The organism is Methylobacterium sp. HJ2, assembly GCF_056431005.1.
Window position 1 is genome coordinate 664,422 of the sequence record NZ_JBWJYM010000002.1, and the last position, 57,084, is coordinate 721,505.

A 57,084-nucleotide genomic window follows, 5' to 3' on the forward strand; every position below is an offset into this window, starting at 1 on the left:
GAGGCGCTGCCGGGTCTCCGCCTCACCGCCGAGGTGCGGGTGCAGGGGCCGACCGGCGTCGAGATGGAGGCGCTCACCGCCGTCTCGGTCGCCTGCCTCACGGTCTACGACATGGTGAAGGCCGTCGATCGCGGCATGCGCATCGAGGGCATCCGCCTGCTCGCCAAGGATGGCGGGCGCTCGGGCGCCTACAGGGCCGAGGCGTGAGCGGCTTGATCTCCGTTGCCGAGGCGCTGCGGCGCGTGCTCGCCAGCGTGCCGGAGCCGCTGGCGCCCGAGTCGGTGCCGCTCGCCGCGGCCGCAGGGCGGACGCTCGCCGCCGACGTCGCCGCCCTGCGCACGCAGCCGCCGTTCCGGGCCTCGGCGATGGACGGCTACGCGGTGCGCGCCGCGGATGCCGCGCGCGGGGGGGCCGAACTCCGCCTCGTCGGCACCAGCGCGGCCGGCCACGGCTTTCGCGCCGCGATCGGGCCGGGCGAGAGCGTGCGGATCTTCACCGGCGCCCCCGTGCCGGAAGGCGCCGACGCCATCCTGATCCAGGAGAACGCCGAGCGCGCCGGCGAGACGGTGCGGGTGCTGGAGCCGGTGGAGCCGAACCGCTTCATCCGCCGTGCCGGGCTCGACTTCCGCGAGGGCGACCCGCTGCTCCGGGCCGGGGAGAGCCTCGATGCCCGCCGCCTCGCGCTCGCCGCCGCGGCCGGGCATCCCCGCCTCAGCGTGCGCCGCAAGCCGCGCGTGGCGATCCTCGCCACCGGCGACGAGCTGGTGGCGCCGGGCGAGATGCCGGCCTGGGACCAGATCGTCGCCTCGAACGCCCTGGCGCTCGGTGCCCTGGTCGAGGCCGCCGGCGGCGTGGCCCTCGATCTCGGCATCGTCGCCGACGACCACGCCGCCCTGGAGGACGCGTTCCGCCGTGCCCGCGAGGCCCGGGCCGACCTCCTCGTCACGCTGGGCGGCGCCTCGGTCGGCGACCACGACCTCGTCCAGGCGGCGCTCGCCCGCGAGGGGCTCGAACTCGGCTTCTGGCGCGTGGCGCTGCGCCCCGGCAAGCCGCTGATGCACGGCCGGCTCGGCGCGATGCTGGTGATCGGCCTACCCGGCAACCCGGTCTCCTCGATCGTCTGCGGTCTGCTCTTCGTGGTGCCGGCGCTCCGCGCCCTCCAGGGCGATCCCGCCGCGGGCGCCGATCGCAGCGAGCCGGCGCTGCTCGGGCGCGATCTCGAGGCCAATGACGGGCGCGAGGACTACATGCGGGCGCGCCTCGACACCGCCCCCGACCGCCTGCCGGTCGCGACACCGGAATCGCGCCAGGATTCCTCGATGCTGGCGGTGCTCGGCCAGGCCGAGGCCCTGCTGATCCGCGAGCCGCATGCGCCCGCCGCCCGGGCTGGCGAGCCCTGCCGGGTCATCCGCCTCGACCGCCGGCTGATCTGATCCCGCGGCGATCCTCCGGGCGCTTCCCTCATGGCCGCCCGCGATCCCGGCGGACGGACGCGCGGGCCGCGAGCACCGAAGCTGCCCCGCCCGGGGAGGCACTCAGGCCAGGGCCTTGGCGACGGCGTGATAGGCGGCTTTCGGACGACACGCTTCGTCGAACAGCAGCGGTCGCGGCCGGCCCCGGTTGCGGCCCTGCTCCCGCAGCCAGGTCTGACCGTCGGTGAGTTCCCAGGTCTCGATGACCGTGATCGCGGGCTCGGCGAGGGCGGCCCGCATCAGGTCCGCGTAGCGGGCCGCCACGAGGGCGTCGCGCCGGGCGGGGTCATCCGGGAAGTCGCGGTCGTTGACGTCGAGTTCGGTCAGGTAGACGTCGAGCTTGCGCTCGGCCAAGGCCCGCACGAGGCCCGAGAAGGCGTCCGGGTCGAACTGGAAATCCGGGAACCAGTGGCATTCGAGCCCGACGGCGTCGAGGCGGATGCCCGCGTGCTGGAGGTCGTCCACGAGGCGCAGGAGGTCGGCCCGGTAGCGCGCACCCGGGACGAAGCCGACCTTCCATTCCGGGCCGGCCTCGTTGAGCACGAGGGGGACCTTCGGGTCGGCGCGGTGGGCCGCCACGAAGCTGCGGCGGATGTAGTCGGCACCCAGTGCGGTGTACCAGGGGCCGCCGCGCAGGCCGCCCGGGTTGCCGTCGTCCGCCCAGAGCGGCTCGTTGACGACGTCCCAGGAATGCAGGCGTCCGGCGTAGCGCCCGACGGTCTCGGCGATGTGCCGCTCCAGCCAGTAGGCGGCCTCCCGTGCCGAGAGCCGCTCGACCCAGTCCGGCTGCCAGGAATTCCAGGCGAGCGTGTGCCCGCGGACGGCGAGCCCCGCGCGCGCCGCGAAGGCCAGCAGGGCGTCGGCCTCGGAATAGTCGGCGACCTCGGGGCGGGGGCGGATGGAGCCGATCTTGAGGGCCGTGTCGGTGGTCACCACGCGGGCCTGGTGCCGGTAGAGCTCGGCGAGACGCCTGTCCGTCAGGACGGTCCGGTCGATCGCCGCGCCGAACAGCAGCCCGCGCCGCGCCGCGAGCGCGCCGAGGGAGGGCGCCTCCGCGGCGGCCTCCGCCCCGGACCGTCCTGCGACCGGCACGGCCGCGAGCGCCGCGCCGCCGAGGAGCTGGCGGCGCGAGAGCCCGGTCCCGCCCGGTCTCACAGCTTCAGGCCCTTGAAGATCGCTTCCGGGATGGCGCGGATGATCATCATGATCGGCCCCCAGGCGGCCTTCACGTAGACGACGTCCCGCGGCGCGACCTCGGCGGCCCGATGGATGGCGGCGCCGACCGCGGCGGGCTCGGCCGTCAGCAGATTCGGGAGCCGCATGCCGGCGGTCATCTTCGTGCGCACGAAGCCGGGCTTGACCGTGACGACGCGCACGCCCTGCCGGCTCAGCCGGTTGCGCAGGCCCGACAGGAAGGCGGTGAAGCCCGCCTTGGCGGCGCCGTAGACGTAGTTCGAGGCCCGGCCCCGCTCCCCGGCCACCGACGAGACGCCGACGATCGTGCCGCTGCCGCGGGCGGCGAAGCGCTCGGCGAGCTGGCCGAGCAGGACCATCGGTCCTTCGAGGTTCACCCGCAGGATCGCGATCGCCTCGGCCGGATCGGTCTCGGCTCGGGCCTGATCGCCGAGCAGGCCGACGACGCACACCACCGTGTCGGGCAGGGTCGGCAGGCGGTCGAGGAAATCCGCGCTCTCGGTGACATCGAGCCGGTGGACCGGCACGGTGCGGCCGGTGCGCGCGGAGAGATCGGCGGCATTGCGGGCGGCCATCTCCGTGTCGCGGGCGGCCAGCACGATGTCCCAGCCGGCGCGGGCATAGGCCAGGGCCGTGGCGTGGCCGATATCGGACGTCGCCCCGAGGAGGAGGAGCGTCTTGGTCGCCTGCCGGGCGATGGCGGCGCCCTCCGGCCGCGCGGCGCCGAAGACGCGGCGTTCGGCCGCCGCGTCCCGGAACACGGTGAAGGGCGGTTCGGCCGCGGTCGCGTGGATTCCGGTCATAGGCCAAGCCTCCTGGATTGTGCTGAGATGATCCGGCCGGCGGCGCCGAACTCGGTTCGCAGGGCGCGGAACCTGTCGGCCGCCGCGCCGTAGCCGGCGTCGAGCATCGTGCGGCTCTGGCGCGCGTCCTTCGCGAGGTAGAGCCGACCGCCCGCCTCCCGCACGATGGCGTCGAGATCCTCGAGCAGCGCGAGGTTCGCCGGGGTGACGGGCAGATCGAGGGCCAGGGTGTAGCCCTCGACCGGAAAGGACATCAGCCCGCTGCCGGGGCCGAGCAGCTTCAGGACCGCCAGGAAGGACGGGCTGCCGAGCCGCGAGACCCGATCGAGCAGCGCGCCGAGCGCCGCGCGGCTGCGCGCCTTCGGGATCACGCATTGATATTGCAGGAAGCCGCGCCGACCGTAGATCCGGTTCCACTCCCCGACGCCGTCGAGGGGAAAGAAGTAGGGCTGCCACGGGGTCAGCCGCTCGGCCCCCGAGGCGGCCAGGCCGCGGCGGTAATAGACCGCGTTGAAGGCGGCGCTGCTGACGCGGTTGAGCGTGAAGCCCGGCAGATCGAAGGGGACGGTGAGGCCGGCGCGCGCGGGCGGGGGCAGCCTCGGCAGGTCCGGCCCCAACGCGGCGAGGTCGGCCGCGGTGGCGTGTTCCGCCCGGTAGACGAGCGAGCGCCCGAGGCCGCTGCCGCGGGCGAGGCAGTCGATCCAGGCCACCGCGTAGGTGGCCGATTGGGCGCCCTCCAGCGCGGCCATCGCCGCGTCGAGGTCGGGCGCGGCGACGGTCTGCTGCCGCATCCAGCCGGTCTCGATCCGGCGCAGGCGGATCGTCGCCCGCAGGATGGTGCCGGTGAGGCCCATCCCGCCGATGGTGGCCTCGAACAGGTCCGGGTTCGTGGCGCGGTCGCATTCCACCACGGCACCGTCCGCGAGGACGAGGCGGAGCCGCTCCACGTGCCGGCCGAAGCCGCCGTCGACATGGTGGTTCTTGCCGTGCACGTCCGCCGCGATGGCGCCGCCGACGGTGACGAGGCGGGTGCCCGGCACCACCGCGGGAAAGAAGCCGCGCGGCATGTAGGCGTCGAGGATCTCGGAGAGCAGCACCCCCGCCTCGACCTCCAGGAGACCGGTCTCGGCGTCGAACGCGATCATCCGGTCGAGGCCGCGCATCGCCACGGTGGTGCCGCTGCCGATGGCGGCGTCGCCGTAGGCACGGCCGTTGCCGCGGGCGACGAAGCCGCTGCGGCTGCGGTGGATCGCCCCGACCTCGCCCGGCAGGCGGGGCGCGACGAGGTCGCTCTGCGCGCGCGGATAGCGGCCCCAGCCCGACAGCGTGGTCATCGCGCGCTCCCCGTGAAGACGAAGCGCCGGTCGAGGGCGTATTTGCACCCGTATCCGATCGCGAGCCCGATGACGGCGCCCGCGTATTTGGCGCGGTCGCTGCCCCAGAGGGCGTGGAAGCCGAACTCGAACAGCCAGAAGACCAGCGTCGTCGCCACGCTGAACAGCCCGTAGACCACGACCTTGCGCATCTCCTGGCTCCGGCTCTCCGAGCGGTCGAGGAAGATCAGATGCTTGTCGAGCAGGTACTTGACCGCGAAGCCCATGCTGGTGCCGAGCCCGACCGAGAGGACGAGCGGGGCCGCCGGGACGAGCCGGATCGCGGCCTCCTGCGTCAGGAGGTTGGCCAGCGTCGCGACGATCGCGAAGCCGACGTAGCGGAGGGCCAGCGAGAGCCCGGGCTGGGACAGGGCGAGCGCGCTCATATGGCGGCCAGCACCAGCGCGCCGACGGTGGCGGCGCTCATCAGGCTGATCCGGTCGCGCAGGGCGAAGACGATCGGATCGTCGTGCATCATGCGCCGGTGGGCGAGGAGCAGGGTGCGCGAGATCCAGTACAGGATCACCGGGCAGACGAACCACATCAGCTCGGGCCGGCGGTAGAGCTGCGCGACCGCGTCGGAGGACAGGTAGAGCGCGAACACCACCACCGCGTTGTAGCCCGCCGCCGCCGCCATCGCGGAGACCACCGAGAGGTCGGAGAGCTCGTAGTTCCGGTTGGCCGGGCTCGGCAGGCCGCGATCGAGGCGGGAGGCGAGCTCGGTGTAGCGCTTGATCAGCGCCAGCGACATGAACAGGAACATCGAGAAGGCGAGCAGCCAGTTCGACACCGCGACGCCGACCGCGACGCCGCCGCCGACCACCCGCACCGTGTAGAGCGCGGCGAGCGTCACGACGTCGACCAGCATCTTGCGCTTGAGTGAGAGGGAATAGGCGCTGGTGAGCGCGAAGTAGGCGAGCAGGATGGCGGCGAAGCGCCCCGACACCGCGAGGCCGAGCCCCATCGCCGCGACGAACAGCAGCGGCGCGACCACCATCGCGGCGGCCAGAGAGACCCGCCCGCTCGCGAGCGCCCTCTTGTGCTTGCTCGGATGGGCGCGGTCGGCCTCGAGATCGATGAGATCGTTGAGGAGGTAGACGCTCGACGCACAGAGCGAGAAGGCCAGGAAGGCCAGAAGCGCCGCCCCGAAGCTGCCGAGTCCGAACTGGTGCGCCATCAGCAGCGGCAGCAGGACGAGGACGTTCTTGGCGTATTGGTGGACCCGGAGCAGCTTGGCCCAGGTCCGGACCCGCTCCGCGAGGCCGCCGGCCTGCGGGGCGTCGAGGAAGCGCGCGTCGGGCGCCATCGCCCGGAGCCGGCGGGCCGCCCCGGGCGCGAGGCGGACGGCGAGGGCGAGGTTGGCGTGCCGCCAGACCGCGAGGTCGCTCGCGTGATTGCCGATGTAGTCGAAGCCCTTCTCGCCGAAGAGCGCGACGAGGTGCCGGGCCTTCTCGGCCCCGTGCAGGTTGCGCCGATCGCTGGAGCCGAACCAGCCCTCGAACAATCCGAGATGGGCCGCGACCTTCGCGACCAGGACCTCGCTGCTCGCCGAGGCGAGGTAGACCGGCCGGTCCGCCGCGCGCGCGAGGGCGATCTGCGCGATCACGGCGTCGTCGTAGGGCAGGCGCGCCACATCGATCTCGGCCGCGGCGAGGTGGTGCTTGATCGCGGGCTTCCCGCCCCGGGCGGCCCGGGCGAGGCCGATCAGGCCGGCGGGATCGCGCCCGATCTCGGCAAAGAAGGTCTCGAGCAGCAGGTCCGAGCGGATCAGCGTCCCGTCGAGGTCGACCACGAGCGGGACCTTCGCGACCGTGCGGCTCGGCGCCTCGGGCTCGAGCAGGGCGGTGAGCAGGGTGCTCGCCTCCTCCCCGTCGAGGCGGAGGGCGGCTTCGGGCCGATAGAGTGTCTCGAGCATCGGACGCGCCTCGCACTGTTCGGTTTCGGGACCGGATCCGCAGTCCGGGCCCGTCTCGGTCGCTGAGGCGCAATCGCCGTGCGCGGCCGGCCTGTGCCATGCGGGGACGATCCGGGCCTCCGGGGCTGGCCCTGTCCGGAATCCGGGCGCGCGCCGCGCCGGACCCGGCTGGGATCAGGGGAGGGCGGGGGAGGCGGTGTGCCGGCGCGGCGCGGCCTCGGCCGGCGCGCAGGGGTGCGCGACCCGGAACAGGGTCAGGGCGGTGCCCTCGAAGGCGAGGCCGGGGGCGATCGTGCGCTCGGGCACGAGGCAGCGGGCGAGCGCGCCGTCCGCGTAGCCGCCGCGGGCGCCGCCGCCGGGCGAGAGCATGGTCGGGAAATCCACGACGTACGCGATGGCGTTCCTGTCGAGGTAGCCGGCGAGCTGCCCCGAGACGACGGCGGGATACACCGCGTCGTTGACGAGCCCGTCGAGGTTCACCACGGGCCGCCCGGCGAAGTAGGCGACGACGCCGGCGTTCCAGGCGGCGACGGGGGCGAGCGTCGGGTGGTCGCGCAGCGTCAGCCCGGCCTGCATCGTCGCGCTCTGCCAGGGCCAGGGTGGGTTGGCGAAGCGCAGGACGGCCGAGGCGCCGTAGAGCAGGAGGATCGCCGCGACCGCGGCCGGGCCGCGGATCGGGAGCGCCGCCACGAGGCCGGCGCAGAGCACCGCCACGCCCGCGAAGAACGTCGCCGCGTACCAGTACTGGACGGCGCCGTTCAGCATGTAGACCACGCCGTAGCCGAGGATGATCGCGACCGAGCCGAGAGCGAGCGGCGTGTCGAGCACGCGTCCGAGGCGGCGGCGCAGGGCGAGCCAGAGCACGGCCGCGATCAGCGCCAGGGGAACGGCCGCGCGCGGCACGGCGTAGGGCTGGACCAGCTCGACCACGCGCGCGATGCCGGGGAGGGGGGTGTAGCCGCTCACCGAGGCCCAGAAATGCTTGATGCTGGCGCTGCGCTGCACGAGGCCGCCGGTGAAGCCGTAGGTGTGCAGCGTGACGAGGCCGATACCCGCCAGCGCGCCCAGGCAGAGCGCGACAGGCACCAGCACCGCCCGGGACGGCCGGCGGCGGTGCCAGGCCGCGTGAGCCGCGACGCCGAACAGCAGCGCGAACGGGATCAGGGCGTAATCGGACCGGGCGAGGACGCCGGCGAGGCCGGTCGCGACGGCGGCAGCGAGGAAACCGGGGGCGGGCACGCCAACAGGCGCGCGCACGGCCCGGGCGACGAGGAACACCGACAGAGCCGCGAACAGGATGACGAGGCAGGATTCCATCGGGAAGGCGGCGAGGTGCAGGCCGCCGGCCGAGAGCGCGACGATCAGGACGCCGAGACTCGCGTGCTCTCCGTAGGTGTCGCGGCAGGCGGCGGCCAGCAGGCCGACCGCGGCGGCGAGGCACGCGGCGTTGAGCCCGCAGACCACGAGGTAGATCGGCAGGAACGGGATGTTCGGGACGAGGGCGTAGATCCCCGCCAGCAGGTAGCCGTACAACAGGTGGAAGCCGGTCGCGGCGTTCTGGCCGTCGAAGGTCCACTGGCCGGTCGCGGCGAAGTTCTTGGCCAGGACGAGATAGTAGAACGCGTCGTCCGGCACCCGGGCCAGGATCGCGTCGAGCCCGAGAAGCGCCGGCAGCAGGCCGTAGGCCAGGGCTGCGGCGAAGGCCGCGAGCGCGGCCCCCTTCGGTGAGATCGTCATATCGGTGTCCCGCTCGCATCCGGTATCCGGGAGCGAGACTTCGCCGGGAGACCTTAAGGGAGCTTCACTTGAAAAGACGTCGCGTGGTTTCGCGGGCTGTTCCCGGCCGACGATCGCGCGGCATCTCTAATGAAGCCTTTCGGCCGGGATGCGCCGCCCGTCACGGCGCGGGCATCGCGCCCCGGGCGCCACCGAGCCGCAGGCCGGGCAGCTTGCCGGCGAGCCGCGTTCCCGGCTCGCCGCCCTCCAGGCTCATCACGATCGCGATCAGCAGGATGAAGGCGACGCCCTTGCTCGCGATCCCGGTGGACGAGGCGTTGAGGGCGAAGAACATCAGCACGGCCAGCATGCTGCGCAGGGACAGCACCCGGGCGAGATCGACGGCGAAGGCCGCGAGGCCGAGGAAGATCAGGCTCGCGGCGAAGATCCCGCTGCTGAGGATGTAGGCGATGACGAAGCTCTCGATCCCGAGTTCGGTGCCTTCGCGGTACTGGAGATAGGCCAGGGTGTCGGGGTCCGGCCCGATGAAGAGGTCGCCCCAGGAAAATCCGTCGAACAGGCGCATCATCCGCACCCGGGTCTCGGCGCTGCCGGAATCGTCGATGAACCGGTCGATGAAGGTGGTGAGGTAGGCCGTCTCCGACAGGTGCAGGACCACCAGGGCGAGGACCGGCAGGCCGAGGCAGGCCCACAGCAGCGTGGACAGCTTGAAGCGCTTGCCCAGCAGGACGAGGAGCGCGCCCTTCATCAGCCAGAGCACCGCCAGGGCCGCGAGCAGCGCCGTCGCGGTGCGACCGCCGAAGCCGGGCAGCGCCAGGAGCTGCAGCCCGAAGGCCGGCAGGACGAAGGCCGGGCGCAGGCCCCCCCGCGGCCCGGTGAGCAGCATCAGGGCGTAGATCGCCGCGATCGCCGCGTTCTGCAGCGGGTGTCCGAGCAGCGCGGTGGAGCGCCAGTCGTAGGTGATCGGGCCATCGGCCAGGTAGAACGGGATGAGGCGCCAGCCCAGCACCGCCTCCGAGATGCCGATCACGGCGTTGGCGGCCATCACCGCGTGGATCGAGAGGGCGATCCGGCGCAGGCGGTCCGGGCTCGTCCGCGCGAGCAACAGGAAGGTGAGCGCCGCGGCGACGAGGGTGTCGAGGACGAAGGAGACCGGCCGCCCGAGGATGATCGCGACGTAGATCACGTAATAGAGGACGCAGGCGAGATAGAGCGCCGTGAAGGCGTGCTGCCACAGGAGTTGCGCAGTCGTCTCGCCCGGATCGCGCTCGATCAGCAGCAGGACGAAGGCCCCGAAGAGCATCAGGCTCCCGGGATGGAACTTCTCGAACGGCAGGCCGCCGGGGCTCTCGTAATGGTAGCCGATATGGGTCAGCAGCATCGAGGAGCAGCAGAAGGTCGTAACGACCGCGATCTGCGTGAGCGGCCCCCGCAGTCGGGCGGACAGGCCCGACCCGCGCTGTGCGGTGCCGGCGGGCGGCGCGGGCACATCGTGCGTGATCAAGGCACCCTCCGTCCGGCCAAGCGGCTCCCAGGGTGTTTCTTGCCGCGAAACCTTAAAGAATCGGCCCCGCGGGCTCGCGCGACCCGGATCGGGCTCGGCCGGGTCGCGCGCGGTCGGTCATCCGGCGCGGCGGACGGGTCGCCCGCCGCGCCGGGACCTCAGACGAAATGCATCGGCAGCGCCAGGCTCTGGGCATAGGCCGCGACGGCGACGGCCGCGCCGAGGCTGGCAAGGGCAGCGACGGTCAGGCGGGTCTTGAAGGCGGTCATGGTCTGTCTCCATCGTCCGAACGGCGGGTTCGGATCCTTAACGGTGTCTTACCGCCAAGGTTTCGCCACATTCGTGCGGCGGCGCACGCCCTGGACGGGACCGGGCCGGCCTCGCCATCCCCACGCCGCCCGAGCCGCCGCCGCCCTCGGTTGACCCTGCCCGAGCGCTCCCCTATTGCGAGCCGGCCCTTCCCGCGCCACCGGCACAGGATCGCGGCGAGCGCGTAGCTCAGTTGGTAGAGCAACGGACTTTTAATCTGTAGGTCCTGGGTTCGAGCCCCAGCGCGCTCACCATCAATTTCGCCCGTTAGGCCAATGGCTTGGCGGGTTTTTTTGTGCCTGATCTCTGGTTCCGGGAGTCTGCAACACGCCGCAACACGATTCCTGATTTTACAGTGAGTTACGATGGGACGGAGGTTGCTCCACGCAACACCGGCGCAACACGGAAAACGCGTTCGCGTGGCGCAATCTGAGTCTCGCATGAGGGGCAAGGGCTCATACCAGCGCCTAAGGCCGGAGGTTCTAAAGCGCGTTCTGATGGTGAGGTATGAACCGGAGGTGATCGCCTTCTCGGATCCCGCTGTTCCGTAGTGACGGTGCCATCCTCATCCTGGAAGGTCGGAGCTACCGCGGCCATGACGGTCATGCCAGGTTGCACGTCTGCCCTGCGTTGTTGCTCATGCGTATGAGAGTCAGGGACAAAACCGTTTGATCTGTGCCCGGCAAACGAGGGCACATGCGAGCGTCGTGAAGGCGAGGTGCAGGTCGGCGCGTCGCTCGTAGCGAATGGTCAGGCGGCGGAAGCGTGCGAGCCAGGCCAGCGTGCGCTCCATGATCCAGCGGTGGCGGCCGAGGGGCTCCCTGCTCTCGATGCTGCGTCGCACGATCCGCAGTGTGATGCTGCGGACGCGGCACTCGCACCGGCCGCGACGATGATCGTAGCCCTTGTCGGCATGCAGCTGGTCCGGTCGACGCCGCGGGCGGCCGCGCCGGCCGGTGCGCACGCCCGGCACCGCGTCGAGGGTAGCCGCCGGCATACGGCTGTCGTGGCAGTTGGCTCCGGTGAGGGTCAGGCCGAGCGGCGTACCCCTGGCGTCCACGACGAGGTGGCGCTTCGTGCCCGCCTTGCCCCGGTCCGTCGGGTTCGGACCCGTCGCGGAGCCCCTTTTTTCGCCGGCAGGCTCGTGCTGTCGAGGGCCGCGCGCGACCAATCGAGCGCGTCCGCATCCTCAAGCTGCTCCAACTTCGCGCGATGCAGGCCAGCCCAGACGCCGGCTGCCTGCCACGCACCCAGCCGCCCCCAACGCGTCTTGCCGCTGCAGCCGACCGTGGCACGCGGCAGGTGCTTCCACTGCATGCCGGTGCGCAGCACAAGGATGATGCCTGCCAGCGCCGCCCGATCCGAGGCGCGCGGCCACCGACCTTTCGGCTTCTTAGGCTCGGATGGCAGAAGCGGCTCGATCGCCGCCCAAAGATCGTCGGGTACGAGAGCGTCCATGCCCGCCCAATCCGCTCGCTGCGGTTTTGTCCCGCGCTTTGAGATGACGCGGCAGGCCGAGCGTCTGGATCGGAAGGAGGTCGGTTTCAGCGCTCATTCCGGTTCGCTTGCCTCAACAAGATGGTGTGCCAGCTGGATCAGCTCCACGGTCGGGCGGCCCATTCAGAGTAAAGCCTCGCTTGAGGAGCGCGCCTGGAGATAAAAGAAACTACGCAATTAAGTGCGCGACTTGCCCTCCTGACCATCGGCGGCAGGTGAGTCTGGCTGTTAGCGGAATGGCTGCTTCAGAGTTCCCTTGCCGCAGAAGCTGACTTGCGAGTTCCGACCCTTCTCGGACCCTCAGCAGATCCGCTTGCCCGCAATTTGAGGGGCTCCGAATGACCGGAACTGGCTGGAAGCAGTTTGTCCGCTTCGGAGCTCAGGAAGGCGGAGACGGACAGCCTCCCATCCACCCATGCCAGCCAATCAGCCAGTCATGAGCGCTTTCCGGAAGCGGCCATGTGTTGGCCGTCCGGCAACTACCTTCGGGGTAATGGAGGCTGTTCATAGGCTGCCCGTTCAATCACTTCGCCATGAACCTGACCGGGTGCCGATCGCAAAGGATTGATGTAGTGTGAGACGATGTTTAGGCCACTCGGTTTGCTCAAGGAGATTACGCCGCAGCAGGCACTCGTCGCCGCGGACGATGAAAGCGCGGCGTTGCTCGGGGGCGGTAGCAGCTACGCAATGCCCTGGCACTGGCATGACTGCCTCATGCTCCTGGTGCCCAGCATCGGCGTTCTCGACCTCCGGTACGAGACAAGACGCGAGGGCGTTTGGATATCGCAAGACCGGTTCGCCGTGGTGCCCGCTGGGCACGCCCATGAGACCGTTGCCCTGCGTGAGGGGCAGGCGCATCTCGCGCTATACGTCACCGATGCCGCAATCCGCCGTATCGAGGCCGAACTCGGCTCTCTCCATCGGGTCCGCCGGCAGCTCGATGCCAGCGCGCTTTTCCCGGTCACGCCAGAGATTCGGGGGCTCCAGGCGCTCTGTCGGGAGGATGGCGGCGACACCCTGGGCGCGGCCGCTGTTCGGGCGCGCCTTGCGGGGGCTCTGCTGATCCGGTGCCTTACCGCCGTGGAGCGAGGCCAGCCGCTGCCGACGGTGACGCGACGTGGTCATTCGGCCGCGCTGGTGGATGAAGCCAAGGCCTGGGTCGCGGAACGCCTCCGGGACGACATCGCGCTCGATGTGCTCGCCTGCCGCCTCGGCGTCTCGCGCCGTCACCTCACGCGCCTGTTCCGCGAGCAGGTCGGGCTCTCCGTCGGCGGCTTCCAGCAAGCCAAGCGGCTCGACGCCGCCAGGGAGCTGCTGACCCGCACCGACCTGCCGGTCGACGAGGTGGCGTTCCGCGTCGGGTTCGACAGCGGATCGGCGCTCGCGCGTGCTCTGCGCAGGCGCGACGGCCTCTCGCCGCGGGAGATCCGCAGGCTTTCCCACGCCGGCATGGCCCGCTCGGTCGGACAGTAGGGCCCGCTCGGTCGCGCAAAGCGAACACGCTCGATCCATACTCCCTCGCATGCTGCTATGGGCGCTGGGATAACCGGCCTGGGCGTAGGGAGCTTCGTGCCATGGCCGACGTCGAAGTCGTCAATGTCTTCACCCACGAGGGCAGCGGCGGGAACCCCTGTCCCGTCGTGGTGGAAGCTGCGAACCTCAATGCGGATGAGATGCAGGACGTCGCCCGACGGTACGGCCATGAGAGCGGCTTCGTCCTGCCGCCCGAGGATGACGCCCACGATTACCGATTCCGTTTTTTCGTGCCCAACCACGAGATGGAGATGTGCGCCCACGCCACGGTCGGCGCCCTCTGGGTGCTCGCCCGCCGTGGTCGCTTGCCGACGGGTTCGGTGCGGGTCGCGACGGCCAGCGGTACCGTGACCGGCTACGTGCAGGCGCGCGATGCCGGAGCCTGGGAGGTCGAGATCACGCAGCCTCCCGGGCGGGTGGCGCCGCTGGCCTCGCCGGAGGCGGACGAGGTCTGCGCGGCCCTCGGCGTCGGCCGGGACGCGCTCGCCGACCTGCCCGTGCACAACGCCGCCACGTCGCGGGTGAAGACGTTGGTGCCGGTGCGCCTGCCGGCGACGCTTCACGCCCTCTCGCCCGACCCCGCCGCGGTCGAAGCGGTGTGCCGGCGGATCGGCTCGACGGGCCTCTACCCCTACGCGGTCATCGACACGGCGAAGCGCGTGTTCGAGGCGCGGCAGTTCCCGCGCTCGTCCGGCTACCCGGAGGACGGTGCGACCGGCGTAGCCGCGGCGGCGCTGGCTTTCGGCCTCCTGCACGACGGGACGGTCCCGCCCGGCGACGGCGTCATCCGCGTCCACCAAGGCCGTGCCATGGGGCGGCTGTCGGAGATCAAGGTGCGAATCGGCTTTGCCGGCGGCCGACCAGTCGGCTGCCTGCTCGGTGGCGAGGTCGCGCCGGCCGGCGGCGATCGGGGCCATGGTCGAGCGGAAGGGGCGGCGGCGTGAGCGCCGCAGTCCTGGCCCGCCTCTCCGCGGCCGATCTGACCCTCCCGGCCCCGAACCCCCCGGCCGCCAACTACGTGCCGTTCACGCGCGTCGGTGCGATGTTGCTCATCGCCGGTCAGACGCCGGTGCTGAACGGCGAGCCGCGGGTCCTCGGCGTCGTGGGCGAGAGCGTCACGGTCGAGGAGGCGCAGGCTGCGGCCCGCCTGTGCGCGCTCAACATCCTGGCGCAGGTTCATGCCGCCCTCGACGGCGACCTCGACCGGGCGCGCTGCCTACGCCTCGGCGGGTTCGTCCGCTGCCGGGACGACTTCACGCAGCAGCCGCGCGTGCTCGACGGTGCCTCGGATCTCCTCCTGCTCGCCCTGGGCGAGAACGGACGGCACGCCCGCACCGCGGTCGGGACGAACGCCCTGCCACGCGGCGTCCCGGTCGAGATCGACGCGATCTTCGCCGTGACCTGACCGACCGACGTTCCGAAGCGGCAGCCTGGCCGTTCGGCAAGGACGAGGAACCCTACCATGCAGACCTTCCCGAAGGCGGCACTCGCCGCGACGATGATGCTCGCCTCAGTCTCGGCGACGACCCGGGTCGGGGCGGAGGAGCTTACGGGCACCTTGAGGAAGGTACGGGACACCGGGGTGATCACCTTGGGGTTCCGCGATGCCTCAGTGCCGTTCTCCTTCCTGGACGGCAACCAGAAGCCGGTCGGCTACGCGCTGGACATCTGCTACCGCATCGCGGACGCCGTGAAGGAGCAGCTCGGCCTGCCGAAGCTCGACATCCGCTTCAACGCCGTGACCTCGGCCACGCGCATTCCGCTCATCGCCAACGGTACCATCGACCTGGAATGCGGCTCGACGACGAACAACTTCGAGCGCCGCAACCAGGTCGCCTTCACCAACACCGACTTCCTCACGGCCACGCGCTACGTGGCCAGGAAGGGCGTCGGCCTGCGCACCATCGACGACCTGAAGGGCAAGACCGTCGTCTCGACCTCGGGCACGATCAACCTGCGGCAGATCAACGAAGCCAACACGGCACGCAAGCTCGGGCTGACGATCCTGCCCGCCGTCGACCATGCCGAGGCGTTCCTGATGGTCCAGAATGGGCGGGCGGCGGCGTTCGTGATGGACGACGTGCTGCTGGCGTCCCTGGTCGCCGGCGCCAAGGACCCGAGTGCCTACGAGATATCGCGTGAGGCGCTGTCGAAGCCCGAGCCCTACGCGATCATGCTTCGCCGGGAGGATGCGCCGTTCAAGGCGGTCGTCGACGCCGCCACGGCCAAGCTCTACACAAGCCCTGAGGGCAGGGCGCTCTACGACCGGTGGTTTACCCAGCCGATCCCGCCGCGCGGCATCAACCTGAACCTGCCGATGGACGACGCATTGCAGCGCGCGTTCGCACGGCCCAGCGACAGCCCGGATCCCGCGACCTACTAGGAAGGCCGGAGCACGCATCGGTGCGTCGCTTGCACCGTCCATGGCAGGGGACCACCAACGACCGCGAGCCGGAAGCGACAGGTCAGGAGATCGTTCACCAGATGACGCTCTCGGCACGGATCGCCGATCAGGCGGTCGAGAGCGCCACGCGCACGGGACCCTACGGTGCGCCGGCTCGCGGGCACTGCCAAGCGGATCACCGCATCCGTGGACGTCATCACCACCGTCGCGAGTCAGACCAACCGTCTGGCGCTCAACGCCACCATCGCGGCGGCCCGCGCCGGCGAGGCTGCCTCCTGCCGTCGCGTCGCCGCTCGTTTCGGGGTCAGCGTGTCGAGCGCCAGCCGCTGGTCGGAGTGCTTCCGCAATGAGGGCCAACTCGCCTTCAAGCCGATAGGCAGCGATCACACCTCGAAGCGGATTGAGGCGCGTGCCGCGCTCATCCTGGCGACCTCTCAGGAGGAACCAGTCATCGAGAAACTAGACTTGGCGCATCCCGCCGTCGACGCACAGCTCGGCCCCCGCGACAAAGCTCGCCTCGTCGCTCAGCAGGAACACGGTGGCGGCCGCCACCTCCTCCGGGCGCGCCATGCGACCGAGTGGGATCGGCGCGATCAGCGCGGCACGCCCCTCCTCCGGCACGCTCGCCATCATGGCGGTGTCGGTCGGGCCGGGGGCCACCACGTTCACGCGGATGCCCTGCGGGGCCAGCTCGGCCGTCCATGTGCGCGCGTAGGAGCGTAGCGCCGCCTTTGTCGCGGCGTAGGTCCCGTAGGGCGTCACTCCCATCACGTCGGCAATCGAGCCCATCAGCACGACGGACCCGCCCCGCCCCATCGCGCCCAGCGCCGCCTGCAACCCGAAGACGGTCCCACGGACGTTGACCGCGAAGTGCCGGTCGAAATGCTCGGGCGTCCCGTCGCGCAGGGTCGCCGGTTCCGAAATGCCCGCGTTGAGGACCAGCGCGTCGATCCGACCATGCGTCTCCCGCACCGTCGCCACGACGCGCTGCAGATCCTCCTGCAGCGCCGCGTCCGCGACGAGGCCATGCGCACCGCGCCCGATCCGCGCGGCGGCTGCCTCGACTTCGTCGGCGCGCCGCCCGGTGAGGAACACCGACGCGCCCTCGACCGCAAGCCGCTCGGCGACCGCGAGGCCGATGCCTTTCGCCCCGCCGACCACGAGCGCGACCTTGTCCACCATGCGAGCCATCTGGGCATCCCATCAACTGCGATGACTCGAATGATACAAATCGTATATCTGCTATCAAGAACGCACTTAGGATAGCCTAGATATGGACGACGATACCGACCTGGATGCGGCTTCGGCTTGCGCGCTCGCCGACATGGCGCGGGTCCGCCCGGTGCTCGACAAGATCGCCGACAAGTGGACGATCCTCATCCTCACGGTGCTCTGCCCGCGTCCGGCACGGTTCAACGCGATCAAGCGGCGGCTCGACGGCATCACCCACAAGGCGCTGGCGGACGCGCTGAAGCGGCTGGAGCGCAATGGTCTGGTGACCCGGACCGTGCTGCCGACCGCGCCCATCGGCGTCGAGTACGCGATTACCCCGCTCGGCCATTCGCTCCGCCAGCCCTTCGAGGCGCTCTGCGCCTGGGCACTTGAGCACGGCGCGGCGATTGAGGCGGCCAACCACCAGCTTGGCGGCAGCAAGACGAAGCCGTGAGAGCGTGTCCGCTCTCGGTTCGCCGGATGTCGAGCCACCCGCGTTTTCGAGGCCCGAGGTAGCCTCTCGCAAGGCATCAAGTGCCCGCCTGCGACCACTGTCCGGCTGGTCAGGATGCGGCGCGCACCGGCCGGGACCGCCCCTCTCGGAGCGCCGATAGAACTTCGTCGGCAGCCCGTTGCCCGCTGTCATGGGCCCCGTGGGCGGTCGTGAAGTCGAAGGGGTGCGTCGCCTCGCCTGCGAAGAACAACCGGTTCTCGAAGGGGCGGGCCAGCCGTGCCCGCGCCTGCGACTGACCCGGCAGGGCGCAACTGTAGGCACCCCCAATGGTCGCCATCCGGCTCCAGGCCGTCGCCGCGAGCGGCCGGATGGCGGACGCCACGTCGGTACCGAACAGGGCGACCAGCTCCGCCGTGACGTGGGCGAAACCGGCGGCCGGGCCCTCCTCCTCCAGGATGCGGGCCCCCTCGCCGCCGAGGAACGCCTCGATGATCGGCCAGCCGTTCGGACGGATGGAATAGGCGGCGGACCGCGCATCGCGCAGGTTGCCGTAGGCGTGCGAATCCGGCTCGAACGCGGCGTCGCGCCCGATCTCCAGGAAGACCTTCTCGTTGCGGCCGAGCGGCAGGGCTGCGGCCGCCTCGCGCCACGGCTCGGTTCCCGAGGGTAGCCGGATGGCGTCACCGGCAAGGACCGCTGTCGAGACCGTGAGGATGGCGGCCCTGGCGCGGACGGTGCCGGCGCGCGTCGAGACGGCGATGCCGTCCGCCGTCAGGTCGATCCGCTCGACGGGGGTCGCCAGGCGCAACGCCACCGCGTGCGGGAGGCTGGCGGCAACCAGCGTGCCGTAGCCGAACGGCAGGTTCCAGTTCCGACCCGTGGAGGCATCGTCGTAGGCCATGTAGTCGGTGGCGGAGATCCTCTCGGGCGCGACCCCGCTCATGAAGCCGGCGATGGCCCCCACGTAGGCGTTCCACTCACCCCCGGGCTCCAGGGCATCGCTCGCCCGGTCGCTGCCCTGCGCGACCGCCCGGAGCCTCTTCTCCCAATCGCCGAACGCCTTCCGGGCCGCTTCCTCGTCGTCCTCGTCCCGTGCGAGGCCGGGATGCGCCTTCGCCCATGGCGGGTCGCTCCGGTCGACCGGGAAGCCGGATGCCTCGGCGAGTGTGACCCATGAGTTGCGGTCGCCCGAGTGCAGCCATTCGCAGCCGAGGTCGAGCGGGTAGCCGCCGAGGTCCTGCGTGAACGCGCGGCCACCGAGGCGCGACGACGCCTCCAGCACCAGCGCCACCTTGCCGTGCGCGGCCAGCCGCCGCGCGGCGCCGATGCCGGCGGCACCTCCCCCTACGATGATGACGTCGAACTCGCTGCCCATGGGGCCGTAGGTGAGGTCGGCCGGCACGTGGGGCAAGCGTCGGCTTTCTTCGGGCGTCGTCCCTGGCCGGAGCGAGCACCGGCCATATCGGCGACGGCCGCCCCGTCAGCACGTCCGGGAAGGCCACGATGCCGGCCTTCGTGGTCGCGCGGTCCGCCGATATCCGCTTCGAGGCGTAACGCGTAACGGCGGGCGCTGGCCGTTACGCACCTCCTCCCGAGTCGCGCGGCGCACGTCCCGGTGCCAGGACCCGCGGCGTCCTAAGGCGAGGTCCGACCGAGTGAACGACGCTGGTGGCGCGGGGCCCCCATGGGTCGGTTGCAACCGACCTTTCGCCTCGGCCGTCCCGTCGCCGCCGGTGGCGCCGCAGATCTCGCCGGTGACGTCGCTCGCCTCCTGGCGCGCCAGGAACACGTAGACCGGCGCGAGCTTCACCGGCTGGCCCGGCCGGCTCAGCGGCACCGCGGAGCCGAACGTCTCGATCTTCTCCAGCGACTGGCCGCACGAGGGCTTCACCCGGCGGACCGTCGACGCGCTCGCCGGCAGGCCCCGAGGCGTGGCCCGGTCGATCCGATCAACCTCGCGTACGATCGTGCCGGCCAGCGGAGCGTGCGTCGACCAAGGCGCGTATCCCTGTGGCGACCGCGTCCTCGACGGGATTGTAGACGAGCATGCCGAGGTCCGGCCGCCCATCCACCGCGAAGGCCGAGTATTCCAGCTCGATCTCGCCCAGGGTCGGGTGCCGCAGACGCTTGACCCCGTCCCCGTGGACCCGGACGTCGTTCTCCCGCCAGAGCGCCTCGAACTCCGGGCTCGTGCGGCAGAGCTCCTCCACCAAGCGGCCGACCTCCGAGGTGGCACCGGCCCTCGCCGCATCGGCCCGGAACGTGCCGACCACGAAGCGCGCCACGCTTTCCCAGTCGTGCTGCGCGCTCCGCACCCGCGGGTCGCCGAACATCCGGCGCAGGATGTTGCGCTCGCGGATCGGGACCTCATCCCAGTCGGTAAGCACCACGGCGGCGGCCGCGTTCCAGGCGACGACATCCCAGGTGGCGGTCTTCACCAGCGCGGGGCTCGCCTCAAATGTATCGAGAAGGCGCTGCAGGCGCGGCGTCACACCCTCGATTGCCCTGTACCGGACCTCGGGCGGGCGCCCGAGCCCCAGCATGAACAGGTGCTCGCGTTCCGGCTCCGTCAGCATCAGCCCGGACGCGATGCGGTTGAGCACGTCCGCGGAGGGTGCCCCGCCGCGTCCCTGCTCAAGCCACGTGTACCAGGTCGCGCTGATGTTCGAGCGCTGGGCGACCTCCTCCCGGCGCAGGCCCGGCGTCCTGCGACGCCCGGAGAACCCGAAGGCGGCCGGGTCGAGCCTTGTCCGCCGGTCGCGGAGATAGGCCCCGAGCAGGTTCTCCGAGGTGGACGGCATCGCGATCCTATTGGCGATTATACCAGGATAAGGTCACTACTTTAACCGGATCCGTGCGGGCGCGACAGTGGACCTCCACGCCACTTCGGATAGGCAACCCCATGCGCGTATTCCTCACCGGCGCGACCGGCTTCATCGGCTCGGCCATCGTTCCCGAGCTCCTCGCCGCCGGCCATCAGGTCCTCGGGCTGACCCGCTCGGAGAGCGGCGCCCAAGCGCTGCGCGACGCCGGGGCCGAGCCGCACCTCGGGAACCTGGAGGATCTGGACAGCCTGCGCAGCGGCGCCGCCCAGGCGGACGGCGTGATTCACACCGCCTTCGACCACGACTTCACGAACTTCGCCGCCAATTGCGCGAAGGACAGGCGCGCCATCGAAGCCCTGGGCTCCTCTCTCAGGGGTTTGGATCGGCCCCTGATCATCACCTCCGGGACCGGCTTCGGTAGCGCCGTTCCGGGCCGGCCGGCGACGGAGGAGGTCTTCAATGCCGAGCATCCGAATCCTCGCATCGCCTCCGAGTTGGCAGGCGCCGCGCTGCTGGAGGCGGGCGTCAACGTATCTGTGGTGCGGCTTCCCCAGGTACATGACACCGTCAAGCAAGGCCTCGTCACCTACCTTGTCGAGCTGGCCCGCCGGAAGGGCGTCTCGGCCTATGTCGGGAATGGATCGCACCGGTGGTCGGCCGCTCCGGTGCTCGACGTCGCCCGCCTCTACCGGTTAGCCCTAGAGCGGCGGGAGGCGGGTGCGCGCTACCACGCGGTCGCCGAGGAGGGCGTAACGACCCGCGCCATCGCAGAGGTGCTCGGGCGGGGGCTGAACGTGCCGGTCACCTCCGTGTCGCCGGAGGAGGCGGCCCGGCATTTCGAGTGGCTCAGCGCGTTCGTTGCCATGGACATGTCCGCGTCGAGCGCGGGGACGCGGGCCCAGCTTGGATGGCATCCGACCGGGCCGGGGCTGATCGCCGACCTCGAAGCGATGCGTTACCACGAGGCGGCTCGCTGAAGGCAGCTACGCGGGAGCGCCCCTAACCTCCGCATGGCTGCCCGGTCAGCCCGCGAGGGGCGCCGGTCCCGCGATGCTGGGCTGGCCCGAACCCACCCGCCGACCGTCCTCGCGATAGGCGGCCTCCTGTCATCAGGGGTCTTGCTACCGGGGCAGCGGTCGGCCGCCGCGAAGCACCCGTCGTCGAGCTCCTTGAGTGGCCGGCCCTTCATCTCGTCAGCGCGATCCCTACCTCGTGGGAACGCGATTGACGCCTGCTCAGCGAACCTCACGTACGTTCCTGACAATTGCACAAGTCAGTCCACCGACAACCGGTGTTAGCCCCGCAGGCAGGTCTTCAGTTCCTCCCAGCGGGGCAACCTGCCGTGTCTCAGCCTCTCTCTCGGAGGCCCAGGGCTCTCGCATCAATCAGGTTGTAAAGACGACGCCGACCTTCCGGCCGATACGCTGCGTCTCGCCGGACCGATTCAGACGCGCACTTCGAGACGATGATGGAAGTCCGCGATCAGGCATCGGCGCCTCACCCCATCCTGACTGGACAGCGGTGGGCGTGACCTGTTTGGCCAGCTTGGACTTCGAGATCAAACAGCATCGCCTGCATCTCCGATCAAGCCCAGCGCGGAGACGGCCGCCCAAGGTGCGGACCGTTCGGATGCTCAGGCCTTTCCGCTTCCGGCGAAGGCATGGAGCGAGACGCGCGCCACCTCGCGCAAGGCGTCCCGGTTCGCCCCGGATGACGCGATGACGCCCATGCCAGAAGCTATCGTCGAGAGAAAACGGGCCAGCGCCACAGGGTCCGCATCATCCGAGAGATCGCCGTCCTCCTTCGCCTGGACGAAACGCCCGAGGAGTTCCGTCTCGGTCTGGGCGCGCCGGGATGCCAGTTCGAAGGGGATGTTCTCCGAACCGGCGCCGCAGGCAAGCCCGCCCTGGACCAGAAGGCAGCCGGGCGGATTGGCGGGATCGGTATGGCTCTCGGCGATGCTGCTCAGGAAACGCTCGGCCACATCGTGCGCCGTCGCACCAGCCAGCACGTAGCGCATGTGCTCGGACCGCCGCAGCGCGTAACGGTCGAGGGCGGCCTTGAGCAGGCCCTCCTTACTGCCGAAGGCCGCGTAGAGGCTCGGCGCCTTGATGCCCATCGCCTTCGTCAGCATGGCAAGGCTGGCGCCGTCGTAGCCGTGGCGCCAGAACACCTCCATCGCCTCGTCGAGGGCTTTGTCCATGTCGAAGGACCGGGGCCGCCCCATCACCATTGTCAGCTGACTCCAACTTTTATATCGAGTGATAGATAAGTCTCTTGACGCCAGACGTCCACGCCGACATGTGTAGCGCACTCTACAGATGTCGGAGCCGGTCGTGAACCCTGCGCCTCACTCTCTCCCCGCCCGCCCCGGTCTCCGACGCAGCCTTGCAGCCGGCAGCACAGCTGCTCTGCTGATGGGGGCCGCCGTCCAGTTTCTGCCATCCCTGACATTGCGCGGGACTGAGGCAATCGCAGCCCCGGCGCCGACCGAACAGGCGATGCCGGTTCCAGTCGCGACCGTCGTTCCTCGGGCCGTCGTCCTCTGGGATGAGTTCTCCGGACGCCTCGAAGCCGTCGACCGGGTCGACGTCCGGGCACGCGTCGGCGGCGCGATCCAAGCGACGCACTTCGTTGAGGGCGAACTCGTGAAGGCCGGCGACCTGCTGGTGACCATCGACCCGGCCCCCTACGCCGCCGAGTTCCAACGCCTGGAGGCGCAGGTCGCCGGCGCCGAGGCCCGCGTCGCCCTGACCGCGAGCGACCTGGAGCGCGGACAGAGGCTCTCGGGCCAGCAGATCGTCACGGCGCGCGACCTCGATGTCCGCGCCAATGCCTTCAAGGAAGCGAAGGCCAACCTCGATGCCGCGAAGGCGACGCTTGAGGCCGCCCGGCTCAACCTCGGCTACACCGAGGTACGCGCGGCTGTCGGTGGCCGCGTCGGTCGCCGCGAGATCACGCCGGGCAACCTCGTCGCCACCGGTGCGGGTGCCGCCGTTCTGACCACCCTCGTCTCCGTTGACCCTGTTTATGCCAGCTTCGACGCGGACGAGACCGTCGTACTCAAGGCCCTGGCCTCCCTTGCCGAACCTTCGGGCAAGCGTGGCAGCCTCGATCGCATCCCCGTGGAGATGGTCACCGCCGACGGCGCCCGGGCCCGAGGGCACCTCCAGTTCATCGACAACAAGGTCGATGCGCGCAGCGGCACCATCCGCGTTCGCGCGAGCTTCGGCAACGGCGACGGACATCTCATTCCCGGACAGTTCGCCCGCATGCGCCTCGGCCAGGCCGCAGCCGAATCGTTGCTGCTCGTGGACGAGCGGGCGGTCGGCACCGATCAGGACAAGAAGTTCGTCCTCGCGGTGGGTGCGGACGACCGGGCCGAGTTCCGCGCCGTCACCCTCGGTCGAGCCGTGGATGGCCTTCGCGTTGTGACCTCCGGCCTGTCCGGCGGCGAGCGCATCGTCGTCAACGGGTTGCAGCGCGTCCGGCCCGGCACCCTCCTGCGGCCCGAGCCAGTCGCCATGGGCGCCCGGCCGCAAGACGCCGCATCGGCCGCGCGCCAGCTCGCCCAACGCTGACGAGCGGCGAACGCCTCACCCAGCCTCGTCGACCCACGTGCAGGGCGGCCCCCCGCGACCGCCGTCTCTCCACGCGACCCTTTTCGCCCCTAGGAGGGCGGCATGAACCTCTCGAAGTTCTTCATCGACCGGCCAATCTTCGCAGGCGTGCTCTCGGTGCTCATCTTCATCATGGGCCTGATCTCGCTCTTCGCGATGCCGATCTCCGAATATCCGGACGTGGTGCCGCCCTCGGTCGTCGTGCGCGCGACCTTCCCGGGTGCCAACCCGAAGGTCATCGTCGAGACGGTGGCGACGCCGATCGAGGAGCAGATCAACGGCATCGAGGGCATGCTCTACATGTCGAGCCAAGCCACGACCGACGGCATCATGACGCTGACCGTCACGTTCCGTCTCGGCACCGATCCCGACAAGGCCCAGCAACTGGTTCAGAACCGAGTCTCGCAGGCCGAGCCGCGCCTGCCGGCCATCGTGCGTCAGCTCGGCATCGTCACGGTGAAATCCTCGCCGGACCTGACCATGGTCGTGCACCTCGTTTCCCCGAACGGGCGCTACGACATGACGTATCTTCGAAACTACGCGGTCCTGAACATCAAGGACCGGCTCGCTCGCCTCGACGGCGTCGGCCAGGTACAGCTCTTCGGCTCCGGCGATTACTCGATGCGCATTTGGCTCGACCCGCAGAAGGTCGCCGAGCATGGGCTCTCGGCCGGTGATGTCGTACGCGAGATCCAGGCTCAGAACGTCGAGGCGGCGGCCGGCGTCATCGGCGCCTCCCCAGCGATCCCGGGGCTCGATCTCCAGCTCTCACTCAATGCCGAGGGTCGCTTGAGCAGCGAGGAGCAGTTCGGCGACATCGTCGTCAAGACCGGCGAGAGCGGCGAGATCACCCGCCTGCGCGACGTCGCCCGGATCGAGCTCGGGGCCTCCGACTACGCGCTGCGCTCGCTCCTCGACAACAAGTCTGCCGTGGCGCTTCCGATCTCCCAGTCGCCGGGTTCGAATGCGATCCAGATCTCGGACGAGGTCCGCCGGACCATGGCGGAGATCAAGCGGAACATGCCGGAAGGCGTCGATTACCAGATCGTCTACGACCCGACGCAGTTCGTTCGCGCCTCCATCGAGGCCGTGATCCACACCCTGCTGGAGGCCATCGCCCTCGTCGTCCTGGTGGTGATCCTGTTCCTGCAGACCTGGCGGGCCTCGATCATCCCGCTCCTCGCCGTGCCGGTCTCCATCGTCGGCACCTTCGCGGTGATGCACGCCTTTGGCTTCTCCATCAACGCGCTGAGCCTGTTCGGCCTGGTGCTCGCCATAGGCATCGTGGTCGACGACGCCATCGTGGTGGTGGAGAACGTCGAGCGCAACATCGAGAGCGGCCTGTCGCCACGCGAAGCCAGCTACCAGGCCATGCGGGAGGTCTCCGGGCCGATCATCGCCATCGCGCTCGTGCTGGTCGCGGTGTTCGTGCCGCTCGCCTTCATCAGCGGCCTGACGGGACAGTTCTACAAGCAGTTCGCCCTCACCATCGCGATCTCGACCGTGATCTCGGCCGTCAACTCGCTCACCCTGTCGCCGGCACTCTCCGCCCTTCTGCTCAAAGACCATCACGCCCCGAAGGACCGTCTGACCCGGATCCTCGACGGGCTGCTCGGCTGGTTCTTCCGGCGCTTCAACCGTGCCTTCGGGCGGGCCTCGGACGGCTACGGACGCGGCGTCGGTTTCGTCGTCTCGCGCAAGGCGACGATGATGGTGCTCTACCTCGTCCTCGTCGGCATGACCGTCGTGCTGTTCCGCCAGATCCCCGGCGGCTTCGTGCCGGGCCAGGACAAGCAGTACCTCGTCGGCTTCGCACAGCTGCCGGACGGCGCCACCCTCGACCGGACCGAGGAGGTGATCCGCCGCATGAGCGAGATTGCCCTCAAGGAGCCCGGCGTCGAGAGCGCCGTCGCCTTCCCGGGCCTGTCGATCAATGGGTTCACCAACAGCTCGAATTCGGGGATCGTGTTCTCCACCCTGAAGCCGTTCGAGGAGCGCCGCTCGCCGGCCCTGAACGGTGGCGCCATCGCGCAGTCGCTGAACCGGAAGTTCGCGGCGATCCCCGAGGCGTTCATCGCGATGTTCCCGCCGCCGCCCGTCAACGGCTTAGGCACCATCGGGGGCTTCAAGATGCAGATCGAGGATCGGGCTGGCCTCGGCTACGAGGCGCTCAACGACGCGACCAAGGCCTTCCTGGCCAAGGCCGCCCAGGCGCCCGAGCTCGCCGGCCTCTTCTCCAGCTTCCAGATGAACGTGCCGCAACTCTTCGCCGACATCGACCGGACAAAGGCCCGCCAGCTTCGGATTCCCGTGACGGACGTCTTCGACACGCTGCAGATCTATCTCGGCTCGCTCTACGTCAACGACTTCAATCGGTTCGGGCGCACCTACTCGGTGCGGGTCCAGGCCGACGCCCCCTTCCGGGCGCGCTCGGACGATATCGGGGCGCTGAAGGTGCGGGCGGGCTCCGGCGAGATGGTGCCGCTGGCGGCTCTCCTGCACGTTCGACAGACGGCCGGCCCGGAGCGCGCCATGCGCTACAACGGCTTCCTCTCCGCCGACATCAACGCCGGCGCCGCGCCGGGCTACTCCTCGGGCCAGGCCCAGGCGGCCGCCGCCCGCATCGCGGCCGAGACCCTGCCGCGCGGCTTCGCCTTCGAGTGGACCGACCTGACCTATCAGGAGTTCATCGCGGGCAATTCGGGAATGTGGGTGTTCCCGCTCGCCCTGCTCCTGGTCTTTCTCGTGCTCGCCGCCCAGTATGAGAGCTTGGCGCTGCCGCTCGCCATCCTGCTGATCGTGCCGATGGGGCTGCTGGCGGCGATGTTCGGCGTCTGGCTTTCGGCGGGTGACAACAACGTCTTCACCCAGATTGGCCTCATCGTGCTCGTCGGCCTCTCTGCCAAGAACGCGATCCTGATCGTGGAATTCGCCCGCGAGCTTGAATTCGCCGGTCGCACGCCGCTCCAGGCCGCCATCGAGGCGAGCCGCCTGCGGCTGCGCCCGATCCTGATGACCTCGATGGCCTTCATCATGGGTGTGCTCCCCCTGGTGACGGCCACCGGCGCCGGCTCCGAGATGCGCAGCGCCATGGGTGTCGCCGTTTTCTCCGGCATGATCGGCGTCACCGCCTTCGGCCTCTTCCTGACGCCGGTGTTCTACGTCCTCCTGCGCCGCCTCAGCGGCAGCCGGCCGCTCAAGCAGCACGGCGGCGGCACAGCGGATGTTCATCAACAGCAGATAGCGGAGGCTGCATAGCGGACCCGCACCTGGGCTCTGCAATTCGCGAGACTAGCATGCTGAAACCGCGATGAGCACGCAGCACTTGGCGACCGCTTTTGCGATTGATAGATTTCGAAGTGTACGACGACATCGGATCGGATGCGGGATGTCCGCTTCGGGCTGAAAGCCCAGGGTCTGCTGTCCAGCCCGAACTGATGCTGCGGAAGGGCTGGCGAACGTCCGCTTTGAAGAAGTACCGACGGCAATCCGGATGACCGGGTTGGGCGCCAAGCCGAAGGTCCGGTTCTGCGCCGGCGATACCGTGGGCGTCGAGATGGTGCGCGACGGCCTCATTCTCCCGACCCTCGTTCGTGAAGGACATGACGCTCGTCTTCTCCCGGGCGGTGCCGATGAGGCGCAGGCCCCTGACGTCTGCGAGACCGGCCTGCGCGTAGTCGAGCAGGTCGTGCTCGTAGGCGGCGATGGCCGGCAGGCCGATGCCCTCCAGGTCATCGAGGGCGGCCCCGAGGCCGACCGCGCCCGCGATGTCGGGGGTGCCGGCCTCGAACTTCTCCGGCGCGCCCTTGTAGACGGTACGCGCGAAAGTCACGTCCTCGATCATGTGGCCACCGCCCTGCCAGGGCGGCATCGCCTCGAGACGGGTTGCTCGTCGGCTTCGGAACCCGGCTCGGCTCCGGCTGCACCTCCGGCCACGGGGTCTGCGGGCTCGCCCGCCTGTCGCCGCGCTCGCTCGTGGCGGTGCCGGTCTTCCTCGCCACCGGCATGCTGACGGTGGCGCTCATGCGGGCGGCATCGTGAGCGGCGGGGCGCGCGCCCTCGCGGCCCTCGCCGCGGGGCTGCTCTTCGGGCTCGGCCTCGCCCTGTCGGGAATGCTCGACCCCGGCCGCGTCCGCGGCTTCCTCGATATCGGGGGTGCCTGGGATCCGAGCCTCGTCTTCGTCTTCGGTGGGGCGGTGAGCGTGTCGGCGCTCGGATCCGTCCTCTCGCGCCGGCTTCCGCGTCCCGCGCTGGCCCGGAGCTTCGACCTGCCGACCTCCCGGCGGATCGACGCGCCCCTCGTGCTCGGGGCCGCCCTGTTCGGGATCGGTTGGGGGCTGTCGGGCTACTGCCCCGGCCCGGCCGTGGCGGCGCTCTCGACCGGCGCGGTACCGGTCCTCGTCTTCGTGGCGGCGATGCTGCTGGGCATGGCGGCGCACGAGCTTCGCGCAGGGCGAAACCGCAGCTAACCGTTCGGGCGCCGGAGATCCGCTCAGGCAGAGAGCGCGTGCCCGGGCGCGGCGTAGCGGCTCGCGGGCCGCGCCAGCCCCAGATGCTCACGCAGGGTCGCCCCGGCATAATCCTGCCGGAACAACCCCCTGCGCCGGAGGATCGGCACGACCGCGTCGACGAAGGTCTCCAGCCCCTCCGGCAGCACGTCCGGCATCAGGTTGAAGCCGTCCGCCGCGCCGGCCCGAAACCACGCCTCGATGTCGTCGGCGATGGCCTCCGGCGTGCCGACGACGATGCGGTGGCCGACGCCGCCGCCGAGCGCCCGCAGGAGTTGACGCACGGTCAGCGTGTCCCGCCGCGCGAGGGCGACGGTCCCGAGGAACATCGTGTGGTTGGCGTCCGGCGGCAGGGGCAGCGGGTCGGGCAGCGGCTTGTCGAGATCGAGCCGGGCCGGGTCGATCCGCAGCGTGCCGGCGAGCCGGGCGAGGCTGTACTCCACCGGCACGAGGTCCCAGAGTTCGTCCTGGCGCCGCCGCGCCTCGGCCTCGGTGGAGCCGATCACCGTGGCGAGGCCCGGCAGGATGACCAGCGCGTCCGGAGGGCGCCCGTAGCGCGCCGCCCGCGCCCGCAGGTCCTGGGCATGGGCCGCGCCGTCCTCGATGGTCTGGGCCAGGGAAAACACTGCGTCGGCGGTGGCGGCGGCGAGTTCGCGCCCATCCTCGGAGCCGCCGGCTTGGAATGTGACGGGGCGTCCCTGTGGGCTGCGCGGCACGGTGAGCGGCCCCGCGACGGTGTAGTGCGCGCCACGGTGGTCGACCGCGTGGACCTTCGCCGTGTCGACGAACCGGCCGCTCGCCTTGTCGCCGACGACGGCATCGTCCTCCCAGCTGTCCCACAGGGCGTGGACGAGGTCGGTGAACTCCCGCGCCCGGGCGTAGCGGGTACCGTGTTCCGAGGCGCCCGCGAATCCGAAATTCCGGCCGGCGGCGGCATCCGCCGTCGTCACCACGTTCCAGCCTGCTCGGCCGCGGCTCACGAGGTCGAGACTCGCGAAGCGGCGGGCGAGATTGTAGGGCTCGTTGTAGGTCGTCGAGGCGGTGGCCACGAGGCCGACATGGCTCGTCACGGCGGCGATTGCCGACAGCACCACGGTGGGTTCGAGGGCGTTGAACGGGCGGTAGTCGATCCGGTCGTTGATCGCCGGCGTGTCGGCGAGGAAGATCGCGTCGAGCTTGCCGCGCTCGGCGATGCGGGCGACGCGCACGAAATGATCGATGTCGAGGAAGGCGTCGGGCCGGCTCTCGGGCAGCCGCCAAGCCGACGGGTAGACACCCGAATGCAGCAGGTTGACGTTGAGGTGCAGCGTGCGGCTGGTCATCGGCGGTCTCGGGGTCAGCGGATGCGGGGGATGACCTGCTCGGCGAAGCGGCGCATCTCCGCCTCGAAGGGCTGGAACTGCAGCATGAACAGCTCGATGCCGGCGGTGTGGAAGGCGCGGATCCGCTTCGCGACGGTCTCGTAGCTGCCCACGAGCCCGGCCGCGGTGCCGCCATTGGTCCCGACATGACGGGAGGCCGCCGCGTCGGTCTTGGCGAACATCACGCTCGCCGTGTCCGTGCGGGCGCGTGTGTCGGCGCGTAAGCCTGCGTCGCGCTGGGCGAGGGCGAGGAGGCGGGCGTGCTCGGCTTGCGCCTCCGCGTCGGTGGCCCTCGCGATCACGAAGGCCGAGAGGCCGTAGCGCAGAGGCCCATTGGCGGCCGGGCGCCGGGCGACGTCGGCGACCAGCGCGGCGACGTCTTCCAGCCGCTGGCCGTTGATGAACCAGACGTCGGCGTGGTCGGCGGCGAGCGCCCGGGCGGGCTCGGATTCGCCGCCGAGATAGATCGTCGGCCGCGTTCGGAACGTGCCTGCGGGGCGAAGCTGGTAATCCTCTGTCCGGAAGTGCTCGCCCTGAAAGGTCACGCGCTCGCCGCGCATCAGCCGATCAACGAGGCCGATCCATTCGCGGCCATAGGCGTAACGGTCGTCGTGGGCCGGAAAGGGCAGGCCGGCGCGCTCGAACTCGGCCTTGTTCCAGGCATTCACGAGGTTCAGGGCGAAGCGCCCGCCGCTGATATGCTCGATCTGCAGGGCCATCTTGGCGAGGACCACCGGATGGTAGAGCCCGGGCTTGATCGCCGCGATGATCTCGATCCGCTTGGTCAGCGCGGCGAGCGCCGCTGCCCCCGTCCAGGCTTCGAGCTGGTCCCGCTCGGAATCGTAGGGGTTCATCGTATGCTGGGCGACCAGCACCGAATCGAAGCCGAGCGCCTCGGCCTCCAGCACGAGGGCGCGGTTGCGCTCCCAGCCGGCGTCGTCGGGCTCGTCGGGATCGTGGTGGGAGGCACGGGAGCCGTGGACGGCGGCCCAGATGCCGAAGCGGGGAGCGCTCGCCACGGCGTCAGCCCCGCCCGGAGGGAATCGCGAAGATCGGCACGTCGGTGGCGTCGATCCGGCGGGGGATGAGCTTGGCCTCGTGGAACACGTCGGCGATGGCCTGCTGCTCGCCGAGTTGCGCACGCTCCACCGGCTCCACCGCGTAGGTTCGGCGGCTGTTGGCGGCGGCCACGACGGCCGGCGGCAGGTCTCCCCAGATCGGGGCCAGCAAGGCCACGGCCTCCTCCGGGTTTGCCTTCATCCAGGCGCCGGCCTCGACCAGGGAGCGGTAGACGATCGCCACCACCTCCGGCTGCGCGGCCACGAAGCTGTCGTTGACGAGGTAATAGCGGTGGTAGCTCGTCAGTCCCGTGCCGTCCGCGATGACCCTCACGGGGCGCTTGGCCTCGGCGAAGGCCAGGAATGGATCCCAGATCGACCACGCGTCGAGGCTGCCCTGCTCGAAAGCCACGGCCCCCTCCGGAGCCTGGAGATAGGCCGGCTTGATGTCGGCGAAGGTCAGGCCCGCCCGCTTGAGCGCGGCGGCGAGCACGTAGTGGCTGCCCGATCCACGGGAGACGCCGACCGTCTTGCCTCTCAGGTCGGCGACGGTGCGGATGGGAGAGTCCGCCGGCACGATGATCGCCTCCGCCGAGGGCGCGCCGCGCTCGCGGGCGTAGAAGGTGAGCGGCGCCTTGGCGGATTGGGTGAAGATCGGCACCGCGTCGGCGACGTCGGCGTGGATGTCGACCGCCCCGGCATTCATCGGCTCGATGACGCTGGTGAAGAGGTGCCAGCTCGGAGTGAAGCCCAGCGGCGCCAAGCGCTCGGCCAGCGTGCCCTTGACCTTGAGCACGGTGAACAGCACCGACGAGCGCTGCAGGCTGATCTTCACCTCGCGGGGCGCCGCGCGCACGGCCGGAGCGCCGAGCGCCAGGGCGGCCGCCCCGCCGAGCCCACCGCGCAGGAGCGTGCGGCGGGAGGGGCCGAACCGGCCCGTCGTGTCGTCGATCATGGAGCGCTCGCGAATCGTAAGGGGGAGCGGAAGGTGGGTGCCGGGGCATCGTGACCGCCGGGCGCGTCCATTGATGGCTTTTCGGGTGGTTCGGATCAATGAAACGCGTTTTCGATTTGGTTTGCGCCTAGAGGAACATGTCCTCCGAAAAGGGAAATGCGAAAGACGTCGTTCTTTTTGCCCTGGGAGGCGCGAACCAATGCTTATCGAAGCCGCAAAAACCCACCCTGGAAATGAATTTCCAACGAACTAGCCCGCGAAAAAACGAAAACCTCCTTGCCAATCGTCTTGCGATACGTTGGTCCCAAAGGCGAAGTCTGGCCGAGAAACCGTCTTGAGATCGGGGGCCGGCTCACCGATTCCTTCGTCAAACGCCCCCAGGGCGATGTCGGAAATCGGAAAGTTGAAGCCATGTCGCAGACGGATGCTGGCTGGGGTGCGGGGCCGAGCACGCGCTACGAGACCCTGGCGGACCGATTCCGCCCGGTTTTCGCCGAGATTCGCGCCACCGCCGTCGAGCGGGACAGGGAACGCCGCCTGCCGCATGCCGAGATCGGCTGGCTGCGGGAAGCGACGTTCACCACCCTTCGGCTCTCACCCGAGGTGGGCGGCCATGGCGCCAGCCTGCCGGAGTTGTTCGCCCTGCTGATCGAGCTGTCGGCCGCGGATTCGAACGTCACCAACGCGCTGCGGGCGCATTTCGGCTTCACCGAGGACGCGCTCTGCTCCTCCTCGCCGGACTGGCGGGCGGCCTGGATCAAGCGGATCGGCGCGGGCGAGACGATCGGCAGCGGCGTGTCGGAGACGGGCCCGGCGAAGGTCGGCGCCTTCGATACGGTGGTGCGGCGGCGCGACGGCGGGCCCGTCGTCGACGGGCGGAAGTTCTACACCACCGGCTCGCTGTTCGCGGACTACATCCACCTCTCGGCCGAGGACGAGGCAGGCGGGGCGGTGACGGCGGCCGTGCCGGCGCGCGCGCCGGGCGTCACCATCGTGGACGACTGGGACGGGTTCGGGCAGGCGCTCACCGCCAGCGGCACCGCGACCTTCGAGGGCGTGGCCCTCGATCCGGCGCTGATCAAGCCGGATCCGGCCCGCTTTCCCTACGCCATGGCGTTCTTCCAGCTGGTGCATCTCGCGACGCTCGCCGGCATTGGCCGGGCGGCGGCGGACGACGTGGCACGGCTGGTGGCGGAACGGACCCGCGTCTACAGCCACGGCAATGCCGGGCGCACTGCCGACGATCCGCAGATCCAGGCGGTGGTCGGTCGCGTCCGGGCCAATGCCTACGCGGCGGGCGCGGTCGTGCTGCAGGCCGCCGAGGCGCTCCAGAGGGTGCACGACGCGCACCGGGCCGGATCACGGGGCGCTGAGCGGCAGGCGACGCTCGCCGATGTCGAGGTCAACCAGGCGGTCAGCGTGGTGACCGACCTGATCCTGACGGCGACGACGAGCCTGTTCGATGCGCTCGGCGCCTCGGCGGTGAAGGTGGGTGCCGGGCTCGACCGGTACTGGCGCAACGCCCGCACCATCGCCTCCCACAACCCGCGAATCTACCGGGATCGCAGCGTCGGCGCCTTCGCGATCTCCGGCGAGGCGCCTCCGCGGCAGTACCGCGTCGGCTCGGCGTGAGGTTACGGGCATGGCACGCAGCGACCGCATGCGCCTCGGCGCCTTCCTGTATCCCGGCGGGCACCACGTCGCCGCGTGGCGGCATCCGTCCTCCGACGCCGATGCCGGCATCAACGCTGCTCATTACCGGCAGCTCGCCCGCACCGCCGAGGCGGCGAAGTTCGACCTGATCTTCCTCGCGGACGGGGTCAGCATCCGGGGCGACGACCTCGACGCCCTGAGCCGGACGGCGATCCGCTATGTCGGCCAGTTCGAGCCGCTGACCCTGCTGTCCCACCTCTCGGCGGTGACCGAGCGGATCGGCCTCGTGGCCACAGCCTCGACCACCTACAACGAGCCGTTCCACGTCGCCCGCAAGTTCGCCTCCCTCGACCATCTGAGCGGCGGCCGGGCGGGCTGGAACCTCGTCACCTCCGCCGACCCGCGGGAGGCCTGGAACTTCAGCCGCGAGAGCCACCTCGCCCACGCGAACCGCTACGCCCGGGCGGAGGAGTTCGTCGACGTCGTGCGCGGGCTGTGGGATTCCTACGCGGACGACGCCTTCGTCCGCGACCGCGAGGGCGGGCGCTTCTTCGATCCGGACAAGCTGCACCTGCTCTCCCACGAGGGCGAGCACTTCACGGTGCGGGGGCCACTCAACGTGCCCCGTCCGCCGCAGGGGCACCCGGTGGTGGTGCAGGCGGGTTCGTCCGAGGCCGGCAAGGCGCTGGCCGCCCGCACCGCCGAGGTGATCTTCACTGCCCAGCAGACCCTGGAGGACGCGGTCGCCTTCTACGCCGACGTGAAGGGCCGGATGGCCGATCACGGCCGCGATCCGGACCACCTCAAGATCATGCCCGGCGCCTTCCCGGTTGTCGGGCGCAGCGAGGCGGAGGCGCAGGACAAGTTCGCCTCGCTGCAGGCGCTGATCCACCCGGTGGTCGGCCGCTCGCTCCTCGAACAGCTCACCGGCGCCGACCTGTCGGCCTACCCGGACGATGCCCCCGTGCCGGAGATGCCGGAGACCAACGGCGGCAAGAGCCGCCAGGACCTCTTCCTGCGCCTCGCCCGGCGGGAGGGGCTGACGATCCGCGAACTCTACCTGCGCGCCGCCAGCGCCCGGGGCCACTGGACGATCGTCGGCACGCCGACCCAGGTCGCCGACGCCCTGCAGGAGCGGTTCGAGGCCCACGGCGCGGACGGCTTCAACATCATGCCGCCGACCTTACCCGGCGGGCTCGACGACTTCGTCACCCTCGTCCTTCCGGAGTTGCGGCGCCGGGGGCTCTTCCGGGAGGCGTACGAGGGAACGACCCTGCGGGATCACCTCGGCCTGCCCCGTCCCGCGCACCGCATTCCATCGGCCATACTCGGCTCGGCCGAACGCGGTGCCGCCTGACGATCACACTTCGAAAGCCGTCGGCGAGAGACCGGCAGCCGGCCCTACGGCACGCCCTCGCGCATCGAGGCGGGCACCATCCGCACCATCCCGTAGGGCCTCAAGCCGGACACCTCGGCCTCCACCCGCACGCCGCTGCAGGATCTCGACGGCATCCCGACGCCGAACGGCCTGTTCGACGAGCGCCACCACGGCGGCCTCCCCGACATCGAGACTGCCCAGCTATCGCCCTGAGCACAGGGCGATAGCTCGGCCAGGACGGGTGGGCCCGCCCTGCCACGGCCGCGCGATCGCGCGTCTTCGCGCAGCCCTCGCGCTGAGACGGGTCTCAGGCAGCCTTGCCCGCCCGCGCCTCGCGGGCCCGGCTGGGGCGCCCGTCTGTGCTGACCGGAGCGACGCCCTGGATCGTCACCCGGCGCACCACACGGGGCTCGTCGTCGTAATCGTCCACGGCCCGATGCACCGTCGCCCGGTTGTCCCAGATCGCCACGTCACCCTGCCGCCAGGACCATCGGACGGTGTTCTCCGGCCGCGTCGCGTGATCGTGGAAGATCGCGAGCAGGTGCTGCGAATCCGAGGTCGTCAGGCCGAGGATGCGCTGGAGGAAATGCCCGACGATCAGCGATCGCTCGCCGCTTTCCGGGTGGACGTGGACCAGCGGATGCTCCGTCTCGAAGACGGTGCGGGTGAAGACCTCGTCGTACCGCCACCGTCCGGCATCGGACACGTTCACCCGCCCGCCGACGTAGTCGTAGACGTTCGAGTGCACGGCCCAGAGCCGGTCCGCGAGGTCGCGCAGAGCCTCCGGCAACTCGGCATACGCAGTTGCGGTATTGGCCCAAAGCGTGTCGCCGCCATAGGCGGGAAGTGTCACCGCGCGGAGGATCGAGATCGCCGGATAGTTCGGCACGAAGGTCACGTCGGTGTGCCAGGAACTGGCCCGCTCGCCCCGGCTGCCGTCGATGTCGAGCGTTCCCGCCGTGCCGTCGAGGGAGGGCACGGTCGGGTGCGGAACGAGATCTCCGAGCAGCCGCCCGAACGCTTCGTGACCGGCCTCGTCCAGGGTCTGATCGCGGAAGAAGACCACCTTGTGCTGGACCAGCGCCTGCCGGATCGCCGCGACCGTCGCGGCGTCGAGGTTGCCCGAGAGCGTGACGCCGCGGATCTCGGCACCGATGCGTCCGGCGACGCGGCGGATGTCCAAGGCCGGCGCGGCGGGATGGAGGGAATGGAGGACGGCACTCATCGAGAAGACTCCTCTGCGGGTGGATGGTGTGACGAAGCGGCCCTCACGTCCTCGGAGGGGACCACACGATGTCCCGCACCTTGATGGCGCGGGGGATCAGGCCAAGCCGGAAGAACCGGTCGGCGGTGGTCTGCTGGGCGGTCAGGATCTCGTCCGAGAGCGGGCGGACGGCGAACTCCGTCCGGTCGGCGGCGACCTTCTGGACCGGATAGGGAACACCCGTGACAGAGGCGAGCGAACGAGCGACCTCGTCGCGATGCGCCTGCGCCCAGCCCGCCGCCTCGGTCAGACCCGACAGAGCGCCGGAGACGAGGCCGGGATTTTTCTCGGCGAAGGTCCGGTTGGCGAGAAAGAAGGACGAGACGTCATGGGTCTGCCCGGTTGTCGCGAGCACGCGCGTCCCGCCGCGGGATTGCGCCAGGGCGAGATAGGGATCCCAGATCACCCACGCGTCGACGCTATCGTTCGCGAAGGCAGAGCCGGCGTCGGAAGGCAGCAGGTAGGCCGGCTTGATGTCGGAAAAGCTCAGGCCCGCTTTCTCCAGAGCGGCGATGAGCAGGTTGTGGCTGCTCGTCCCGCGCCCCACGGCGACGGTCTTGCCCTTGAGGTCGGCGACCGACCGGATCGGCGAATGCGCCTTGACCACGATGGCCTCGCCGTCGCGGGTCGGGGCCGCCGCCCCGACATAGACGAGGTTGCCTCCAGCCGCCTGTGAGAAGATGGGCGGGGCGTCGCCGGTATAGCCGAAATCGATGCCGCCCGCGTTGAGGGCCTCCAACAGAGGGGGACCGGCTTGGAACTCGACCCAGCGGACGGCAACGCCCTGCGGTGCCAGCCGCTTCTCGATCAGGCCCTGCTGACGGGCGACGACGACGAGACCGACCTTCTGGTACCCGATCCTCAATTCCTTGGGCGCGTCCTGCGCCAGGGCACCGGCCCCGAAGGAGAGGCCGAGGGCCAGGACTCCGAGTAGGGTGGCGGCACGGCGTCTTGTCGTGATCACGGCGAAGGCTCCTTTGGATGAGATCAATGCACTGTGGGGGCTTTGCCGCCTTCGGAAGCCGGGCATGGCTTTCGAGCGCCCGCCTGTCGGGCGCGGCGGGCTCCACGTGGTCTGCCCCTATGCGTCAGGACAGAGGCGGATAAGGCTATTGACTTGGTAATATTTCGAACCGCGAAATATTTAGGGTGCGCTGGAACATATTTGGTCTGCACCGTCCAGAGCACCTCTTAAAGCCAGGCCAACGCCAAATACGGCGGAAAAATCTCCGTGAATACGCTTCGTAAGCGATTGTGAGTATTTATCTCGCCATACGATCCGCAGTCAAAAGCATTCGAAACTCTAGTTTTGCGCAATCCCATGCAAGTCTTTCCCAGACTGGGAGATCCGAGAGACTTTTTCGCCTGTCACGTCGGAGCGCGCTGGTCCGTGTGCCGGAATGCATCGGCGGCATGGCGCGCGGGGAGACGATCCCCCTCACCGAACAGCTTCCTGCGCAGGGAGCCGGGCGCGTAGGCGGTCTTGTACAGGCCCCGGTTTTGCAATTCGGGGATCACGAGGTCGATGAAATCCGAAAAGCTCTCCGGAACGACGATGCGGCTGAGGTTGAAGCCGTCCACCTCGCCTTCCTCGACCCAGGATTGAAGCTCATCCGCGATCGTCGCGGCGTCGCCGGTCAGCACCGCGTAGCGCCCGCCGAGGCCGAGCTCGGCGAGGAGATCGCGCTTGGTCAGCCCCCGCTTGGCGGCTGCGGCCGTGGCCGATTGGATCGCATTGCCCGGCGCGTAGGGGATCGCTTCGTCGAGTTCGTAGCGGGCGAAGTCGATGCCGGTGGAGGCGGAGAAGTGCGCGAGCCCCGCCTCGGCACTGGCGTAGCGCATGTACTCGTCGCGCTTGTCCTCGGCCTCGGCGCGGGTGCGGCCGGGGATGGCGGCGATGCCGATGAAGACCTTCACGTCCTGCGGGTCGCGCCCGGCGGCGGCGGCCTCGGCGCGGATCGCGCGGACGGAGTCGCGGGCCGTGGCCTTGTCCCGCGCCGAGATGAACACGCATTCGGCATGGCGCCCGGCGAAGGCCCGGCCCCGGCCGGAGGCGCCGGCTTGGTAGAGCACGGGCGTCCGCTGGGGCGACGGCTCGCAGAGGTGGTAGCCGTCCACGGCCAGGAATTCGCCGCGGTGGGAGATGGGCCGGATCTTGGCCGGATCGCTGAACACCCGCGCCTCGCGGTCGCGACGGGCGGCATCGTCGTCCCAGCTTCCCTCCCAGAGCTTGTAGAGTACCTCCAGATACTCGTCGGCATAGTCGTAGCGGCGGTCATGGGCCGGCAACGCCTCGCCCCGGCCGCGATGGGCGCTCTCCAGATAGCCGGTGACGATGTTCCAGCCGACCCGGCCGCCGGTGAGGTGGTCGAGGGTCGAGATCCGGCGGGCGAAGGTGTAGGGCGCCTCTGCGAAGACGTTGAGCGTGATGCCGAAGCCGAGATGCTCCGTCACCGCCGCCATGGCCGGGACGATGAGCGTCGGGTCGTTCACCGGCAACTGCACGGCTTCCCGCGCGGTCACGTCGATGCCCCCGCCGTAGATGTCGTAGACGCCAAGGATGTCGGCGATGAACATCCCGTCGAACAGCCCCCGTTCCAGGAGCTTCGCCTGCTCGGTCCAGTAGCCCAGCGTGGTGTATGCGCCGGAGCGGTCGCGCGGGTGGGTCCAGAGGCCGTGGTTGATGTGGCCGACGCAGTTCATGTTGAACGCGTTGAGCCGGATCTGCTTGGCGGCGGAGGTCATCGTGCGCGAAGCCTCCGCACCACGGTGTCGCCCATGAACTGAACGAGACAGACGAGGACGATCAGGATCGCGATCACCACCGACATCACGGTGGTGTCGAAGCGCTGGTAGCCGTAGCGGATGGCGACGTCGCCGAGCCCCCCGGCGCCCACCGCCCCGGCCACCGCCGAGGCGCCGATCATCGAGACGACGGTGATGGTGAAGCCGCCGACGATGCCCGGCAGGGCCTCCGGCAGCAGGACATGGAGCAGGATGTGGCGGCGGCGGCATCCGATGGATTGCGCCGCCTCGATCAGTCCGGGATCGACCTCCCGCAGGGACACCTCGGCGATCCGCGCGAAGAACGGCGTCGCGCTCACTGCCAGCGGCACGATGGCCGCCCAGACGCCGATCGTCGTCCCGACGACGAGCCGCGTGAAGGGGATCAGCGCCACGAGCAGCACGATGAAGGGCACAGCCCGGAAGCCGTTCACGACGAGGCCGACGAGACGGTTGGCCCGTGGCGCGGGAAAGATGCCGCCGGGGCCGGAGGTGACGAGGAACAGCGCCAGCGGGATGCCCGCGAGCACCGCGATCCCCGCCGAGACGCCGACCATGAACAGCGTATCGAACGCCGCCTGCCAGAGGCGGTCAATCATCTGCGGCGACATAGCCGATCCCTTCGACGTCCTGTCCGGCGGCCCTTAGCCGGGCTTCGGCATTCGAGCCCTCAACGGCGATGAGCAGGCGGCCGACGGCATGCTCCTGGATGCGCTCGACGCCCGCCTGCAGGAGGTGCACCGGCCCGCCCGTTGCCGCGACGAGGGCCGACAGGTCGGGCGCCGTCGCGCCGGAATAGGTGATCCGCAGGATGGCCTTCCCGCCCGGTGCCGGGTGCGGCCTCAGCCGCGCGGCCAGGTCGTCCGGGACGTCGCGGGTGAAGGGCGCGAGCAGCGCCCGCGTCGCCGGGTGCTCGGGCGCGCCGAAGACCCGCCAGACCGGCCCGGCTTCCGCGACCTTGCCAGCCTCCAGCACCACGACATCGGTGCAGACTTCGCGGATGACGCTCATCTCGTGGGTGATGAGGATGATGGTGAGGCCGAGCCGCTGGTTGATGTCCCGCAGGAGGCTCAGGATCGAGAGCGTGGTCTCCGGGTCGAGCGCCGAGGTCGCCTCGTCGCAGAGGAGGATCTCCGGATCGCTCACCAGGGCGCGGGCGATGCCCACCCGCTGCTTCTGCCCACCCGACAGGCGGGACGGGTAGGTCTCGGCCTTGGCCTCCAGCCCGACAAGGCTCAGCGCCTCCTCCACCCGCAGGGCGATCTCGCGCTTCTCCACGCCCGCCACCGTCAGCGGCAGGGCCACGTTCTGCCGCACGGTCTTGGCCGAGAGCAGGTTGAAGTGCTGGAAGATCATGCCGATGCGGCGGCGCAACGCGACGAGGCCATCCGTGCCGAGGGCGGCGATCGGCTCGCCATCGACGAGCACCCGGCCGGAACTCGGCTCCTCCAACCGGTTGACAGTGCGGAGCAACGTGGACTTCCCCGCGCCGGAGCGGCCGATGATGCCGAAGATCGCCCCGGACGGGATGTCGAGGCTCACGTCGTCGAGGGCCCGAACCTCGCCGCTCGCCGAGCGATAGGTCTTCGAGACGCGCTCGAACCGCACCGTTCCGGTGCCCTGAGAGCCGTTGCCCACCCGCGCGGCGGGAACCACCTGCGCGGCGGCCGCGATCGACGCAGCCGAAGGTGCCGCTCCGAGACTGTCCAGAGCCAAACCGGCCATCGTCATTTCTGCCACGCGAGCAGGTAGAGCTTATCGCTGTTGGCGAAGGATTTATGGATCTGCTGTCTGACCGCCTCTGAGGCCTGGAAGATCCCGACGAATTTTCTGATCGCCGGATCGTCCTTGCGCGCATTCCTGGTGACGAAGCTCACCGCGAACAGCTTGTCTTCGATGCCGGAATAGATCAGCCCGCTCGTCGGATCGAAGGTCCCGGCCGCCACGATGAAGTGCGGATAGCCTTGGGCGAGATCGACGTCGCCCGTGATCCGCACAAGCTGCGGCCCCTCGACCTCGGTGAAGGTCAGCTTCTTCGGGTTCTCGGTGATGTCGTCGAGGGTGCCGAGGAAGCCGACGCCGTCCCTCAACTTGATGAGCCCGGCCTTCTGCAGCAGCAGCAGGCCGCGCCCCTGGTTGACCGGATCGTTGGCGATGGCGACCTTCCCGCCCACCGGGACCTGGTCGAAACTCTTGTGCTTGAGAGAGAACAGCCCGATATTCTGCAGGATGCCGGCGCCGACGATGTCGAACCGGTAGCCCTTCTGCCTGGAGGCGTTCTCCATGAAGGGCCGGTGCTGGTAGAAGTTCAGGTCGATATCGCCGGCGTCGAGGGCGACGTTGGGCGTCGTCCAATCGCTGAACTCGATGACTTTCACATCGATGCCCTGATCCTTGGCCTCCTTGGCGGCGGCATTGACGGCGTCGCTGTAGGCGCCCGGCACGGTGCCGATTTTCAGGGTCTCGGCTCGCGCCTGCCCCTGGGCCGCCACCGTGCCGGTGCAGAGCAGGGCGATGGCGAGGGTCTTCAGGAAACGCATCGGTCGTGGGCTCCGGTCTGCCGCCGCGGAGAAGCCGGGGCAGCGTGGTCAGGTCGGGAGGGAAGAGAGGCGTCCGCGGCCCCCGGGGCGGTCAGGTCGGGCGGACGGGGATGACCGAGCCGCGATAGCGGGTGCGGATGAAGCCGCCGACCTCGGCCGAGGTCGGCAGCGAGGCGAGACGCAGCACGCGAGGGTCCTTGGCCGAGCCCTCGGTCGTGACGCGGACATTCGCATACGGGTTGCCTTCGGCGCTCTGAAAGGAATTGGCGTCCCCGTCACGAAACAGGGCGTTCGGACGGAGAGCGCCCGAAATCTCGATGATCTTCAGCGGCGACTCGGAGGCCGGCGTCTCGGCCGCAAAGTCGAGGGTTTCGGCGTGCGATAGGGAGGACGCCACGACCCGCAGAGGCGCCGTCGCGGCACGGGCCGTTCCCATGCTCAGGGCGAGGGCTCCGGACAGGAAGACGCGACGGGTCGATGCAGGCACGGCACTGGCTTTTCACAGTGAATTCAATGACCAGAAGTCATCTTCGTATCTCGAATTCACTGATGAGCATCAAGAGTACTGGTTGCTGAACTTTCGGCCAGTCGAAGGCGATCGTTCCCGTCGATCGCCACTGGAAGGTGACGATTTTCTCCCGCCAGAGGGCGCTCACGCCGCTCCAGTCCACGTCCGCTCTTGGGACGAACGGTGCGTATCGACGAATGATTGGGTTGGGCGCAAAGCGGCCGGCCGGTTCTGGTCGAAAGCAGAATGGCCGCTCCGGATGAGGCCCAGCCAGAAAAGCAGATAGGGCCCCTCAAGGTGCCGTTGGCTTGAGCAGCCGGTGCAGGTGGAACAGCCGCTGGAGTGTAGATCCGCTGGGAAAGCGGACAGACTTCGACCGGCAAAACCCAGCCGATCAGTCGGCTTCACCAATGGCCCGCGAGCAGGCGCAACTGTATGAGCCGGATTATCGCATGCAAAATGGTCGCACTACTGGTTGATGATGGTCGACTGCGCTGGGGATATTTGCATCGAAGGGCAGCGGACACCGTTTGAGGGCATGCGAGCGTGATCATTGATCAGCCGTGGGTGACGTTCTGGACCCTGCGGCTCTGCGCGCGGGCATCCAGGAGGCTGGCAAGGCCCAGCATCGCTGCGACGCCGCCGAAATTGACAAAAATTTGCAGCTCCCATGAGGGGTCGAAGGTGCGGTAGAGAATGCGGCCGACGAGTGCCGCCAAGCATCCCGTCCCGAAAATCTCCAGCGAGTGTCGACCACAGGCGTCGATCAGCCGGAGCGAGTGCCAACGGCTCGCGTGGAGCAGGGATGGAGCGCTGAAAACCAAGTAGGTCAGCGCTAGAATATGCAATAGGCGGAGGGGGGCGATGTGGCTCTTGTCGGGGGCATCGAGAGCAAGCGGCCTCAGATTCGGTAGGCCCCAATCCAGCCAGGATCCGCCTTGGAACAGCGCAAAGCTGAGATAGCCCCACGCTGCCGCTATAGCCCAGCCCCATCGTGGCAGGAGGCCGTCCCTGGCCCGGACGGCGAGGGCGAGGGCGCCTCCGATGACGAACAGGAACTGCCACGCGAACGGGTTGAAGTACCACCCGTCGTCCACCGCTGTGGCATTAGGTAGGTTCAAGGTGTGATCGACATTGGCCGCGAGCCACACGGTGCCCGAGAGCGCCAATACGCCCCAGACGCCGCGCTGCATTCCGAAATAGACGAGCGGGAACAGGGCCAGCAACAGAATGTAGAGCGGCAAGATGTCGAGGTAGTTGGGCAGGGCGTTCAGCGCAAGCCCGCGCAGCAGGCCTGGTATGAGCCCCATCTGCAGCAACGGCGCCACCCCGAAGCGGGGTGTGAGACCGGTGAGGTCCATCCAGATCCGGACGATGATCAGCGTGGCGAGCAGCAGCCCGGCATGGAACAGGTAGATCCGCCCACATCGCTTGGCAATGCGCGAAAGAGTCGTCCAGAAGCCTGCCCGCCGGAACAGCCCGCCATAGGCGATCATCGAGGAGTACCCCGCCAGGAGCACAAAGATCTCGGCGGCGTCCGAGAAGCCGAAGTTGTGGAGTGTGAACAGGGCCGGGGCGTTGCGTGGGATGTGATCGACGAAGATCATCAGCAGCGCGAAACCGCGCACCACGTCGACCCGTGCGTCACGGACCGCCTTTCCAGGTCCGGGCTCAGACGGTTGATCCAGCGTGGCGATGGCCTCCACTGCGGCACCGATAGACCCATTCGACCGCAGTTTCGGGTCGAGATCGTCGAACTTCTCCATTCAGCGCATCACCAAAATGCTCGTCAGCCATAGCCGACAAAGGCGTGGCCAGAGAGCGACGGGGGCATCCGACTGACCGATCCCAAACCCGTGACCGCCCACGGCGAAGCGGTGATATTCGACTGGCACGCGTGCCGCGCGGCAGGCCTCGTCAAGGACTTGGCTGTGCTCGGGACTAATTACCTTGTCGTCGTCGGCTTGTACTAGGAAGATCGCGGGACAACCCGCCTGGATGTGCGTCTGCAGCGACCACATCTCACTAGCCTCCAACGTCGGCGCCTCACCGACGAGAGAGCGGCGGGTGGTCGTTCGGTCATACGGGGGGCTCAGGCTGACTACGGGGTAGAGAAGCGCCGCGAAGTCGGGTCGGGCCGAGAGGTCATCGACCGCGTCCACGTGCGAGTAGGAGCGATAAGCGGAGCGTGCGGCGACCATACCGCAGAGATGGCCGCCCGCTGAGAAGCCCATCACGCCGATGCGGTCTGGGTCGATCCGGAACCGCTCAGCATTGGCTCGGATCTGACGCAGGGCGCGCTGCCCATCCTGCAGCGGGACGAGAGGACCGTCGTGCCAGCCCTCGCGCGGCAGGCGATAGGTCAGCACGAAGGCGGTAATACCCTGGGCAGCGAGCCAAAACGCGGCGGGGAACGCCTCCTTGACGATCCCGATGCGGGTATAGCCGCCCCCGCCTGCTACGAGAACCGCGACACCAGTCGGGTTCTCTGGAGAGAACACCTCAAGCACGGGGGTCGTAATATTGCGGACGGCACCGCTGTCGTCGCGAGCAATCGGTCCCTTCGGGCCGCCCCCACCGGGTGGCTCACCCGGCCAGAGCGGGATGCGTTCTAGCGCCCCGACCGCGCTGGCATCGGACGCAGGCGCAAGCGCAGAAGCAGCTAGGGTCAGAAGCACGGATCGACGATCGGGCATAACGCTCCTTTCCGAAGGATCGGTGACCCGCGGACCGCGGCCATCGCACATACTTGCGATGCAAGGTTGAGACAATTACTCGAACCATAGCGTCGAGGTGAGCAATTCGACGGTGCCCACCGGACGTTCGCCTCGGCAAGCGCGGTACTCACTCGAAGACGTTCAGTCGCCGCCGGTGTTCCCGCCGCCGGTGCTAGGCCGAGCTCACCGCGACGGCTACATTGCCGACAGCACCTGATCTGTTGTCGCTCCCGGCCGCGGCCACGCCGGCTCTTGAGTAGGTACCTGCGCCGCCGGTAACGACCGGCGCTGGCTGGAAGCAGCCCGTCGGCGTCGAGTCCTGGGCCGTGGGTGGGCGGACGTTCAGCGCGGCTCAGGTGAAGGCCTCGAAGAGACACCGAATGATCCGACGCCCGACGGAGATCGAAGGCTCGCCCGGTGATGGGCAAAGAAGTTTCGGATTATTGTGGCCCTGAAAAAAACATCGAGCATGGCGATGTATTTATATCATGATTACGCTACGCAGCAGCTCCTTGAGCCACGCACATCCGAAAAGCGGACGTTGGCTCACACTGGAATTGGTTTGGCTGCCCTTCAACCGCGAGCGCGCACAGGCGTAGGACGCTCTGTCGGCTTGAGCCGAGCGCGCCATACGGAGCGCTCGACGAGATCTCCGATCACGCCCGCCAAAACTTCGGCAACGGCTTCGCTGCCGCGGGTATTCAAAGTCCGCTGAGACACGACAACTGAGAGCCGCCAGGAGGGAGTCGGATCGACAATCGGTAAGGCGACCATCTCACCGCGTTCAATCTCTGCTGCCAAGGCGAAATGCGGCATGATCGCCGCGAAGGCCTGGGCGCGAACAAGCTCCGCGATGGCGGGCAGGCTCTCGCAATCCGTTGCAACGGGTGTGATGTCGTGGCGCGCTGCGAGTTGCTCGATCACAGCACGCAGCACGTTCGGGCGGCCAGGAAGGACTACCGGAAGCGCCTGTTGAAAAACCTGGCCAAATCCGATCTGACGTCGCGCCGCTAGCGGGTGGGAGGCGGGGACGATGAACATGAGGTCCTCGACCATCATCTCGGTCCAGGCCACGTGCTCGAAAGCTTTGTGATCGTAGAGCAATGCGACATCCAGGCGCCCGGATTGGATCCACTCGTCCAGCGTGCCGGTCATCGCCTCGACGATGTGCAGGCTGATGTTGGGCAGCGCGGTGCTCATCGCCTGGTGGAGCGGCAGCGACAGGCCCCGGCACGCCGAGGTCGGCAGCCCGACCGAGATGCGCCCACTCGGGCTCGTGGCCTGGGAGCGCACCACCTCCTTCGCCCGCTCGACCTCCTGCAATATGCGGCGCGCGTGCTCATAGAATTTGAGCCCGAGTTCCGTCGGCGTGACGCCGCGCGCGTGCCGGACCAGCAGCTCGACGCCGAGCTCCTCCTCGAGATTGCGCATCTGCTGGCTGAGTGAGGGCTGCGCGATTCGCAGCACCTCGGCCGCCCGCGAGACGTTTCCGCTCTCGGCGATCTGGGTGAAGTAGCGAAGCTGACGAAGGTCCATGGCAATCCTAGCGCATCCGCAGCCAGCCTCCCCAGAATGTCGCCGCGATGTCAAACTGCTCTAACGCCGAGCAATCTGCGCAAACTATGTGCACAATATCAGATTTTCGCATTGTTCGTCAGTTATTTAGCTCCCGAGCGAGAAACACGATTTCGCCTATGATCCAATCCCATAGGCGTTTCCGATATCTCGTATCGGAATTTGGTCTTTGATGCGCGCTGTATTCGTTGCGTAGCCTGATCCTCATCGATCGAGCATCGAGGCCGAGATCGGGCCGTCATCAGAAAATTGGAGCCCCTTGCATGGATGCGTCCAAGTATTTGCGCCGCCTTATCCTGGCTGCGCCCCTGGCTTTGACGGTCCCGGGTTCGGCGCTGGCGCAGCAGGAGCCGTGCATCGGCAACTCCGCTGCGATTACCGGACCGGCGGCGTTCGGCGGACAGGCGATCAAGATGGGCGCCGAAATCGCCATCGAGGAGATCAACGCCAAGGGCGGGGTGCTCGGCAAGCCGCTGCGCTTCGTCCAGTACGACGACGCCGGGGCGCCGCCGCGGGGCGTCGACAACACCCGGCGTATCGCGCTCGCCGACAAGTGCGTGGCAATCCTGGGCGGCTACCACTCCACGGTCTCGGTGGCACAGGTCGAGCCGGTACACGCCATCGGCATCCCCTTCGTCGGCGTGCTAGCGGCCAACACTCAGGCGATCGAGAACGGGCGCAGCCCGAACTACATGTTCCGGGTCTCGGCCAAGGACAAATGGGTCGCCCGATTCCTCGTCGAGCAGGCCGCCAAGGTCTCGAAGACCGGCAAGATCGCGTTCTTCTACGAGAACACCGGCTGGGGGAACGGCGCCCTGCCGGACGTGAAGGCGGCCATCGCCAAGGCCGGCAAGGACTTGGTCGCCACCGAGACCTTCAATTGGAACGACCAGGACATGACCGCCCAGGCGATCCGCGCGCGGGAGGCCGGCGCCGACGTCGCCCTGTTCTGGGCCCTCGACCGCGAGGGCAACCAGCTCGTCCGCTCGATGGACAAGGTCGGCTACAAGCCCACCATCATCGGCGCCTGGGGCATCGCGGGCAATCTCGGCGAACTCGCCGGCCCGCTCGCCAACGGCGTCGAGGTCGTGCAGACATACAGCTTCATGGGCGACCTCGACCCGAAGGGGCAGGCGCTCTGGCAGAAGATCCAGACGAAGTACGGCCTGAAGGACCCGGCGCAGATCAAGATGGGGTCCGGCATCGCCAACGCCTACGACGCCGTCCACATCCTAGCCCAGGCGATCGAGAAGGCCGGCACCTACGATTGGAAGAAGGTGCGCGAGGCGCTCTACCAGGTCCGGTACGACGGCCTGGTGGCCAAGTACGACCCGGCCTTCGACGCCTCCGATCCGGAGCGCCAGGACGCGATCCTGCCGAGCTACTACAAGCTCACCGTCTGGTCCGACGGCAAGCTCCTGCCGATCGCCCAGACCCCCTACGGCAAGACGAACTGAAGGCGCACGCGCCTCCCACGCCCTCCCCAGCGGGAGGGGCCGGAGCGGTTCGTCCGGATCCCCCCCTCACCGGGCCGGACCGCCCCGACTCCGCTGCACGCGCCCCCTCCGCGCCACACCGGGAGTTCCCGCCCCAGCCATGACAACCGCCCTGCAATACACCCTCTCGGGTCTCGCGATCGGGGGCATCTACGCCTTGGTCGCGCTCGGCTTCCACATCATGTGGTCGGCCGCCAAGGCCGTGAACTTCGCCCACGGCGACACGCTGATGATCGGGGCCGTGCTCGCCGTGATGGGCATCGACGCCGGCCTGCCGATGCCGCTCGCCTGCCTGCTGGCGATCCTGGCCGGGGCCGTGTTCGGCATCGTGCTGGAGCGCTTCGCGGTGCGGCCCTTCATCGGCGCGAACGCCTCGATCGGCTGGATGCTGACCACCATCGCGGTCGGCATCATGGCGGAATCCCTCGCCACCATGCAGTTCGGCGGCTTCTCCCGGCCGCTGCCCTCGCCGGGCGTCTCCAAGGCCATCTCGATCCTCGGCGCCGGCATCTACCCGCAGGAACTCGTCATCCCGGCGGTCGCCGTGCTGGCGATGGTGGGCCTCCACGCGATGCAGCGGCACACCCTTATCGGGCGCGCGATGCAGGCGGTCGCCCACAACCGGCAGGCGGCGGCGCTGATGGGCATCGACGTCGACCGGATCGTGATGGTCTCCTTCGGCCTCGCCGCTCTGTTCGGCGCCGGGGCGGGCGTGCTCGTCGCGCCCGTGATCCAGGCGTCGGCCAGCATGGGCGTGCTGCTCGGGCTGAAAGGCTTCGCGGTCGCCATCATCGGCGGCATCACCAGCGGGCCCGGCGTCGTTCTGGCTGGCCTCGCCTTCGGGATCATGGAGAAGTTCGTCGAGGGTTACGTCTCGACCGCGGCGCGGGAGATCGTCGGCTTCAGCGCGATGATCCTCGTGCTCCTCGCATTCCCTCAGGGCCTGTTCGGCCGCCGGGAGATCTTCAAGGTATGAGGAACCTCCACGCCCTCGGCTTCGCGCTGCTCGCCGCGAGCCTCGTGATCGTGCCGCTGACCTCCGGCAACGAGTACGAGCTGCGTCTGTTCATGCTGTTCCTGATCTACGGCGTGATCGCGGTCGGCCTGAACGTCCTCGTCGGCCTCACCGGCCTCGTCTCCCTCGGCCAGGCCGGGCTGTTCGCGCTCGGCGCCTATACGGGGGCGATCCTGGCGATCCGGCTCGGCCTCGACCTCGTCCTGGCGAGCCTCGGCGCGGCCGTCGTCGCCGGCCTCTTCGGCGCGGCGCTCGCCTATCCGAGCGTGCGAGTGCGGGGCGTCTACCTCGCGGTGGTGACGATCGCCTTCGGGCTCATCGTCGAGAACGTCGCCATCGAGTGGCAGAGCCTCACCGGCGGCACGACGGGGCTCTCCGGCATCCCCGGCCCGAACCTTCTGGGCTACCCGCTCACCGGCTACGCCTTCTACGCGGTGCTCGCGGTCACACTTTTCCTCGCCACGCTCGCGACGCACAACCTGAAGCATTCCGGCTACGGCCGCGCGATGCTGGCGGTCGCCCAGAGCGAGACGGCCGCGCGCAGCCTCGGCATCGGCGCGACGGGGATCCGCACCCTCGCCTTCGCGGTCGCGGCGGTGACGGCCGGGATCGCCGGCAGCTTCTACGCCTTCCTCAACGCCTACATCTCGCCCGACATCTTCACCTTCTCGGATTCCGTCCGCTTCCTGCTGATGGTGATCTTGGGCGGCGCGGCCTCGACCTTCGGGCCGGTCGTCGGCGCCTTCGTCCTGACCTACCTGCCGGAAGTGCTGCAAAGCTTCGCCGAGTGGCAGAAATTCGCCTACGGCGCCCTGCTCCTCGCGGTGATGTTCGGCCTGCCCGGCGGGATCCTCGGCACGCTGGGCACCCTCTACGCCCGCCTGCGCCCCGGCCCACGGGGCGTCGATGCGGCGCTGGGCACGCCCGTCGCCGAGATCCTGGCGGGCCGGGAGCCGGCCGCCCTGGAGACGGACCGCCTCACCGTCCGGTTCGGCGGCCTCACGGCGCTCGCCGCCGCGAGCGTCCGGGTGGCGCCGGGCGAAATCCACGCCCTGATCGGCCCGAACGGGGCCGGCAAGTCGACCTTCGTGAACACGATCTCGGGCTTCTACCGGCCGAGCGAGGGCGGCGTCCGCCTCGACGGGGCCGATCTCGCCGGCCGCAAGGTCCACGGCATCGCGCGGCTCGGCCTCGCCCGCACCTTCCAGAACACCGAGCTGTTCGGGCAGATGACGGTGCTGGAGAACGTCATGGTGGGCGGCTTCCACCATCTCGGCTACGGACTGCCCGGCGCGATCCTGCGCACGCCCGGCTTCCGCCGCGAGGAGGCCGCCTGCCGCGCCGCCGCGATCGGCCTGCTCGACTTCGTCGGCCTCGCCGAGGCGGCCAACGAGCAGGCCCGGTTCCTGCCCTTCGGCCATCAGCGCCGCCTGGAGATCGCCCGCGCGCTTGCCACGCGCCCGCGTCTCCTGCTCCTCGACGAACCCGCCGCCGGCCTGACCACGCAGGAGATCGACGCCCTCGAGGCGATGATCCGCAGGATCGCAGGGCTCGGGGTCTCGGTGCTGCTCATCGAGCACCACGTCGATCTCATCATGGCGGTCGCCGACACCGTCACGGTGCTCGATTACGGCCAGATCATCGCGAGCGACCGCCCGGAGGCCGTGCAGGCCGACCCGCGGGTGATCGAGGCCTATTTCGGCGGCCCCTCCGCCATCCTCGACGAGGAGGCCGCCTGATGAGCGAGATACCCCTGACGGCGGCCGAGGATCTCCTCGTGGTGGAGGAGCTGGAGCTGCGCTACGGCGCGGCGACGGCGCTCCGCGGCGCGAGCCTGCGCGTCCGGCGCGGGCAACTCGTCGCGGTGATCGGCAACAACGGCGCGGGCAAGACCTCGCTGATGCGCGGCCTCACCGGGCTGGTGCGCCCGAGCGGCGGCCGCGTCCTGTTCAAGGGCGAGGAGGTCACGCGGCTGGCCGCCCACGCCAAGGTCGCCCGCGGCCTTGTCATGGTGCCCGAGGGGCGCCTGATCTTTCCCGACCAGACCGTTGAGGACAACCTGATCCTCGGCGCCTACGTCCATGGCGGCCTCAGGACGGCGAGGGCGAAGGACACGCTGGAACGGTCGCTCGCCCTGTTCCCACGCCTGCGCGATCGGCTGCGCCAGCCCGCCGGAAGCCTGTCGGGCGGCGAGCAGCAGATGCTCGCCATCGCCCGCGGCCTGATGGGCGAGCCCGACCTCCTCGTGATCGACGAACTCTCGCTCGGCCTCGCGCCCCTCGTCGTCGAGCAGCTGATCGGTGTCCTGCGCGACCTCAACCGGCAGGGCCTCACCATACTTCTCGTCGAGCAGCTCGCATCCTACGCGCTCGCCATCGCCGACCACGCCTACGTGGTGGCGCAGGGACGCGTGGTGCGGGACGGCCCGAGCGGGCTCATCGCCCGCGACCCCGAGGTCATGGAGACCTTCCTCGGCAAGAAGAAAGCCGCCTGAGAGCGGCATCCCCGCGAACCCGATCCGACGCGGTCCCATCCGGTGCCGCGAACGATCTCCCACGCCCGAGAAGGACCTGCCATGCCCCAGCGCGTCGTCGACCTGAGCCTCCTGATCGAGGACAACATGCCGGCTCACAAGCTCTTCCAGCGGCCCGTGATCACCACGCATCTGAGCCACGAGAGCTCGGCCGCCCTGAACCTGGGCGTGCCAGGCGACGCGATGACCTTCCAGACGAACTTCATCGCGATGCTGGACCACGTCGGCACCCACGTGGACGCCTTCCTGCACGTGAACCCGAACGGCCAGCCCGTCGACGAGATGCCGCTGGACCTGTTCATGGGCAAAGCGGTCTGCTTCGACCTACGCCACATCCCCGACCTCGGCGACATCACCGTCGCCGACATGGAGGCGGCGGAGACCAAGAGCGGCGTCACGGTCGACGGGCACATCGTCCTGCTCTGCACCGGCTTCCACGCCCGCAACTACCCGGGCCCCGACTCAGTCTGGAAGAACCCGCTTCTCACCGCAGAGGCGACCCAGTGGCTGCACGCGCGCGGCTCGAAGATGCATGGCGTCGAGGGCCCCTCGACCGATAAGCCAAGCGACAACATCTTCGCCCAGCATCGGCTCTGCCGCGATCTCGGCATGAGCCACTGGGAGTGGCTGGTGAACCTTGAGGAATTGCTTGGCAAGGGTGAGGTGCAGTTCTTCGGGGTGCCGTTAAAATTCAAGGGCGGCTCCGGCTCACCGGTGCGCGCCTTCGCCATCGTCAGTGATTGATGCAGCCGCGGCGCCCCAGGGGGGGCCGCACCCCAAAGGCGGAGTGCGAAGCGATGACGAGCGACCTCGACTTCATGACCGCGTTTGAATTGCGGCGCCTCGTTGCAACCCGCGCGGTGTCGCCCGTTGAGCTGACAGAGCGCGCTCTCGCACGTGCGGAGGCGAGCCAAGCCACGCTCAACGCCTTCTGCCTCCTGATGCCTGAAGAGGCACTCACCGCCGCGAAGCGGGCCGAGGATGCAGTCATGCGAGCTTCCCCACTGGGTCTGCTCCACGGCCTTCCGATCTCAGTGAAGGATCTTATTGCGGTGGGTGGTCAGCCCTATGCCTCAGGCTCGCGGGCCATGGCGGGCAACATCGCCGCCGCCGATGCCCCCTCGGTCGAGCGCCTGCATGCGGCTGGCGCCATCATTATCGGCAAGACCACGACAAGCGAGTTCGGGGCGAAACCGGTGGGCGACTCGCCGCTCACCGGGATCACCCGCCATCCTTGGGACCTGACGAAGACCCCGGGCGGATCGAGCGCCGGAGCGGCTGCATCCGTGGCGGCCGGTATCACACCCTTCGCGCTAGGCACCGACGGCGGCGGTTCCCTGCGGATTCCAGCCGCGCTCACCGGTCTCGTCGGGTTCAAGGCTCAGTTCGGCCGCGTGCCGGTCTGGCCGACCTCGGCAACGCCCACCCTGGCCCATGTGGGCTCTCTCGCGCGCACGGTGGCCGACGCCGCTTTGCTAACAACGGCAGTTGCCGGTTACGACCCGCGCGACCCGTTTGCCGTGGCTGGCCCGGTGCCAGATCTCCTAGGCGCGGCAAAGGCCTCCGTCGCCGGCCTGCGTGTGGCCTGGAGCGAGACCCTGGGCTATGCACGGCCCGATCCGGAAGTCGCCGCCATCGCTCGCGCCGCAGCATGGGCGCTGGCAGACCAGGGCGCGATCGTGGAAGAGGTCGAGGCCGTCTTCGAGTCCGATCCGGCCGAACTCTGGACCGCCGAGTTTTACGCGGGCATCGGTACCCGCCTACGGGGTATTCTCGAAAGCCGCCGTGAACTCCTGGACCCGGCGGTCGCAGACGTGCTCGACGCTGCCCTCGCCCAGGAGATGCGCGCATATTACGAGACCGTCTTCGCGCGCTATGCGCTGCGAGATCGGATGGTGAATTTCTTCACCAAATACGATGTCCTTCTGTCGCCGACACTGCCGATCTCGTCCTTGGAAGCAGGGCGAAACATTCCAGATGGGCTGGAAGATCGCAGCCTCGTCTCCTGGGCCTTCTACACCTATCCCTTCAACCTCACGGGCCAGCCCGCAGCCTCTGTCTGCGCGGGAATTGCTTCGGATGGGATGCCCGTCGGCATCCAGATCGTGGGCCGCAGCCTGTGCGAGGTCGACGTGGTGCGGGCGGCTGCGGCGATCGAGCGAACGAAATCGCAGAGCTACAATCTTCGACCGTTTCCAGGGCAGTGAAAAGCAGTTGCGGCGGGAATAACAGAAGATAGGATCCGGTTACTGCGAAATTTCTCTGAGCGGCGTTGCTGCTGCGCGCTCAGACAGGAAGAGGTTAATCCCTTGCAGCCGGGGCGGATTTCAATTCAGTCACAACCAAAGATCGGGTCATGGCGCGAGTGAGGCCTGTGAATCGGCTTGTGACAACGTTCGCTTTGAAGATCCCGGCAGAAGTAGACGAATGACTGGGTTGGGCGAAAAGCCGAAGGTTTGCTTCCGGGCGTGAGCCGACTTCTGCATGCCACCCAACTTGGTCGTGATCTCTGTTTCACCATTTTGACTGAAGACAGAGCTTTCTGACGGGTGCCAAAGTTCACAAGCATCCCGTCGGGTGGAATGCCAAGCGTTAGACATGAGGATTACTAGCTGAGCGCGGCGAGACGTGGCCGAAAAGCCGAGACGAATTTGTCGCTGGTTGCCAAGAGCCATTCAAGCTGAGCAGCGGAGTCGGCTGTTTCGAGGGGCTCCATCAGGGAGATGGTTCCGGTCTCGTCATCATCCTTCCACCGTGCCTCCAGCGACATCCCGATCTCAGCTTCGATGTCAGGGAGCTCCGCACACAGCACGTCAAACGCCGCTCGTCCGCCTTCACCACGAAGACGCAGGAAGAGGCTGCACTGGCTGTTCCGACCCTCCGGCCCCTTGGTCCGGTAGGCCGTCGCCCCGCCCACAGGCATCGTGAGGCGGATCCAGTTGTTGCCTCCATGGCTGGGAGGAGGTTGGTCGGGATGAGAGAAGCGGGCCGCAGCGATGAAATGGTCCCAGAATTGTCGGTTCGCCGACGCTGCCGACGCGCCACCTTCCGTCTGCGTTGAGAGCGGCACGGTTAGTTCCGCGGCCACCCTCGCGGGCGACGCAGGCGCGGCCGCATAGGGCGTACCCTGATGCTCGATCACCTTCGTACGCAACGCGATCTGCGGAGTGAGAAGGATACGCCCTTCTTGGTCTGTCCAGGCCGCGACCTCTACGAGTGCAAGGCGGGAGCGGAGGCCCGCGGCCGCCTCCAGGAAGCCCCGCACAGCTTCGATCTCTGAACGGATGCCATCCCCGAGTACCACGAGGTCGAAGGCACCTGCGCTCAGGCTATCGCTGACAGCATCGACAAACGCGGCCTCGTCCGTGAGGCCAAGCCGCTCCTGGGCCAGATCCCAGAGAAGGTTCGCGCCCTGTCGGCCGATCCGGGAAGCGACGAGCGAGGAGAGATCGCCGTAGCTCAACCGGCGCATCAGACCGGCATATTCCAGCACTTGGCCGATCACCTCGCGCCGGGCCTGAGGGTTGCGCCACAGCTTGCACTCGACCAGCACCAAGCGGCCGCGGCGGGTCACCCCCAGCATGTCGAGAAACACGGACCCAGTCTGACCGCGTAGCGTGAGCTCCCGGCAAAGTGGTGCCACCGCTCCGGCACCGGGATCGATCTCCTCGATCGGGATGATCTCTGGGTGCTCGAAGGCGAGCCGTTGAAGCTGATGCTCACGCCCGAACGACTCGGCAGACGGCAACGCACGTGTGAGGACAGCTGGCTGGCCATCAAAACCCTTTGAAAAGAGCAGTGCGCGTGACATCGCGTTCCTCTGAAGCCGAGCTACAATCGGAGGCGGCTTACCGATCCGAGAGGATGCTCGCCAGAGGCAACAGGCAGCCGGGTTGGAGCTGAACGGCGTCCTGTCCGACACGCGCGAACGAGCGTGCGCATTTAATTGCGGGATCGCTCCAGAAGCACGGCGATGCGCTCAAGCACACGCGTGAGCAGGCCCTTCTCGAACCAGCCGTTCAGACCACCTTCGATGAACCGGTCTTGGCGCAGGCATACGGTGAGGACGCGCGCGAGATCGACCTAGTCAGCGCATGCCAGGGCGATCTCATCGTTCAGGAGCCGCTCGGCTTCGGGGCTGGCAAGCCATTCCATCCAGTGGAAGTCCCGCACCCAGCCATATCTGTAAGCATCCTGCAGGAATGCCGCTGCTTCCGGGCCAAGGGTGAAGTAGCCCATCACCCTGACGCCCTCGCGTGCAGTCTGCGATGCGGTCCAGGAGCCGAACACGAAGCCTGGGGCGGTGAAGATGGGTAAGTAGCGAGCAAGAGCCACGAGTGCAGCGCGCGGGTGCTTGGCCTTGTCGGGATCGTGGAAGACCGGCTCGGGGTTTGATTGCGGGTCAGATGGGGAGATGACGCTCTCCTAGTGTGCTTGGCCGTTGGAGACGTCAGAGCTCCCCCCTTGCCGCGTCAAGAGTCGGGCGCAAAGGCCTATCCCCCACTTCGCCCCTTCCTCGAGCCGCCGGCGAAATGACCGGTTAAGCCGGGCCATGCCAGAAGGGAGCATGCCTGACCGAACAGGCTGGCGCGGGATCGCTAATGCCTCTGCACCGCCTCCGCCGCCGCCTGAATGCTGCCCGTGCCGGGATCGCCCTCGGCATCCTGGCGCCCCTCGGCATGGTCGTGGTGTCCGGCGTCATGCTGGTCGATCTGCGGCAGGATGCCTGGGATAAGGCCGAGCAGACCTCCAGAAACCTGCTGCAGGTCCTGGAGCGCGACATCGCCCGCAACATCGAGCTGTACGACCTCTCGCTCCGCGGGGCCGTCGACAACCTGCGCGCCCCTGGCGTCGCGCAACTCGATCCCGAACTGCGCCAGCTCGTCCTGTTCGACCGCGCCACCACCGCCCGCGACATGGGCGTAATGCTCATCCTCGACGAGCGCGGCGACATCTCCGCCGACCTCGACGCGGTGCCACCGCGCAAGGGCAACTATGCCGACCGGGACTACTTCCGTGTCCACAAGGCACGGGCCGACCTCGGCCTATTCATCGGCCAGCCGCTGGTCTCACGCCTGACGGGCGAGCGGATGCTCCCGTTCAGTCGTCGCATCAACAAGCCCGACGGCTCGTTCGGCGGTGTGGTGCTGGGCAGCGTGAAGCTGTCCTACTTCGCGCGCCTGTTCGGCCAGATCAGCCTCGGGCACGACGGCGCGATCAACCTGTATCTGCGCGATGGCACGCGCATCATGCGCCAGCCCTATGTCGAGGCGGACATCGGCAGGAACATCGCAGGCGCTGCGACCTTCCAGCGGTTTGTGCGCGAGCGCAGCGGCACCTTCGTCGGCATCTCGGCCCGGGACGGGATCGAACGGCACTACAGCTTCACCCAGGTGGGTGACCTGCCGCTCGTCCTGAACGTGGCGCTGTCCACCGAAGAGATCGAGGCGGAGTGGCGCTCGAAGGCGCTCGTCATCGGCAGCGTGGTGCTGTTGCTCTGCGGGCTGACCATCGCCCTGTCGCTGCTGTTCGGGCGCGAGCTGCGCCGTCGGACGGCGATGCAGGCCGAACTCGCCCTGCTGTCGCGAACGGATGGGCTGACGGGCCTGCCGAACCGCCGCGCCTTCGAGGAAAGCTTCGCGCAGGCGTCGGCCAGCTCGTGCCGCGGCCGTCCGCCCTCCCTGCTCATCGTCGATGCCGACCACTTCAAGCGTTACAACGACCGCTACGGTCATCAGATCGGCGACGAGGTGCTGAAGGGTTTGGCGCGCTGCCTCTCTGGAAGCGTGCACCGCCCTGAGGACCTCGTTTGCCGGATCGGCGGCGAGGAGTTCGCGCTGCTTCTGCCCGACACCGACGAGGCGGGAGCCCTTCGCATCGCGGAGAC

General features: G+C 68.9%; 47 protein-coding genes, 1 tRNA gene and 4 pseudogenes (2 of these 52 running past the window's edge). 23 read left to right on the forward strand and 29 right to left on the reverse strand.

What is annotated here, in order from left to right; translation table 11 throughout:
* Window positions 1-207 carry the 3' end of a cyclic pyranopterin monophosphate synthase MoaC gene (gene moaC, locus ACS5RC_RS07795; protein ID WP_478343251.1) on the forward strand. The gene continues 273 nt to the left of window position 1, outside the view, so 207 of the gene's 480 nt are visible here — the last part of the coding sequence; its start codon lies beyond the left edge, outside the window; the stop codon is at window positions 205-207.
* Window positions 204-1,433 (forward strand): molybdopterin molybdotransferase MoeA, encoded by a 1,230-nt coding sequence (locus ACS5RC_RS07800; protein ID WP_478343252.1) that lies wholly within the window; start codon window positions 204-206, stop codon window positions 1,431-1,433. Before moaC ends, ACS5RC_RS07800 begins: the two co-directional genes overlap by 4 nt.
* A 102-nt stretch (window positions 1,434-1,535) precedes the next feature.
* Here the strand turns inward: ACS5RC_RS07800 and ACS5RC_RS07805 are convergent, their stop codons facing one another.
* The 7 genes from ACS5RC_RS07805 to ACS5RC_RS07835 form a co-directional block, all read right to left on the reverse strand.
* Window positions 1,536-2,627 (reverse strand): endo-1,4-beta-xylanase, encoded by a 1,092-nt coding sequence (locus ACS5RC_RS07805; RefSeq protein ID WP_478343253.1) that lies wholly within the window; start codon window positions 2,625-2,627, stop codon window positions 1,536-1,538.
* Window positions 2,624-3,469: an SDR family oxidoreductase gene (locus ACS5RC_RS07810; protein WP_478343254.1), complete on the reverse strand. Its 846-nt coding sequence runs from the start codon at window positions 3,467-3,469 to the stop codon at window positions 2,624-2,626. Before ACS5RC_RS07810 ends, ACS5RC_RS07805 begins: the two co-directional genes overlap by 4 nt.
* Window positions 3,466-4,803, reverse strand: a complete 1,338-nt coding sequence (locus ACS5RC_RS07815) for an FAD-binding oxidoreductase (protein ID WP_478343255.1) — start codon at window positions 4,801-4,803, stop codon at window positions 3,466-3,468. Before ACS5RC_RS07815 ends, ACS5RC_RS07810 begins: the two co-directional genes overlap by 4 nt.
* Window positions 4,800-5,228, reverse strand: coding sequence for a GtrA family protein (locus ACS5RC_RS07820; protein WP_478343256.1), 429 nt, complete (start codon window positions 5,226-5,228; stop codon window positions 4,800-4,802). The genes ACS5RC_RS07815 and ACS5RC_RS07820 overlap by 4 nt, the downstream gene beginning before the upstream one ends.
* Window positions 5,225-6,757, reverse strand: a complete 1,533-nt coding sequence (locus ACS5RC_RS07825) for a UbiA family prenyltransferase (protein ID WP_478343257.1) — start codon at window positions 6,755-6,757, stop codon at window positions 5,225-5,227. Before ACS5RC_RS07825 ends, ACS5RC_RS07820 begins: the two co-directional genes overlap by 4 nt.
* A gap of 174 nt (window positions 6,758-6,931) precedes the next feature.
* Entirely contained in the window at window positions 6,932-8,494 is a 1,563-nt protein-coding gene (locus ACS5RC_RS07830; protein ID WP_478343258.1) for a hypothetical protein, read from the reverse strand.
* A gap of 160 nt (window positions 8,495-8,654) precedes the next feature.
* Window positions 8,655-9,998, reverse strand: coding sequence for a VpsF family polysaccharide biosynthesis protein (locus ACS5RC_RS07835; RefSeq protein WP_478343259.1), 1,344 nt, complete (start codon window positions 9,996-9,998; stop codon window positions 8,655-8,657).
* A 487-nt stretch (window positions 9,999-10,485) separates the two neighbouring features.
* On the opposite strand from ACS5RC_RS07835, the gene ACS5RC_RS07840 reads away from it, so the two are divergent.
* Window positions 10,486-10,561, forward strand: a tRNA-Lys gene (locus tag ACS5RC_RS07840).
* Window positions 10,562-10,959: 398 nt separating this feature from the next.
* Here ACS5RC_RS07840 and ACS5RC_RS07845 read toward each other — a convergent pair.
* Window positions 10,960-11,765 (reverse strand): IS5 family transposase gene (locus ACS5RC_RS07845; RefSeq protein ID WP_478343260.1). Its coding sequence is split into 2 segments (ribosomal slippage): window positions 10,960-11,438 and window positions 11,438-11,765, totalling 807 coding nucleotides; the frame shifts between segments, so codons are not numbered across the junction.
* Window positions 11,766-12,404: 639 nt separating this feature from the next.
* Between ACS5RC_RS07845 and ACS5RC_RS07850 the strand changes: the two genes are divergently transcribed.
* The 5 genes and pseudogenes from ACS5RC_RS07850 to ACS5RC_RS07870 all read left to right on the forward strand — a co-directional run.
* Window positions 12,405-13,277: an AraC family transcriptional regulator gene (locus tag ACS5RC_RS07850; protein ID WP_478343261.1), complete on the forward strand. Its 873-nt coding sequence runs from the start codon at window positions 12,405-12,407 to the stop codon at window positions 13,275-13,277.
* A gap of 101 nt (window positions 13,278-13,378) precedes the next feature.
* Window positions 13,379-14,281, forward strand: coding sequence for a PhzF family phenazine biosynthesis protein (locus ACS5RC_RS07855; RefSeq protein WP_478343262.1), 903 nt, complete (start codon window positions 13,379-13,381; stop codon window positions 14,279-14,281).
* Entirely contained in the window at window positions 14,278-14,742 is a 465-nt protein-coding gene (locus ACS5RC_RS07860) for a RidA family protein (protein ID WP_478343263.1), read from the forward strand. The genes ACS5RC_RS07855 and ACS5RC_RS07860 overlap by 4 nt, the downstream gene beginning before the upstream one ends.
* Before the next feature lie 93 nt (window positions 14,743-14,835).
* The gene (locus ACS5RC_RS07865; RefSeq protein WP_478343441.1) at window positions 14,836-15,720 is read left to right on the forward strand and encodes an amino acid ABC transporter substrate-binding protein; all 885 of its coding nucleotides are present in this window, start codon (window positions 14,836-14,838) and stop codon (window positions 15,718-15,720) included.
* A gap of 246 nt (window positions 15,721-15,966) precedes the next feature.
* A pseudogene (locus ACS5RC_RS07870) lies at window positions 15,967-16,189 on the forward strand (helix-turn-helix domain-containing protein); the annotation flags it as partial.
* A gap of 11 nt (window positions 16,190-16,200) precedes the next feature.
* Here ACS5RC_RS07870 and ACS5RC_RS07875 read toward each other — a convergent pair.
* Window positions 16,201-16,932, reverse strand: coding sequence for an SDR family NAD(P)-dependent oxidoreductase (locus tag ACS5RC_RS07875; protein WP_478343264.1), 732 nt, complete (start codon window positions 16,930-16,932; stop codon window positions 16,201-16,203).
* Between the two features lie 82 nt (window positions 16,933-17,014).
* Here ACS5RC_RS07875 and ACS5RC_RS07880 point away from each other — a divergent pair, with 82 nt between their 5' ends.
* Window positions 17,015-17,407 carry a winged helix-turn-helix transcriptional regulator gene (locus ACS5RC_RS07880; protein ID WP_478343265.1) on the forward strand — a complete coding sequence of 131 codons (393 nt, stop codon included), beginning with the start codon at window positions 17,015-17,017 and terminating at the stop codon, window positions 17,405-17,407.
* Window positions 17,408-17,516: 109 nt separating this feature from the next.
* Here the strand turns inward: ACS5RC_RS07880 and ACS5RC_RS07885 are convergent, their stop codons facing one another.
* Both ACS5RC_RS07885 and ACS5RC_RS07890 read right to left on the reverse strand, forming a co-directional pair.
* Complete coding sequence (locus tag ACS5RC_RS07885; protein ID WP_478343442.1) at window positions 17,517-18,782, reverse strand: flavin monoamine oxidase family protein; 1,266 nt, start codon at window positions 18,780-18,782, stop codon at window positions 17,517-17,519.
* Window positions 18,783-19,356: 574 nt separating this feature from the next.
* Window positions 19,357-20,208, reverse strand: a complete 852-nt coding sequence (locus tag ACS5RC_RS07890; RefSeq protein WP_478343266.1) for a helix-turn-helix transcriptional regulator — start codon at window positions 20,206-20,208, stop codon at window positions 19,357-19,359.
* A 101-nt stretch (window positions 20,209-20,309) separates the two neighbouring features.
* Between ACS5RC_RS07890 and ACS5RC_RS07895 the strand changes: the two genes are divergently transcribed.
* A complete protein-coding gene (locus ACS5RC_RS07895; protein ID WP_478343267.1) occupies window positions 20,310-21,209 on the forward strand; it encodes an SDR family oxidoreductase in 900 nt (299 codons plus the stop codon).
* A gap of 656 nt (window positions 21,210-21,865) precedes the next feature.
* Here the strand turns inward: ACS5RC_RS07895 and ACS5RC_RS07900 are convergent.
* Window positions 21,866-22,465: a TetR/AcrR family transcriptional regulator gene (locus ACS5RC_RS07900; protein ID WP_478343268.1), complete on the reverse strand. Its 600-nt coding sequence runs from the start codon at window positions 22,463-22,465 to the stop codon at window positions 21,866-21,868.
* Between the two features lie 88 nt (window positions 22,466-22,553).
* On the opposite strand from ACS5RC_RS07900, the gene ACS5RC_RS07905 reads away from it, so the two are divergent.
* Window positions 22,554-23,813: an efflux RND transporter periplasmic adaptor subunit gene (locus ACS5RC_RS07905; protein WP_478343269.1), complete on the forward strand. Its 1,260-nt coding sequence runs from the start codon at window positions 22,554-22,556 to the stop codon at window positions 23,811-23,813.
* Between the two features lie 102 nt (window positions 23,814-23,915).
* Complete coding sequence (locus tag ACS5RC_RS07910) at window positions 23,916-27,110, forward strand: efflux RND transporter permease subunit (RefSeq protein WP_478343270.1); 3,195 nt, start codon at window positions 23,916-23,918, stop codon at window positions 27,108-27,110.
* A 196-nt stretch (window positions 27,111-27,306) separates the two neighbouring features.
* On the opposite strand, the pseudogene ACS5RC_RS07915 reads toward ACS5RC_RS07910, so the two are convergent.
* A pseudogene (locus ACS5RC_RS07915) lies at window positions 27,307-27,732 on the reverse strand (aminotransferase class V-fold PLP-dependent enzyme); the annotation flags it as partial.
* A gap of 2 nt (window positions 27,733-27,734) precedes the next feature.
* Here ACS5RC_RS07915 and ACS5RC_RS07920 point away from each other — a divergent pair.
* A pseudogene (locus ACS5RC_RS07920) lies at window positions 27,735-27,893 on the forward strand (YeeE/YedE family protein); the annotation flags it as partial.
* Entirely contained in the window at window positions 27,890-28,321 is a 432-nt protein-coding gene (locus ACS5RC_RS07925) for a DUF6691 family protein (protein ID WP_478343271.1), read from the forward strand. The pseudogene ACS5RC_RS07920 and the gene ACS5RC_RS07925, both read left to right, overlap by 4 nt.
* Before the next feature lie 23 nt (window positions 28,322-28,344).
* Here ACS5RC_RS07925 and ACS5RC_RS07930 read toward each other — a convergent pair whose 3' ends face one another.
* The 3 genes from ACS5RC_RS07930 to ACS5RC_RS07940 are packed head-to-tail and all read right to left on the reverse strand — an operon-like array spanning window position 28,345 to window position 31,734.
* Window positions 28,345-29,682: an LLM class flavin-dependent oxidoreductase gene (locus ACS5RC_RS07930; RefSeq protein WP_478343272.1), complete on the reverse strand. Its 1,338-nt coding sequence runs from the start codon at window positions 29,680-29,682 to the stop codon at window positions 28,345-28,347.
* Window positions 29,683-29,696: 14 nt separating this feature from the next.
* Window positions 29,697-30,740 (reverse strand): LLM class flavin-dependent oxidoreductase, encoded by a 1,044-nt coding sequence (locus ACS5RC_RS07935; RefSeq protein ID WP_478343273.1) that lies wholly within the window; start codon window positions 30,738-30,740, stop codon window positions 29,697-29,699.
* A gap of 4 nt (window positions 30,741-30,744) precedes the next feature.
* Window positions 30,745-31,734 carry an ABC transporter substrate-binding protein gene (locus ACS5RC_RS07940; protein WP_478343274.1) on the reverse strand — a complete coding sequence of 330 codons (990 nt, stop codon included), beginning with the start codon at window positions 31,732-31,734 and terminating at the stop codon, window positions 30,745-30,747.
* A gap of 411 nt (window positions 31,735-32,145) precedes the next feature.
* Between ACS5RC_RS07940 and ACS5RC_RS07945 the strand changes: the two genes are divergently transcribed.
* A complete protein-coding gene (locus ACS5RC_RS07945; protein WP_478343275.1) occupies window positions 32,146-33,366 on the forward strand; it encodes an acyl-CoA dehydrogenase family protein in 1,221 nt (406 codons plus the stop codon).
* A 10-nt stretch (window positions 33,367-33,376) separates the two neighbouring features.
* Window positions 33,377-34,744: an LLM class flavin-dependent oxidoreductase gene (locus ACS5RC_RS07950; protein WP_478343276.1), complete on the forward strand. Its 1,368-nt coding sequence runs from the start codon at window positions 33,377-33,379 to the stop codon at window positions 34,742-34,744.
* 328 nt (window positions 34,745-35,072) lie between these two features.
* On the opposite strand, the gene ACS5RC_RS07955 is transcribed toward ACS5RC_RS07950, so the two are convergent.
* The 11 genes from ACS5RC_RS07955 to ACS5RC_RS08005 form a co-directional block, all read right to left on the reverse strand.
* Window positions 35,073-35,990, reverse strand: coding sequence for a TauD/TfdA dioxygenase family protein (locus ACS5RC_RS07955; protein WP_478343277.1), 918 nt, complete (start codon window positions 35,988-35,990; stop codon window positions 35,073-35,075).
* A gap of 43 nt (window positions 35,991-36,033) precedes the next feature.
* Window positions 36,034-36,993, reverse strand: a complete 960-nt coding sequence (locus tag ACS5RC_RS07960; protein ID WP_478343278.1) for a sulfonate ABC transporter substrate-binding protein — start codon at window positions 36,991-36,993, stop codon at window positions 36,034-36,036.
* Window positions 36,994-37,397: 404 nt separating this feature from the next.
* The gene (locus ACS5RC_RS07965) at window positions 37,398-38,774 is read right to left on the reverse strand and encodes an LLM class flavin-dependent oxidoreductase (RefSeq protein WP_478343279.1); all 1,377 of its coding nucleotides are present in this window, start codon (window positions 38,772-38,774) and stop codon (window positions 37,398-37,400) included.
* On the reverse strand, window positions 38,771-39,424 hold the full coding sequence (locus tag ACS5RC_RS07970; RefSeq protein WP_478343280.1) for a methionine ABC transporter permease: 654 nt from the start codon (window positions 39,422-39,424) through the stop codon (window positions 38,771-38,773). Before ACS5RC_RS07970 ends, ACS5RC_RS07965 begins: the two co-directional genes overlap by 4 nt.
* Complete coding sequence (locus ACS5RC_RS07975; RefSeq protein WP_478343281.1) at window positions 39,405-40,538, reverse strand: methionine ABC transporter ATP-binding protein; 1,134 nt, start codon at window positions 40,536-40,538, stop codon at window positions 39,405-39,407. Before ACS5RC_RS07975 ends, ACS5RC_RS07970 begins: the two co-directional genes overlap by 20 nt.
* Window positions 40,539-40,540: 2 nt before the next feature.
* A complete protein-coding gene (locus tag ACS5RC_RS07980; protein ID WP_478343282.1) occupies window positions 40,541-41,353 on the reverse strand; it encodes a MetQ/NlpA family ABC transporter substrate-binding protein in 813 nt (270 codons plus the stop codon).
* A 91-nt stretch (window positions 41,354-41,444) separates the two neighbouring features.
* Window positions 41,445-41,840 carry a hypothetical protein gene (locus ACS5RC_RS07985; RefSeq protein ID WP_478343283.1) on the reverse strand — a complete coding sequence of 132 codons (396 nt, stop codon included), beginning with the start codon at window positions 41,838-41,840 and terminating at the stop codon, window positions 41,445-41,447.
* 37 nt (window positions 41,841-41,877) lie between these two features.
* On the reverse strand, window positions 41,878-42,024 hold the full coding sequence (locus tag ACS5RC_RS07990; RefSeq protein WP_478343284.1) for a hypothetical protein: 147 nt from the start codon (window positions 42,022-42,024) through the stop codon (window positions 41,878-41,880).
* Window positions 42,025-42,418: 394 nt separating this feature from the next.
* Window positions 42,419-43,627, reverse strand: coding sequence for an OpgC family protein (locus ACS5RC_RS07995; RefSeq protein ID WP_478343285.1), 1,209 nt, complete (start codon window positions 43,625-43,627; stop codon window positions 42,419-42,421).
* Window positions 43,628-44,557, reverse strand: coding sequence for an alpha/beta hydrolase (locus tag ACS5RC_RS08000; protein ID WP_478343286.1), 930 nt, complete (start codon window positions 44,555-44,557; stop codon window positions 43,628-43,630). It lies immediately after the preceding gene.
* A gap of 594 nt (window positions 44,558-45,151) precedes the next feature.
* A complete protein-coding gene (locus ACS5RC_RS08005; RefSeq protein ID WP_478343287.1) occupies window positions 45,152-46,114 on the reverse strand; it encodes a LysR family transcriptional regulator in 963 nt (320 codons plus the stop codon).
* Window positions 46,115-46,416: 302 nt separating this feature from the next.
* On the opposite strand from ACS5RC_RS08005, the gene ACS5RC_RS08010 reads away from it, so the two are divergent.
* The 6 genes from ACS5RC_RS08010 (at window position 46,417) to ACS5RC_RS08035 (ending at window position 53,404) form a co-directional block, all read left to right on the forward strand.
* A complete protein-coding gene (locus ACS5RC_RS08010; RefSeq protein ID WP_478343288.1) occupies window positions 46,417-47,610 on the forward strand; it encodes an ABC transporter substrate-binding protein in 1,194 nt (397 codons plus the stop codon).
* A gap of 139 nt (window positions 47,611-47,749) precedes the next feature.
* Window positions 47,750-48,625 (forward strand): branched-chain amino acid ABC transporter permease, encoded by an 876-nt coding sequence (locus tag ACS5RC_RS08015; RefSeq protein WP_478343289.1) that lies wholly within the window; start codon window positions 47,750-47,752, stop codon window positions 48,623-48,625.
* Window positions 48,622-50,403, forward strand: a complete 1,782-nt coding sequence (locus ACS5RC_RS08020) for a branched-chain amino acid ABC transporter ATP-binding protein/permease (RefSeq protein WP_478343290.1) — start codon at window positions 48,622-48,624, stop codon at window positions 50,401-50,403. Before ACS5RC_RS08015 ends, ACS5RC_RS08020 begins: the two co-directional genes overlap by 4 nt.
* Window positions 50,403-51,158, forward strand: coding sequence for an ABC transporter ATP-binding protein (locus ACS5RC_RS08025; RefSeq protein WP_478343291.1), 756 nt, complete (start codon window positions 50,403-50,405; stop codon window positions 51,156-51,158). Before ACS5RC_RS08020 ends, ACS5RC_RS08025 begins: the two co-directional genes overlap by 1 nt.
* A gap of 81 nt (window positions 51,159-51,239) precedes the next feature.
* Window positions 51,240-51,941 (forward strand): cyclase family protein, encoded by a 702-nt coding sequence (locus ACS5RC_RS08030; protein ID WP_478343292.1) that lies wholly within the window; start codon window positions 51,240-51,242, stop codon window positions 51,939-51,941.
* 53 nt (window positions 51,942-51,994) lie between these two features.
* Window positions 51,995-53,404 carry an amidase family protein gene (locus ACS5RC_RS08035; RefSeq protein ID WP_478343293.1) on the forward strand — a complete coding sequence of 470 codons (1,410 nt, stop codon included), beginning with the start codon at window positions 51,995-51,997 and terminating at the stop codon, window positions 53,402-53,404.
* 401 nt (window positions 53,405-53,805) lie between these two features.
* Here the strand turns inward: ACS5RC_RS08035 and ACS5RC_RS08040 are convergent, their stop codons facing one another.
* Together ACS5RC_RS08040 and ACS5RC_RS08045 are read right to left on the reverse strand one after the other, a co-directional pair.
* A complete protein-coding gene (locus ACS5RC_RS08040; RefSeq protein ID WP_478343294.1) occupies window positions 53,806-55,008 on the reverse strand; it encodes a hypothetical protein in 1,203 nt (400 codons plus the stop codon).
* Between the two features lie 131 nt (window positions 55,009-55,139).
* Window positions 55,140-55,532 (reverse strand): annotated as a pseudogene (locus ACS5RC_RS08045) (DUF6508 domain-containing protein).
* 266 nt (window positions 55,533-55,798) lie between these two features.
* Here ACS5RC_RS08045 and ACS5RC_RS08050 point away from each other — a divergent pair.
* Window positions 55,799-57,084, forward strand: partial view of a sensor domain-containing diguanylate cyclase gene (locus tag ACS5RC_RS08050; protein ID WP_478343295.1) — the 5' portion only. The gene runs 253 nt beyond the window's last position; only the first 1,286 of its 1,539 coding nucleotides appear in the window; it begins with the start codon at window positions 55,799-55,801; its stop codon lies beyond the right edge, outside the window.

Coding starts and splice junctions, on each gene's coding strand:
- ACS5RC_RS07810 (WP_478343254.1), bottom strand. CDS start 3,469: ATGACCGGAATCCACGCGACCGCGGCCGAACCGCCCTTCACCGTGTTC.
- ACS5RC_RS07815 (WP_478343255.1), bottom strand. CDS start 4,803: ATGACCACGCTGTCGGGCTGGGGCCGCTATCCGCGCGCGCAGAGCGAC.
- ACS5RC_RS07820 (WP_478343256.1), bottom strand. CDS start 5,228: ATGAGCGCGCTCGCCCTGTCCCAGCCCGGGCTCTCGCTGGCCCTCCGC.
- ACS5RC_RS07825 (WP_478343257.1), bottom strand. CDS start 6,757: ATGCTCGAGACACTCTATCGGCCCGAAGCCGCCCTCCGCCTCGACGGG.
- ACS5RC_RS07830 (WP_478343258.1), bottom strand. CDS start 8,494: ATGACGATCTCACCGAAGGGGGCCGCGCTCGCGGCCTTCGCCGCAGCC.
- ACS5RC_RS07855 (WP_478343262.1), top strand. CDS start 13,379: ATGGCCGACGTCGAAGTCGTCAATGTCTTCACCCACGAGGGCAGCGGC.
- ACS5RC_RS07865 (WP_478343441.1), top strand. CDS start 14,836: ATGATGCTCGCCTCAGTCTCGGCGACGACCCGGGTCGGGGCGGAGGAG.
- ACS5RC_RS07875 (WP_478343264.1), bottom strand. CDS start 16,932: ATGGCTCGCATGGTGGACAAGGTCGCGCTCGTGGTCGGCGGGGCGAAA.
- ACS5RC_RS07880 (WP_478343265.1), top strand. CDS start 17,015: ATGGACGACGATACCGACCTGGATGCGGCTTCGGCTTGCGCGCTCGCC.
- ACS5RC_RS07885 (WP_478343442.1), bottom strand. CDS start 18,782: ATGGGCAGCGAGTTCGACGTCATCATCGTAGGGGGAGGTGCCGCCGGC.
- ACS5RC_RS07890 (WP_478343266.1), bottom strand. CDS start 20,208: ATGCCGTCCACCTCGGAGAACCTGCTCGGGGCCTATCTCCGCGACCGG.
- ACS5RC_RS07895 (WP_478343267.1), top strand. CDS start 20,310: ATGCGCGTATTCCTCACCGGCGCGACCGGCTTCATCGGCTCGGCCATC.
- ACS5RC_RS07900 (WP_478343268.1), bottom strand. CDS start 22,465: ATGGTGATGGGGCGGCCCCGGTCCTTCGACATGGACAAAGCCCTCGAC.
- ACS5RC_RS07905 (WP_478343269.1), top strand. CDS start 22,554: ATGTCGGAGCCGGTCGTGAACCCTGCGCCTCACTCTCTCCCCGCCCGC.
- ACS5RC_RS07910 (WP_478343270.1), top strand. CDS start 23,916: ATGAACCTCTCGAAGTTCTTCATCGACCGGCCAATCTTCGCAGGCGTG.
- ACS5RC_RS07930 (WP_478343272.1), bottom strand. CDS start 29,682: ATGACCAGCCGCACGCTGCACCTCAACGTCAACCTGCTGCATTCGGGT.
- ACS5RC_RS07940 (WP_478343274.1), bottom strand. CDS start 31,734: ATGATCGACGACACGACGGGCCGGTTCGGCCCCTCCCGCCGCACGCTC.
- ACS5RC_RS07945 (WP_478343275.1), top strand. CDS start 32,146: ATGTCGCAGACGGATGCTGGCTGGGGTGCGGGGCCGAGCACGCGCTAC.
- ACS5RC_RS07950 (WP_478343276.1), top strand. CDS start 33,377: ATGGCACGCAGCGACCGCATGCGCCTCGGCGCCTTCCTGTATCCCGGC.
- ACS5RC_RS07955 (WP_478343277.1), bottom strand. CDS start 35,990: ATGAGTGCCGTCCTCCATTCCCTCCATCCCGCCGCGCCGGCCTTGGAC.
- ACS5RC_RS07965 (WP_478343279.1), bottom strand. CDS start 38,774: ATGACCTCCGCCGCCAAGCAGATCCGGCTCAACGCGTTCAACATGAAC.
- ACS5RC_RS07970 (WP_478343280.1), bottom strand. CDS start 39,424: ATGTCGCCGCAGATGATTGACCGCCTCTGGCAGGCGGCGTTCGATACG.
- ACS5RC_RS07975 (WP_478343281.1), bottom strand. CDS start 40,538: ATGGCCGGTTTGGCTCTGGACAGTCTCGGAGCGGCACCTTCGGCTGCG.
- ACS5RC_RS07980 (WP_478343282.1), bottom strand. CDS start 41,353: ATGCGTTTCCTGAAGACCCTCGCCATCGCCCTGCTCTGCACCGGCACG.
- ACS5RC_RS07995 (WP_478343285.1), bottom strand. CDS start 43,627: ATGGAGAAGTTCGACGATCTCGACCCGAAACTGCGGTCGAATGGGTCT.
- ACS5RC_RS08000 (WP_478343286.1), bottom strand. CDS start 44,557: ATGCCCGATCGTCGATCCGTGCTTCTGACCCTAGCTGCTTCTGCGCTT.
- ACS5RC_RS08005 (WP_478343287.1), bottom strand. CDS start 46,114: ATGGACCTTCGTCAGCTTCGCTACTTCACCCAGATCGCCGAGAGCGGA.
- ACS5RC_RS08010 (WP_478343288.1), top strand. CDS start 46,417: ATGGATGCGTCCAAGTATTTGCGCCGCCTTATCCTGGCTGCGCCCCTG.
- ACS5RC_RS08015 (WP_478343289.1), top strand. CDS start 47,750: ATGACAACCGCCCTGCAATACACCCTCTCGGGTCTCGCGATCGGGGGC.
- ACS5RC_RS08020 (WP_478343290.1), top strand. CDS start 48,622: ATGAGGAACCTCCACGCCCTCGGCTTCGCGCTGCTCGCCGCGAGCCTC.
- ACS5RC_RS08025 (WP_478343291.1), top strand. CDS start 50,403: ATGAGCGAGATACCCCTGACGGCGGCCGAGGATCTCCTCGTGGTGGAG.
- ACS5RC_RS08030 (WP_478343292.1), top strand. CDS start 51,240: ATGCCCCAGCGCGTCGTCGACCTGAGCCTCCTGATCGAGGACAACATG.
- ACS5RC_RS08035 (WP_478343293.1), top strand. CDS start 51,995: ATGACGAGCGACCTCGACTTCATGACCGCGTTTGAATTGCGGCGCCTC.
- ACS5RC_RS08040 (WP_478343294.1), bottom strand. CDS start 55,008: ATGTCACGCGCACTGCTCTTTTCAAAGGGTTTTGATGGCCAGCCAGCT.